This is a genomic window from Methylobacterium sp. Leaf106 (genome assembly GCF_001422895.1).
Classification (GTDB): Bacteria; Pseudomonadota; Alphaproteobacteria; order Rhizobiales; family Beijerinckiaceae; genus Methylobacterium; species Methylobacterium bullatum.
Window position 1 is genome coordinate 678,569 of sequence record NZ_LMNB01000023.1, and the last position, 57,368, is coordinate 735,936.

General features: G+C 67.6%; 52 protein-coding genes, 1 tRNA gene and 1 riboswitch (2 of these 54 running past the window's edge). Of the genes, 34 read left to right on the forward strand and 19 right to left on the reverse strand.

Annotated features, from left to right (window positions below; all coding sequences use genetic code 11):
* The 3 genes from ASF34_RS14875 to carB all read right to left on the reverse strand — a co-directional run.
* A protein-coding gene (locus ASF34_RS14875; RefSeq protein ID WP_018044854.1) for a hypothetical protein crosses the window boundary here: on the reverse strand, positions 1-412 show its 5' portion. It extends 125 nt beyond the left edge of the window; 412 of the gene's 537 nt are visible here — the first part of the coding sequence; its start codon is at positions 410-412; the stop codon falls past the left edge of the window.
* Positions 413-429: 17 nt separating this feature from the next.
* The gene (greA, locus tag ASF34_RS14880) at positions 430-906 is read right to left on the reverse strand and encodes a transcription elongation factor GreA (protein WP_187273304.1); all 477 of its coding nucleotides are present in this window, start codon (positions 904-906) and stop codon (positions 430-432) included.
* 125 nt (positions 907-1,031) lie between these two features.
* On the reverse strand, positions 1,032-4,517 hold the full coding sequence (carB, locus tag ASF34_RS14885) for a carbamoyl-phosphate synthase large subunit (RefSeq protein WP_056161913.1): 3,486 nt from the start codon (positions 4,515-4,517) through the stop codon (positions 1,032-1,034).
* Positions 4,518-4,834: 317 nt separating this feature from the next.
* Here carB and ASF34_RS14890 point away from each other — a divergent pair, with 317 nt between their 5' ends.
* Entirely contained in the window at positions 4,835-5,275 is a 441-nt protein-coding gene (locus ASF34_RS14890; RefSeq protein ID WP_026176119.1) for a pseudoazurin, read from the forward strand.
* A gap of 51 nt (positions 5,276-5,326) precedes the next feature.
* Here the strand turns inward: ASF34_RS14890 and ASF34_RS14895 are convergent, their stop codons facing one another.
* Both ASF34_RS14895 and carA read right to left on the reverse strand, forming a co-directional pair.
* Positions 5,327-5,704, reverse strand: coding sequence for a hypothetical protein (locus tag ASF34_RS14895; RefSeq protein ID WP_056161915.1), 378 nt, complete (start codon positions 5,702-5,704; stop codon positions 5,327-5,329).
* A gap of 202 nt (positions 5,705-5,906) precedes the next feature.
* Positions 5,907-7,145 (reverse strand): glutamine-hydrolyzing carbamoyl-phosphate synthase small subunit, encoded by a 1,239-nt coding sequence (gene carA / locus ASF34_RS14900; RefSeq protein WP_056148118.1) that lies wholly within the window; start codon positions 7,143-7,145, stop codon positions 5,907-5,909.
* A gap of 227 nt (positions 7,146-7,372) precedes the next feature.
* Between carA and ASF34_RS14905 the strand changes: the two genes are divergently transcribed.
* From ASF34_RS14905 to rpoD, 3 genes are all read left to right on the forward strand, one after another.
* Entirely contained in the window at positions 7,373-7,834 is a 462-nt protein-coding gene (locus tag ASF34_RS14905; RefSeq protein WP_056162124.1) for a GatB/YqeY domain-containing protein, read from the forward strand.
* A gap of 144 nt (positions 7,835-7,978) precedes the next feature.
* Positions 7,979-9,904: a DNA primase gene (dnaG, locus tag ASF34_RS14910; RefSeq protein WP_082494180.1), complete on the forward strand. Its 1,926-nt coding sequence runs from the start codon at positions 7,979-7,981 to the stop codon at positions 9,902-9,904.
* A gap of 199 nt (positions 9,905-10,103) precedes the next feature.
* The gene (gene rpoD / locus ASF34_RS14915; RefSeq protein ID WP_018044846.1) at positions 10,104-12,104 is read left to right on the forward strand and encodes an RNA polymerase sigma factor RpoD; all 2,001 of its coding nucleotides are present in this window, start codon (positions 10,104-10,106) and stop codon (positions 12,102-12,104) included.
* 132 nt (positions 12,105-12,236) lie between these two features.
* On the opposite strand, the gene ASF34_RS14920 is transcribed toward rpoD, so the two are convergent.
* Positions 12,237-12,626, reverse strand: coding sequence for a hypothetical protein (locus ASF34_RS14920; protein ID WP_056161919.1), 390 nt, complete (start codon positions 12,624-12,626; stop codon positions 12,237-12,239).
* 163 nt (positions 12,627-12,789) lie between these two features.
* On the opposite strand from ASF34_RS14920, the gene ASF34_RS14925 reads away from it, so the two are divergent.
* From ASF34_RS14925 to ASF34_RS14945, 5 genes are all read left to right on the forward strand, one after another.
* Positions 12,790-14,040, forward strand: coding sequence for an adenylate/guanylate cyclase domain-containing protein (locus tag ASF34_RS14925; RefSeq protein ID WP_018044844.1), 1,251 nt, complete (start codon positions 12,790-12,792; stop codon positions 14,038-14,040).
* A 65-nt stretch (positions 14,041-14,105) separates the two neighbouring features.
* Positions 14,106-14,236, forward strand: a riboswitch (TPP riboswitch).
* 76 nt (positions 14,237-14,312) lie between these two features.
* Complete coding sequence (gene thiO / locus ASF34_RS14930; RefSeq protein ID WP_443136539.1) at positions 14,313-15,533, forward strand: glycine oxidase ThiO; 1,221 nt, start codon at positions 14,313-14,315, stop codon at positions 15,531-15,533.
* Complete coding sequence (gene thiS, locus ASF34_RS14935) at positions 15,530-15,742, forward strand: sulfur carrier protein ThiS (protein ID WP_056161923.1); 213 nt, start codon at positions 15,530-15,532, stop codon at positions 15,740-15,742. The genes thiO and thiS overlap by 4 nt, the downstream gene beginning before the upstream one ends.
* Positions 15,743-15,758: 16 nt before the next feature.
* Positions 15,759-16,553 carry a thiazole synthase gene (locus tag ASF34_RS14940; protein WP_018044841.1) on the forward strand — a complete coding sequence of 265 codons (795 nt, stop codon included), beginning with the start codon at positions 15,759-15,761 and terminating at the stop codon, positions 16,551-16,553.
* The gene (locus ASF34_RS14945; protein ID WP_056161925.1) at positions 16,550-17,182 is read left to right on the forward strand and encodes a thiamine phosphate synthase; all 633 of its coding nucleotides are present in this window, start codon (positions 16,550-16,552) and stop codon (positions 17,180-17,182) included. Before ASF34_RS14940 ends, ASF34_RS14945 begins: the two co-directional genes overlap by 4 nt.
* A gap of 79 nt (positions 17,183-17,261) precedes the next feature.
* On the opposite strand, the gene ASF34_RS14950 is transcribed toward ASF34_RS14945, so the two are convergent.
* The 6 genes from ASF34_RS14950 to map all read right to left on the reverse strand — a co-directional run bounded on the left by ASF34_RS14950 (position 17,262) and on the right by map (position 23,101).
* Entirely contained in the window at positions 17,262-18,011 is a 750-nt protein-coding gene (locus ASF34_RS14950) for a peptidase (protein ID WP_018044839.1), read from the reverse strand.
* A 57-nt stretch (positions 18,012-18,068) separates the two neighbouring features.
* A complete protein-coding gene (locus ASF34_RS14955) occupies positions 18,069-18,896 on the reverse strand; it encodes a transglutaminase family protein (RefSeq protein ID WP_018044838.1) in 828 nt (275 codons plus the stop codon).
* Positions 18,897-18,932: 36 nt separating this feature from the next.
* Positions 18,933-19,877, reverse strand: a complete 945-nt coding sequence (locus ASF34_RS14960; protein ID WP_018044837.1) for an alpha-E domain-containing protein — start codon at positions 19,875-19,877, stop codon at positions 18,933-18,935.
* Positions 19,878-19,945: 68 nt separating this feature from the next.
* Positions 19,946-21,385: a circularly permuted type 2 ATP-grasp protein gene (locus ASF34_RS14965; RefSeq protein ID WP_018044836.1), complete on the reverse strand. Its 1,440-nt coding sequence runs from the start codon at positions 21,383-21,385 to the stop codon at positions 19,946-19,948.
* 139 nt (positions 21,386-21,524) lie between these two features.
* The gene (gene radC / locus ASF34_RS14970) at positions 21,525-22,244 is read right to left on the reverse strand and encodes a RadC family protein (protein ID WP_026176115.1); all 720 of its coding nucleotides are present in this window, start codon (positions 22,242-22,244) and stop codon (positions 21,525-21,527) included.
* A gap of 26 nt (positions 22,245-22,270) precedes the next feature.
* On the reverse strand, positions 22,271-23,101 hold the full coding sequence (gene map / locus ASF34_RS14975) for a type I methionyl aminopeptidase (RefSeq protein ID WP_018044834.1): 831 nt from the start codon (positions 23,099-23,101) through the stop codon (positions 22,271-22,273).
* Between the two features lie 212 nt (positions 23,102-23,313).
* Between map and ASF34_RS14980 the strand changes: the two genes are divergently transcribed.
* The 13 genes from ASF34_RS14980 (at position 23,314) to ASF34_RS15040 (ending at position 37,504) form a co-directional block, all read left to right on the forward strand.
* Entirely contained in the window at positions 23,314-23,568 is a 255-nt protein-coding gene (locus ASF34_RS14980; RefSeq protein WP_018044833.1) for a zinc-finger domain-containing protein, read from the forward strand.
* 32 nt (positions 23,569-23,600) lie between these two features.
* A complete protein-coding gene (locus tag ASF34_RS14985; RefSeq protein WP_056161927.1) occupies positions 23,601-24,818 on the forward strand; it encodes an FAD-dependent monooxygenase in 1,218 nt (405 codons plus the stop codon).
* Between the two features lie 37 nt (positions 24,819-24,855).
* Positions 24,856-24,942: transfer RNA gene (locus ASF34_RS14990), tRNA-Leu, on the forward strand.
* Positions 24,943-25,091: 149 nt separating this feature from the next.
* Positions 25,092-26,915, forward strand: coding sequence for a phosphogluconate dehydratase (edd, locus tag ASF34_RS14995; RefSeq protein WP_056161929.1), 1,824 nt, complete (start codon positions 25,092-25,094; stop codon positions 26,913-26,915).
* Positions 26,916-27,086: 171 nt separating this feature from the next.
* Entirely contained in the window at positions 27,087-27,704 is a 618-nt protein-coding gene (eda, locus tag ASF34_RS15000; RefSeq protein ID WP_018044830.1) for a bifunctional 4-hydroxy-2-oxoglutarate aldolase/2-dehydro-3-deoxy-phosphogluconate aldolase, read from the forward strand.
* A gap of 318 nt (positions 27,705-28,022) precedes the next feature.
* Entirely contained in the window at positions 28,023-29,297 is a 1,275-nt protein-coding gene (locus tag ASF34_RS15005) for a dicarboxylate/amino acid:cation symporter (protein WP_018044829.1), read from the forward strand.
* A 75-nt stretch (positions 29,298-29,372) separates the two neighbouring features.
* Complete coding sequence (locus ASF34_RS15010; protein WP_244479002.1) at positions 29,373-30,260, forward strand: amino acid ABC transporter substrate-binding protein; 888 nt, start codon at positions 29,373-29,375, stop codon at positions 30,258-30,260.
* A 98-nt stretch (positions 30,261-30,358) separates the two neighbouring features.
* Positions 30,359-31,864, forward strand: a complete 1,506-nt coding sequence (locus tag ASF34_RS15015) for an aspartate ammonia-lyase (RefSeq protein WP_082494181.1) — start codon at positions 30,359-30,361, stop codon at positions 31,862-31,864.
* A gap of 467 nt (positions 31,865-32,331) precedes the next feature.
* On the forward strand, positions 32,332-33,939 hold the full coding sequence (locus tag ASF34_RS15020; protein ID WP_056161934.1) for a porin: 1,608 nt from the start codon (positions 32,332-32,334) through the stop codon (positions 33,937-33,939).
* Positions 33,940-34,282: 343 nt separating this feature from the next.
* On the forward strand, positions 34,283-35,221 hold the full coding sequence (locus ASF34_RS15025; RefSeq protein ID WP_244479003.1) for an amino acid ABC transporter substrate-binding protein: 939 nt from the start codon (positions 34,283-34,285) through the stop codon (positions 35,219-35,221).
* A 28-nt stretch (positions 35,222-35,249) separates the two neighbouring features.
* Entirely contained in the window at positions 35,250-35,972 is a 723-nt protein-coding gene (locus ASF34_RS15030; RefSeq protein ID WP_018044824.1) for an amino acid ABC transporter permease, read from the forward strand.
* Between the two features lie 57 nt (positions 35,973-36,029).
* Complete coding sequence (locus ASF34_RS15035) at positions 36,030-36,722, forward strand: amino acid ABC transporter permease (RefSeq protein ID WP_018044823.1); 693 nt, start codon at positions 36,030-36,032, stop codon at positions 36,720-36,722.
* Between the two features lie 53 nt (positions 36,723-36,775).
* A complete protein-coding gene (locus ASF34_RS15040) occupies positions 36,776-37,504 on the forward strand; it encodes an amino acid ABC transporter ATP-binding protein (protein ID WP_198290855.1) in 729 nt (242 codons plus the stop codon).
* 60 nt (positions 37,505-37,564) lie between these two features.
* On the opposite strand, the gene ASF34_RS15045 is transcribed toward ASF34_RS15040, so the two are convergent.
* Complete coding sequence (locus ASF34_RS15045; RefSeq protein ID WP_056161936.1) at positions 37,565-38,545, reverse strand: substrate-binding domain-containing protein; 981 nt, start codon at positions 38,543-38,545, stop codon at positions 37,565-37,567.
* A gap of 156 nt (positions 38,546-38,701) precedes the next feature.
* On the opposite strand from ASF34_RS15045, the gene ASF34_RS15050 reads away from it, so the two are divergent.
* From ASF34_RS15050 to ASF34_RS15065, 4 genes are all read left to right on the forward strand, one after another.
* Positions 38,702-39,397, forward strand: a complete 696-nt coding sequence (locus ASF34_RS15050) for an ABC transporter permease (RefSeq protein ID WP_056161938.1) — start codon at positions 38,702-38,704, stop codon at positions 39,395-39,397.
* Positions 39,394-40,125 carry an ATP-binding cassette domain-containing protein gene (locus ASF34_RS15055; RefSeq protein ID WP_018044819.1) on the forward strand — a complete coding sequence of 244 codons (732 nt, stop codon included), beginning with the start codon at positions 39,394-39,396 and terminating at the stop codon, positions 40,123-40,125. Before ASF34_RS15050 ends, ASF34_RS15055 begins: the two co-directional genes overlap by 4 nt.
* Complete coding sequence (locus ASF34_RS15060; protein ID WP_018044818.1) at positions 40,098-40,934, forward strand: substrate-binding domain-containing protein; 837 nt, start codon at positions 40,098-40,100, stop codon at positions 40,932-40,934. The genes ASF34_RS15055 and ASF34_RS15060 overlap by 28 nt, the downstream gene beginning before the upstream one ends.
* 120 nt (positions 40,935-41,054) lie before the next feature.
* Entirely contained in the window at positions 41,055-41,618 is a 564-nt protein-coding gene (locus ASF34_RS15065; protein WP_244479004.1) for a hypothetical protein, read from the forward strand.
* 288 nt (positions 41,619-41,906) lie between these two features.
* On the opposite strand, the gene ASF34_RS15070 is transcribed toward ASF34_RS15065, so the two are convergent.
* The 5 genes from ASF34_RS15070 to ASF34_RS15090 all read right to left on the reverse strand — a co-directional run bounded on the left by ASF34_RS15070 (position 41,907) and on the right by ASF34_RS15090 (position 47,652).
* The gene (locus ASF34_RS15070) at positions 41,907-42,608 is read right to left on the reverse strand and encodes a TerC family protein (RefSeq protein ID WP_056161940.1); all 702 of its coding nucleotides are present in this window, start codon (positions 42,606-42,608) and stop codon (positions 41,907-41,909) included.
* A gap of 155 nt (positions 42,609-42,763) precedes the next feature.
* Positions 42,764-44,020, reverse strand: coding sequence for a molybdopterin molybdotransferase MoeA (locus ASF34_RS15075; RefSeq protein ID WP_056161942.1), 1,257 nt, complete (start codon positions 44,018-44,020; stop codon positions 42,764-42,766).
* Positions 44,004-44,543 (reverse strand): molybdopterin-guanine dinucleotide biosynthesis protein B, encoded by a 540-nt coding sequence (gene mobB, locus ASF34_RS15080; RefSeq protein WP_056162133.1) that lies wholly within the window; start codon positions 44,541-44,543, stop codon positions 44,004-44,006. The genes ASF34_RS15075 and mobB overlap by 17 nt, the downstream gene beginning before the upstream one ends.
* 11 nt (positions 44,544-44,554) lie before the next feature.
* Positions 44,555-46,549: a molybdopterin biosynthesis protein gene (locus ASF34_RS15085; RefSeq protein WP_056161944.1), complete on the reverse strand. Its 1,995-nt coding sequence runs from the start codon at positions 46,547-46,549 to the stop codon at positions 44,555-44,557.
* Entirely contained in the window at positions 46,546-47,652 is a 1,107-nt protein-coding gene (locus tag ASF34_RS15090; protein WP_338011535.1) for a molybdopterin-binding protein, read from the reverse strand. Before ASF34_RS15090 ends, ASF34_RS15085 begins: the two co-directional genes overlap by 4 nt.
* A gap of 395 nt (positions 47,653-48,047) precedes the next feature.
* On the opposite strand from ASF34_RS15090, the gene ASF34_RS15095 reads away from it, so the two are divergent.
* A complete protein-coding gene (locus ASF34_RS15095; protein WP_156465735.1) occupies positions 48,048-49,337 on the forward strand; it encodes a c-type cytochrome in 1,290 nt (429 codons plus the stop codon).
* A 279-nt stretch (positions 49,338-49,616) separates the two neighbouring features.
* Here ASF34_RS15095 and ASF34_RS15100 read toward each other — a convergent pair whose 3' ends face one another.
* On the reverse strand, positions 49,617-51,659 hold the full coding sequence (locus ASF34_RS15100; RefSeq protein ID WP_056161947.1) for a 4Fe-4S dicluster domain-containing protein: 2,043 nt from the start codon (positions 51,657-51,659) through the stop codon (positions 49,617-49,619).
* Positions 51,660-51,787: 128 nt separating this feature from the next.
* Here ASF34_RS15100 and ASF34_RS15105 point away from each other — a divergent pair, with 128 nt between their 5' ends.
* The 7 genes from ASF34_RS15105 to ASF34_RS15135 form a co-directional block, all read left to right on the forward strand.
* The gene (locus ASF34_RS15105; protein WP_056161949.1) at positions 51,788-52,525 is read left to right on the forward strand and encodes a biotin/lipoate--protein ligase family protein; all 738 of its coding nucleotides are present in this window, start codon (positions 51,788-51,790) and stop codon (positions 52,523-52,525) included.
* On the forward strand, positions 52,522-53,808 hold the full coding sequence (locus ASF34_RS15110; protein ID WP_056161950.1) for an OprO/OprP family phosphate-selective porin: 1,287 nt from the start codon (positions 52,522-52,524) through the stop codon (positions 53,806-53,808). Before ASF34_RS15105 ends, ASF34_RS15110 begins: the two co-directional genes overlap by 4 nt.
* A 132-nt stretch (positions 53,809-53,940) precedes the next feature.
* Entirely contained in the window at positions 53,941-54,519 is a 579-nt protein-coding gene (locus ASF34_RS15115; protein WP_056161952.1) for a DUF6505 family protein, read from the forward strand.
* Positions 54,516-55,526, forward strand: coding sequence for a DUF6352 family protein (locus ASF34_RS15120; protein ID WP_056161953.1), 1,011 nt, complete (start codon positions 54,516-54,518; stop codon positions 55,524-55,526). The genes ASF34_RS15115 and ASF34_RS15120 overlap by 4 nt, the downstream gene beginning before the upstream one ends.
* Positions 55,523-56,065, forward strand: coding sequence for a DUF3305 domain-containing protein (locus ASF34_RS15125; protein ID WP_056148202.1), 543 nt, complete (start codon positions 55,523-55,525; stop codon positions 56,063-56,065). The genes ASF34_RS15120 and ASF34_RS15125 overlap by 4 nt, the downstream gene beginning before the upstream one ends.
* Positions 56,062-56,724 carry a DUF3306 domain-containing protein gene (locus ASF34_RS15130; RefSeq protein WP_056161955.1) on the forward strand — a complete coding sequence of 221 codons (663 nt, stop codon included), beginning with the start codon at positions 56,062-56,064 and terminating at the stop codon, positions 56,722-56,724. Before ASF34_RS15125 ends, ASF34_RS15130 begins: the two co-directional genes overlap by 4 nt.
* Before the next feature lie 95 nt (positions 56,725-56,819).
* Positions 56,820-57,368 carry the 5' portion of a molecular chaperone TorD family protein gene (locus ASF34_RS15135; protein ID WP_018044803.1) on the forward strand. It continues 99 nt past the right edge of the window, so 549 of the gene's 648 nt are visible here — the first part of the coding sequence; it begins with the start codon at positions 56,820-56,822; the stop codon falls past the right edge of the window.

Below are 57,368 nucleotides of genomic sequence, written 5' to 3' on the forward strand. Positions count from 1 at the left end.
GCGGATGCCGGGCCAGCACCTCGCCGCGTCGACCGACGATCAGGGCTTCCCCGTCGAGATAATCGGATTGCGAGCCGCCGCCGAAGCCGCTGCGGCCTCCTTCGCTCCCGGTATAGGGCCGGAGCGACAGGCTCTTGATCCTCACCACCAGAACCGGTCCGGCGCCCCCGATCCTGTCCGCGAATTCGCGGTTCAGCGCGCCGAGGAGATCGTCACGCAAGGCTTCCGCCGGGGCGCCGCCGCCTTCCGCCAGGAGCGGTCCCACATCGACGCGGATCGCCGACAGCCGCGTGGCGCCGAAGGACGACAGACCCTCGGCCAGGGCAGGGGACGCCATGGCCAGGACGGCGACGAGGCCGATCCATGCCCGCCGCCAGCCCGTGACGGACCGGCGAAATACGGTCTGGCGCATGCTCGAAGCCTCGGGCGTCAAACGCCGTACTGGACCGCGACGACCTCATAGGACTTACCGCCGCCGGGGGTCGTCACCTCCACCGTGTCCCCGACGCCCTTGCCGATGAGGGCGCGGGCGATGGGGGAGGTGATCGAGACCAGCCCCGAACGGACATCCGCCTCAGGCTCGCCGACGAGCTGGTAGGTCTTCTCTTCCTCGGTATCCTCGTCAACGAGCTTCACCGTGGCGCCGAACTTGATCTTGGTGCCCGACAGCTTGGTGACGTCGATGACTTCGGCCCGGGCGATCATGCTCTCGAGTTCCATCACCCGCCCCTCGTTGTGGGACTGGGCCTCCTTGGCGGCATGATACTCGGCATTCTCCGAGAGGTCGCCGAGCGCCCGCGCTTCGGAGATGGCCTGGATGATGCGCTGACGCTCCACCTGCTGGCGATGCTTCAGCTCGGCTTCCAGCGCAGCGAACCCGCGCACCGTCATCGGAACCTTGTCTATCGTCATCGTCTCGCGCCACAATGAATAGGCCCGGTCGGGAGCGGGACGCTCCCTCCGGGCCAGAGTAAGATGGTCTTGAAGCTTGGCATCTGCCGTGTCCGTCAAGACGGACACCACATCAAATGTTAAGCCGCGAAGTATTCCTGCAAGGCGCGCACCTGGAGATCACCCTCGAGATAGGCCTTGATCCCCTCGGCCGCCGCCATCGCTCCGGCTAGAGTGGTGTAGTACGGCACTTTATGCAAGAGGGCCGCCCGGCGCAGGGAGCGCGAGTCCGCCAGGGCGCCTGCGCCTTCCGTCGTGTTGAACACGAGCTGGATGTCGCCGTTCTTGATCGAATCGACCACGTGCGGCCGGCCCTCCAGCACCTTGTTCACCCGCTCCGTCGGGACGCCGTTCTCCAGGAGGTAGCGCTGCGTCCCGCTGGTGGCGACGATGACGAAACCGGCCTCAGACAACTCCCGGATGGCCGGCAGGATGCGGGCCTTGTCGGCGTCACGGACCGAGACGAACACCGCGCCGCTCTTCGGCACGAGGGTGCCCGAGCCGAGCTGGCTCTTGGCGAAGGCGACGCCGAAGCTCGAATCGAGGCCGATGACCTCACCGGTGGAGCGCATCTCCGGTCCGAGCAGGACATCGACGCCGGGGAAACGGGCGAAGGGGAACACGGCTTCCTTGACGGCGATGTGGTCGAGGACCTTGGGCTCGAGCCCGAAACTCGCGAGCGGCTCACCCGCCATGACGCGCGCCGCGATCTTGGCGATGGGCTCGCCGATGACCTTGGCGACGAAGGGCACCGTGCGGGATGCCCGTGGGTTCACCTCCAGCACGTAGATCGCGCCGTCCTTGATGGCGTATTGCACGTTCATCAGGCCGCCGACCTGCAGGGCCAGCGCCATCGCCCTGGTCTGGCGTTCCAGCTCGGCGATGGTCTCCGGCGAGAGCGAGCGCGAGGGCAGCGAGCAGGCGGAATCGCCCGAATGGATGCCGGCCTCCTCGATGTGCTCCATGATACCGGCGATGTAGACGTCCTTGCCGTCGCAGATGGCATCCACGTCGATCTCGGTGGCATCCGAGAGATAGCGGTCGAACAGGAGCGGGTTCTTGCCCAGCACCGTGTTGATCTGGCCGGTCTTGTCGTTGGGGTAGCGCGATTTCACGTCCGACGGGATCAGGCTCGGCAGGGTGTCGAGGAGATAGTCGGCGAACTGGACCTCGTCGCGGATGATCGCCATGGCGCGGCCGCCCAGCACGTAGCTCGGGCGCACCACGAAGGGCAGGCCGAGATCGGAGGCCACGAGGCGGCTCTGCTCGACGGAATAGGCGATGCCGTTCTTCGGCTGCTTCATCCCGAGCTTGTCGAGGAGCCGCTTGAACTGGTCGCGGTCCTCGGCGAGGTCGATGGCGTCCGGTGAGGTGCCGAGGATCGGCACGCCGGCCGCTTCGAGGGCGCGGGCGAGCTTCAGCGGGGTCTGCCCGCCGAACTGGACGATGACGCCGTGCAGCGTGCCGGCCTGCCGCTCGGTCTCGATGATTTCGAGCACGTCCTCCTGCGTCAGCGGCTCGAAATAGAGCCGGTCGGAGGTGTCGTAGTCGGTGGAGACCGTCTCCGGGTTGCAGTTGACCATGATCGTCTCATAGCCGGCCTCGGTGAGCGCGAAACAGGCGTGACAACAGCAATAGTCGAACTCGATCCCCTGGCCGATGCGGTTGGGTCCGCCGCCGAGGATGATGACCTTCTTGGCGTCGGTGGGCTGCGCCTCGTCGACCACGGCGCCGGCGAAGGGCGCCACGTAGGTGGAGTACATGTAGGCGGTGGGCGCCTTGAACTCGGCCGCGCAGGTGTCGATGCGCTTGTACACCGGGCGGACGCCCAGTGCCCGGCGGGCGGCGCGGACGCTGTCCTCGTCGGTCTTGGCGAGCACCGCGAGGCGGGCATCCGAGAAGCCCGCCGCCTTGAGCTGGCGCAGGGCGCCGGGTGTGGTGGGGATGCCGTGGACCTTGACCCGGTTCTCCAAGTCGATGATCGCCTGGAGTTGCTCCAGGAACCACGGATCGATCTTGCACGAGGCGTGGACCTCCTCGTGGCTGACGCCGAGGCGGAGCGCCTGTCCCACCTTCAGGAGACGGTCAGGGGTCGGTGTACCCAGGGCCGCCTTGATGGCGTTGTGGTCGTCGCCCTTGCCGAGCCCCTCGATCTCGATCTCGTCGAGGCCGGTGAGGCCGGTCTCCAGGGAGCGCAGGGCCTTCTGCAGCGATTCGGCAAAGCAACGGCCGATGGCCATGGCCTCGCCCACCGACTTCATCGCCGTGGTCAGCGTCGGCTCGGCGCCGGGGAACTTCTCGAAGGCGAAGCGCGGGATCTTGGTGACGACGTAGTCGATGGTCGGCTCGAACGAGGCCGGGGTCGCGCCGCCGGTGATGTCGTTGGCGATCTCGTCGAGGGTGTATCCCACCGCGAGCTTGGCCGCGACCTTGGCGATGGGGAAGCCCGTGGCCTTGGAGGCCAGCGCCGACGAGCGCGACACGCGCGGGTTCATCTCGATGACGATCATCCGGCCGGTGGCCGGGTCGATGGCGAACTGCACGTTCGAGCCGCCGGTCTCCACGCCGATCTCACGCAGCACCGCGAGCGATGCGTCACGCATCACCTGATACTCTTTGTCCGTGAGCGTCAGGGCTGGGGCCACGGTGATGGAATCGCCGGTATGGACGCCCATCGGATCGATGTTCTCGATGGAGCAGACGATGATGCAGTTGTCGTGTCTATCGCGAACGACCTCCATCTCGTATTCCTTCCAACCGAGGACACTCTCCTCGATCAGGACCTCGTTGGTGGGCGAGGCGTCGATGCCGCGCTCGACGATGTCGAGGAATTCTTCCCGGTTGTAGGCGATGCCGCCCCCGGTGCCGCCCATGGTGAAGGAAGGGCGGATGATGGCCGGGAGGCCGACTTCGGCCAGCGCGATCAGCGCCTGCCCGATGGCATGCTCACCGTAGCGCTTACGACGGTCGGATTCGCCCGCGTGCCACTTCTTCTCGAACGCGGCGAGGGCGGCCGGACGAGCGGCCTCGTCGGTGGAGGTCTCGATCCGGGCGATCTCGGCGAGGTACTTTTCGCGATCCACCTTCTTGGCGGCGGACGCGTTGGCGACGGCCGATTTCGGCGTTTCCAGGCCGATCTTCGTCATCGCGTCGCGAAACAATTGCCGATCCTCGGCCTTGTCGATGGCCTCGGCCGTGGCGCCGATCATCTGGACGTCGAATTTTTCGAGTATGCCCAGCTTCTTGAGAGAAAGGGCGCAGTTCAAGGCCGTCTGGCCGCCCATGGTCGGCAGCAGGGCGAAGCCGCCGGGAAGGACGTGGCGCTCCTTCTCGATGATCTTGGCGACGATCTCCGGCGTGATCGGCTCGACATAGGTCGCATCCGCCATGTCCGGGTCGGTCATGATGGTCGCCGGGTTCGAATTGACCAGGACGATCCGGTAACCCTCCTCGCGCAGCGCCTTGCAGGCCTGCGTCCCGGAATAGTCGAACTCGCAGGCCTGCCCGATCACGATCGGACCGGCACCGATGATGAGGATCGTGGAGAGGTCGGTGCGTTTCGGCATCGGGCGCCTTGGCTTGCGGACGCGCGCATCCGTCAAGCGCGGCGCCACAATCTGGAGCGGGCCGGATATGGACGCGAGCGGCGTGAATGATCGTTAGCGCTCGCGTCTACACGCGGCGGGAGGGTTTTGGAAGAGCGCCGAGAGGCTTGGCGTCGATTGTGCCCGCCCCGGAGGGCCGCCGGTCCGCCGCCAAAGACAATCAAACTATAATAACTATAAATCCAAGAAGATGCGAAATATTGCGCCTTCGATGGAGCCGTGTAATTGAGACGATCGGCGCCTTGTCGATCTCGAACAAGACTAAATCGAGGATAAGAATGATAAAGCTAGGAACGCTCGTGGGCACGCTGGCCCTGTGCATCGCCGCCGGCCCAGCCGCTTTCGCCGCCGAGATCACCGTGAAGACCCTCAACAGCGGGCCGGGTGGTATGATGGTCTTCGACCCTGCCTTCGTGAAGTTGGCGCCGGGCGACAGCATCAAGTTCGTCCCCCAGGACAAGGGGCACAATGCCGAGCTGATCAAGGGCATGGCGCCCGAGGGGGCGGAGACCTTCAAGACCGTCCTGGGCAAGGAGGAGGTCGTCAAGTTCGACAAGCCCGGGGTCTACGGCATCAAGTGCTCGCCGCATTACCTCATGGGCATGATCGCCGTGGTGGTGGTCGGCGACAAGCCGGAGAACCTCGAGGCGGCGAAGGCGGTCACGCACAACAAGCTCGCCGCCAAGCGGTTCGAGCCCCTGCTCGCCCAGGTTCAGTGACGTGAGAGAGGAGGCGGCGCCAAGCCGCCTCCGACCTCCCGCGTTGTGCCGTCAGAGGCCGATATAGAGGGCGGCCACCGCGCGATCGATGGAGAGATAGAACACGCCGAAGGCCACGGCGGCGGCGGCGGCGAATTCGAGGGCGACGTTGGGCAGGGTCTGCGAGCGGCGCAGGATCTCGCGGCCGAAGAACAGGCTGAGCCAGGCGATGGTGAGGACGACGGGCAGGACGAACAGGAAGGACCAGGTGCTCTCGACGGTCTGGGCGCCGCCGGTCGGGTCGATGAGCGCGCGGATGTTGCGGACCCAGGGGGCGTAGCAGGCCGAATACAGGGCGGTCATCCAGGCGAGGGCGACACCCACGCCGAGATGGAACGTGAAGACCCGATGCAGGCGCGAAAAATCATCGCGCGCGTCGTCGAACGTCATGTGGAAAACCCCGTGCTCATGGCAGCAGGACGATCGTCGCGGCGTCGTCACCGTGCCGATCGTCGTTGGCTTCGGGGAGTGCCGGTCAAAGCCGGGTTTTTTGTGACGGGCGCGGGAACCATTTCGCGAATGCCCCGGCGGCGATCCGCCAGAGCTCGTTGGAAGGCGCAAAAATGCGCCCGGCGCGGTGAGCGATACGGCCCTACGCGGCGGTGGTGGGGGCCGTCTCCGCCTTGCCGCTGCGCATCAGCGCCACGAACCGCTCGAACAGGTAGTGGCTGTCGCGCGGGCCCGGCGAGGCTTCCGGGTGGTGCTGAACCGAGAAGGCCGGGCGGTCGGTGAGGGTGAGACCGCAATTCGAGCCGTCGAACAGCGAGATATGCGTCTCAACCGCCGTCTCGGGCAGGCTGGCCGGATCGACGGCGAAACCGTGGTTCATCGAGACGATCTCGACCTTCCCCGTGGTCTTGTCCTTCACCGGGTGGTTGGCCCCGTGATGGCCCTGAGCCATCTTCACGGTGCGTCCGCCGAGCGCCAGGCCCATGAGCTGGTGTCCGAGGCAGATGCCGAAGGTCGGCACCTTCTCGTTCAGAAGCTCGCGGATCACCGGGACCGCGTATTCGCCGGTGGCGGCCGGATCGCCGGGACCGTTCGACAGGAAGACGCCGTCGGGCTTCATCGCCATGATCGCGGCGGCGGAGGTGGTGGCGGGCACGACGGTGACATCGCAGCCGGCCTCGGCGAGCAGGCGCAGGATGTTGCGCTTCACCCCGTAATCGATGGCGACGACCTTGAGGCCCTCGCCGATCTGGCGGCTGCCGTAGCCGCCCTTCACAGCCCAGGTCGTCTGCGACCAGTCGGACGTCTCGCGGCTCGTGACGGGCGGGACGAGGTCGAGACCCTCCATCGGGGCGAGGGCGGCGGCGCGTGCCTTCAGTGCCTCGCGGTCGAACCGGCCCTCCGGATCGTTGGCGATGACGGCGTTGGGCATGCCGTGGTCGCGGATGAGGGCGGTGAGCGCCCGCGTGTCGATCCCGGTGATGCCGACGATGCCGCGCGCTTTCAGCCATGCGTCGAGATGGCTCGACGAGCGCCAGCTCGACGGGTTGGTGACGGCCGAGGCGATGACCGCGCCGCGCACGCCGGAGGCGGGGGCCGCGTCGAGGCTCTCCAGGTCTTCGTCGTTGGTGCCGGTATTGCCGATATGCGGAAAGGTGAAGGTGACGATCTGGCCGGCATAGGAGGGGTCGGTGAGGATCTCCTGGTAGCCGGTCATCGCCGTATTGAAGCAGACCTCGCCATCGGCGGCCCCGGTCTGGCCGATGCCGAATCCTTCGAGGACGGTGCCGTCGGCCAGCACGAGGAGGGCTGTCGCGACGGGCTCGGCCCAGGGTGCGGGCGTGGAGGAGGATTGCGCCGGGGCGCCTTCGTCTTGCAGCATCGTCGCGATCTCGCTTATGTCCGGCCGACCCATCGACGCCGGTGCGACGGCGCGTGCGGGTGGCGCATTGTGCGGCGCTCATAACGAGCGGGCCGTGATGGGGTCAATGTGGCCCCTGTTCCCGACCGGCTCAACCACCTCGGTCGGCCGATCACAGCAATTCGCAGACCATCCGGGCGCCGAGCCCAGCTATGACATTCCGCAAAGACGATTTTCAGGAGACGACCATGCTGCGCGCGCGCCTCACCACCGAGATGAAGGAGGCCATGAAGGCCGGCGACAAGGCCAAACTCGCCACCGTGCGGATGATCCAGGCCGCCTTGAAGGACAAGGACATCGAGGCCCGTGGCCTCGGCAAGGAGCCGGCCTCCGAGGAGGAAATCCTCGCCCTGCTGCAGAAGATGATCAAGCAGCGCAACGAATCGGCCGGCGTCTACGACCAGGGCGGTCGCCCCGAGCTCGCCGAGACCGAGCGGGCCGAGGCCGCGATCATCGCGGGCTACCTGCCCCAGCAGATGGACGAGTCCGAGACCCGCGCCGCCATCGAGGCCGCCGTGGCCGAGACCGGCGCGGCCGGCCCGAAGGACATGGGCAAGGTCATCGCCGCCCTGAAGGGCAAGTTCGCCGGCCGGATGGATTTCGGCAAAGCGAGCGGTTTGGTCAAGGACGTACTCAACGCCAAGGCTTGAAGACTTGCGCCGATCGGACCGGACGGTGACGAGGCCCACTCGTCACGGTCCGGTCCGAGGCACGAGCGATGGATGCGTCGAAGCGTTCGGGACTCCTTAAACGCTGTAGGCTAGACTGCCGGCCTGCAAAGGTCTGGTTCACCCGTGCGTTACCCACCCCACATCCTCGAAGAGATCAGGGCGCGGCTTCCCGCTTCCGACGTGGTCGGGCGGCGCGTGCGGCTGAAGAAGGCCGGTCGCGAGTGGCGCGGCCTGTCGCCGTTCAATTCGGAGAAGACCCCGTCCTTCTACGTCAACGACCAGAAGCAGTTCTATCACTGCTTTTCGTCCGGCAAGCACGGTGACGTCTTCACCTTCCTGATGGAGACCGAGGGCCTCAGCTTTCCCGAGGCGGTGGAGCGCCTGGCCGGGGAGGCGGGGGTGACCCTGCCCGCGCCCAGCGCCGATGCGCGGGAGATGGAGACGAAGCGCACCGGCGCTTTCGAGGTCATGGAACTGGCGGCCGCCTATTACGAGGACCAGCTCAAGGGTCGCCTCGGCACCAGCGCGCGCGCCTATCTCGACCGGCGCGAACTCGGCCCCGAGATCCGCTCGCGTTTCCGGCTCGGCTACGCCACGTCGGAGCGCTACGGACTGCGCGACCACTTGGCCGCCAAGGACGTGGACAAGGAGCTGATGGCCGAACTCGGCCTGCTCGTCAGCGGCGACGACATCGCCGTCCCCTTCGACAAGTTCCGCGACCGGGTGATGTTTCCCATCACCGACAGCCGGGGGCGGGTCATCGCCTTCGGCGGGCGCGCGATGCAGGCCGACGCCAAGGCGAAGTACATGAATTCGCCGGAGACCCCGCTCTTCCACAAGGGGCAGGTGCTCTACAACCTGCACGGCGCCCGCAAGGCCGCCCATGATCGCGGGACGATCATCGCCGTGGAAGGCTATGTCGACGTCATCGCCATGACCATGGCCGGACACCCGAACGCCGTCGCCGGCCTCGGCACGGCCTTGACGGAGGAACAGCTGGCGCTCCTCTGGCGCCATGCCGACGAGCCGATCCTGTGTTTCGACGGCGACGGCGCCGGCCAGCGCGCGGCGTTCAAGGCCCTCGACGTGGCGCTGCCGGGGCTGACGCCGGGTAAGTCGCTCCGTTTCGCCCTCCTGCCCGAGGGGCAGGACCCCGACGACCTGCTCCGCTCGGCCGGCGCCTCGGCCATCGACCGGGTGCTCGACGGAGCCCGCCCCCTCGTGGAGGTGTTGTGGTCGCGCGCCACCGAATCGACGCCGACGGATACGCCCGAACGCAAGGCCGGCCTCGCCAAGAGCCTGCGCGAGATGGTCGCCTCGATCCGCGACGAGACGGTGCGGCGGTTCTACAAGGACGAGATCGAGGGACGCCTGCGCGCCCTTTCTCCCGGAGGCGGTGGCGGTGGCCAGCGCCGGACCGGCTACGAGCCCCGGAGCGGAGGAGGCTCGACGTTCCAGCGCAAGCCGAGGCCGGGAGACCCGCCGCCCTCGCCGCGAATCACCACGAAGTTCAATCCGCTCTTCGCCGGGTCGACGAACTCCGGCGGGACGGCTATGTTCAGGGATCGCGAGGCGATGATCGTCTCCAGTCTCCTCGCCCACCCGGAATTGTTGGGGATAGAAGCCGAGGATCTGGCGGCTCTGGAACTCGACGATCCCGACGCGCAGGCGCTGCGGTCCCTCCTGCTGGACCAAGCGGCGGACGCCGATCAGCCCGATGTGGAGGTTCTGGAGAGCCGATTGCGGAGGGCGGGGCTCGATGGCGCGGCCACGCGCCTTGCGACCCATGTTCGTCCGGGAGACCGCTGGACACTCGATTCGCATGCGGATCGGATGCGTCTGGAAGACGCATTGCGTCAGGCCGTGATCTTGCACCGGAAGTCTGGCGCGCTAAATAGCGAACTTCGCGCTGCCGAGAGAGCACTGGCCGAGGAGGGATCCGAGGCCAACTTCGCTTGGCTATGTGACGTCAAGGAACGTATGGCCGTGGTCGCAGGGGCGGAGGCGGACGCCGAAGTGCCAGAATCGGACGATACGGCGGCCGCGTAACCGCGACGAACCGGAATTTAGGGTGCCGCTCGCGGCACATGGTTAACAGTCGGTCAAGCGTAGCGCTTGTAGACCGGGACATGAGATATCGACGCGGTCGCATCGTGCGCGCCGCACATCAAAGAGAATGGCGGCGTGGACGACGCGGAGTGAGCCGAACGCTCCCGCTCAACGCGACCAGGGCAACAATAGGCGGACCATGGCGACGAAGGCAACGGAACGGGACGAAACGGATGCTGCTCCTGAGCAACAGACGGACGGACCGCTCCTCGATCTGACCGATGCCTCGGTCAAGCGGATGGTGAAGCTCGCCAAGAAGCGCGGCTACATCACCTACGAGGAGATCAACGAGGTTCTGCCCGAGGGCCAGTCCGATCCGGACCAGCTCGAGGACGTGCTGTCGCAGCTCTCCGAGATGGGCATCAACGTCGTCGAGGCGGAAGAGACCGAGGATGCCGGTGGCGAGAAGCCGGCCAACGGCGAAGCTTCCGACGACGACGAGGCCGCCGAGGGGACGGAAGTCGCCGAGATCGCGCCGACCAAACCCCTCGCCGTGCGCGAGACGACGGCCAAGGAGCCCACCGACCGGACCGACGATCCGGTGCGGATGTACCTGCGCGAGATGGGCTCGGTGGAGCTTCTCTCTCGTGAGGGCGAAATCGCCATCGCCAAGCGCATCGAGGCCGGCCGCGAAGCCATGATCGCGGGCCTCTGCGAGAGCCCGCTGACGTTCCAGGCCATCATCATCTGGCGCGACGAGCTCGTCGACGGCCGCGTGCTCCTGCGCGACATCATCGATCTCGAAGCCACCTATGCCGGCCCGGACGCCAAGAACGCGCCGCAGCTCACCGAGGGTGAGGACGGCGACGAGGCCGAGGCGGAGGCACCGATCCCCGCCGAGGGCGGCGACGACGAAGACGACATGGAGAACAACGTCTCGCTCGCGGCGATGGAAGCTGAGATCAAGCCGCGCGTTCTCGAGACGTTCGACAACATCGCCAACAACTACAAGAAGCTACGCAAGCTCCAGAACGAGCATGCCGACCTGAAGGCCGGCGGCGGCACGCAGACCTCCGCCCAGAGCCAGAAGCAGTCCGATTTCAAGGACACCGTCGTCGCCGACGTGAAGTCGCTGTCCCTGAACTCGAACCGCATCGAGGCGCTGGTCGAGCAGCTCTACGACATCAACAAGCGCCTCATCAGCCATGAGGGTCGCCTCATGCGCTATGCCGAGAGCCACGGCGTCGCCCGCGACGAGTTCCTGCGCCACTACCAGGGCTGGGAGCTCGATCCGAACTGGATGGAGCGTGTCGGCAAGCTCGGTGGCAAGGGCTGGAAGAACCTCGTCGAGAAGGGCGCCAAGCAGGTCGCCGACCTGCGCGAGCAGATCCTGACGCTCGCCTCCGAGACCGGTCTCGAGATCGGCGAGTACCGCAAGATCGTCAACATGGTCCAGAAGGGCGAGCGCGAAGCCCGTCAGGCCAAGAAGGAGATGATCGAGGCCAATCTCCGCCTCGTGATCTCCATCGCCAAGAAATACACCAACCGCGGCCTGCAGTTCCTGGACCTGATCCAGGAGGGCAATATCGGCCTGATGAAGGCCGTCGATAAGTTCGAGTATCGCCGGGGCTACAAGTTCTCGACCTACGCGACCTGGTGGATCCGGCAGGCGATTACCCGCTCCATCGCCGATCAGGCACGCACCATCCGCATTCCTGTGCACATGATCGAGACGATCAACAAGATCGTCCGGACCTCGCGCCAGATGCTGCACGAAATCGGCCGCGAGCCGACTCCCGAGGAGCTGGCCGAGAAGCTGGCCATGCCTCTGGAGAAGGTCCGAAAGGTCCTGAAGATCGCCAAGGAGCCGATCTCCCTCGAAACGCCCATCGGCGACGAGGAGGATTCGCATCTCGGCGATTTCATCGAGGACAAGAACGTCGTTTTGCCGATCGATGCGGCGATCCAGTCGAACCTGCGCGAGACCACCACTCGCGTGCTGGCCTCGCTGACGCCGCGCGAGGAGCGCGTGCTGCGGATGCGCTTCGGCATCGGCATGAACACCGACCACACCCTCGAAGAGGTCGGTCAGCAATTCTCGGTGACGCGCGAGCGTATCCGCCAGATCGAGGCGAAGGCGCTGCGCAAGCTCAAGCACCCGAGCCGTTCGCGCAAGCTGCGGAGCTTCCTCGACAATTGAGGGCGGACCGGCCCTCTCCTTCGTGACGAGGGACTGTCTATCGGAAACGACAATGGCGCACCGAAGGGTGCGCCATTGTCGTTTCAGCTCACGTCTTAACGCCAGGGGAGACTACACGTCGCCCCCGATCCCTCATTGGTTCCCTGCCCGGGCCGGATCGAAGCCGCGCTTGCGCGAATAGATGCTTTCGGCGTCGGGCATGACGGCGCCCGCCACGGGGGTCACGCGCCCGGCGACGCGCTGCTTCTGTCGAGACCCATCCGTCCTGCAACCCGTGCAGAGAGAGGCGATGGCCCGTTCCCCGCGACGGGCGATCCGCTCGTTGAAGACCGTCTGACGTCGGCTGCTGGCTTCGTTGGACTCCGAAAAGCTCGACGTCGTCGGAATGCCGGCTTCGTCCCGCGATGCGGGGGGAGCCTGCACGGGTGCGTTGGCGGCGGGAAGCAGGAGGGGTCCGGCCTGCGCGGCCCCGGCAAGCGCCATGGCGATCACGAGGGCGACGGCACGGGGTGCGATAGGCATGGGTGGTTCCGATGACGGGAGTAGAATCCCGGCATCACGTTTAGCCGGTGATCGTCATTTTCACCTTATCATGGCACCAATGGGACGATATTTCCCGACGGACTTCGCGATGAACGGAGCGACAAGTGTTGCCGCCCGGCCCCCTCCGACCCACTTTGGAAACATGCTCGATCTTGGCCCGCCTCATCCCTCGCCGACTGCCGAAGCGGATGGGTCGGAGGCGAACGACGTGCCGTTCGGGTCCCTGCAGGAATGTGTCGCCCTGAGGGATTGGCTCCTGATCGAAGGGGCGCGCCTGCCGCAGGCGGACGACCTCCTGGCGGGGATGTCCGAGCGGCTGATCGCCCTCGGGGTTCCCGTCCACCGGGCATCCACCGCCATCGACACGCTTCATTCCGAGTATTCCGGGGTCGGTCGGTTCTGGACCCCCGAGAGCGGATCGACCGTGCGCCTGTTTCCGCACGGGGAAGCATCCGACAAGGCGTATCACGACAGTCCGTTCTTCACCGTTCATGAGACCGGCGAATGGCTGATGGTCGACCTGAACGACGCGGATGATCTGCGATACTCGATCATCGGCGATCTCAAGGCCGGGGGCTACACGCATTACATCGTGGCACCGCTGTTCTTCACCAACGGCTCGCGCAACGGCATCACCTTCGCGACCCGCGCCCCGGACGGATTCCGCGACGAGGACATCGCCATACTCCGGTTCGTCATGCCGACCCTGGCTGCGGTGATGGAGATGCGGATCGTCAACAAGACGCTGGATCAGGTCCTGCGCATCTACGTGGGCGACGAGCCGCACCGGGCGATCCTGTCCGGCGACATCCGTCGCGGGCAGGTCAAGCGCATCCGTTCGGCCATCCTGTTCGCCGACATGCGAGACTACACCCAGATCTCCGCCGACATGACGCCCGAGGAGGCCGTCGACCTCCTCAACATCTTCTTCGATTGCCTGGTGCCGGCGGTGGAGCGGGAGGGCGGCGAGGTTCTGAAATATCTCGGCGACGGGCTGCTGGCGATCTTCCGCGAGCGCGGCGACGATCTCGGCGGTGCCGCCAAGGGCGCGCTCATCGCCGCCCGTTCCGCCCTTTCCGCCCTCGACGAGGCGAACGCCACCGGGCGTTTCGCGCAGCCCGTCGTTGCCGGCATCGCGCTCCACCACGGGGAGGCGGCCTACGGCAATGTCGGGTCCGGCGCGCGCCTCGACTTCACCGTCATCGGCCGCGACGTGAATCTGGCGAGCCGCCTCGCACGCCTGAACAAGGTCCTCGGCGAACCGCTCCTCATGTCGAAGCCCTTCGTCGATTTCCTCTGGGACGAATCGGAATCCCTCGGCGAGCACGCGCTCGACGGGTTCGCCGAATCGATGGGCGTCTACCGGCCGGGGCGGACACCGGCGGCACTCTGACACCGGCTGGCATATCAAACGGCGTCGGCGGGGATTGACCGGAGCGTGGTCCTTGCCCACATCTGGGATGTTCCAGGGAGATCCCCGTCAAGGGGCTGAGAAACCGATGAGCGTGGACCTTGAGGTCGCGCGGCGCGGAAATCCTTCGAACCTGAACCGGCTCATACCGGCGTAGGGATTGGACCGTGGGTTTTCTGTTCAAGGAAGCCCGGCACGCTTCGGATCGGAAGCTGAAGGACACCAATCTCTGCGGATCATCGCGGAGGTTTCCCTTGGACGTCTCAGCCACCCCGAATACCCTATCGCGCCGGTCCACCGGTCTCGTCGTCGACGGCAACGCACTGCCCGCGCGAAGCGACGTCGTGATCGTCGGCGCCGGTTTGATCGGCCTGTCCGCGGCATGGCGCCTAGCTCGGGCGGGTCTCACGGTCACCGTGATCGAGCGTGACACCGTGGGCGCCGGGGCGAGTCTCGCGGCCACCGGGATGCTCGCGCCCGCGGCGGAACACGAGCCGGGCTCCGATCCGCTGCTTCCCCTGGCCCTCGAGAGCCTCGCGCGCTGGCCCGGCTTTCGCGATGAACTCCAGGCCGCCTCCGGTATCGGTATCGATTACCGGGAGGAGGGGACCCTCGTCCTCGCCATCGGCCGCGACGAGGTGGACCGCCTGCGCTTTCGGCACGATCTTCAGATCCGCTCCGGCCTCACGGCGCGCTGGCTGTCGGGGACGGACGTCCGTGCCCGCGAGCCGGCCCTTCGTCCTTCGGTCACCGCCGGCCTGTTCTGCGCGGAGGATCATCAGGTCGACCCGCCCCTCGTCATGGCGGCGCTCACCCGCGCGGCCCAGGCGGCCGGAGTGACCATCGTCGAGCGATGTCCGGCGGAAGCGCTGGATTGGGAGGGGGGGCGCGTCCGGGGCGTCGCGACGCCGCGCGGAACCGCATCGGCCGGGACCGTGATTCTCGCGGCGGGCGCATGGAGCGGGGAGGCCGGCCTCCTGCCGGAGGACCTCGCCCTGCCGGTTCGGCCGATCCGCGGCCAGTCGCTGGCGCTGAAGACCACGGCCCGGACGGGCAATCTCTCGCACATGGTGTGGACCGAACAGGTCCACATGGCCCCGAAGGCCGATGGCCATCTCATCGTGGGGGCCACGGTGGAGGATTGCGGCTTCGTTCCGGGCGTCACCGCCGGCGGTCTCTACGCGCTCCTCGAAGGGGCGCGACGTGTCTTGCCCGGCATCGAGGAGATGGAAGTAGAGGCGGTCTGGAGCGGTTTCCGGCCGACGTCCGACGACGATGCGCCGATCATCGACACCCTGGCGCCCGGCCTCGTGGCGGCCACCGGCCATCACCGCAACGGATACCTCCTGGCTCCCGCCACGGCCGACGCCGTCTGCGCCCTTCTCACCACCGGCGCGCTGCCCGATTTCGCGCGCGGCTTCGGCCTCGCCCGGTTCCGGCGGCCCGCGCGGGCCGAGAGGAGGGCTTTCGCATGAGGCTCACCATCAACGGGCACCCGCGCGAGGTCGAAGCGGCGGACCTGTCGGCCCTCTTCCGGGTCGAGGCGGAGGAGACGGGGATCGAGAGCCCGCAGGGCATCGCCATCGCGCTGAACGGCACCGTCATCCGCCGTCGCGACTGGGAGACGACCCCTGTCGCCGAGGGCGACAAGGTCGAGATCGTGCGCGCCATGCAGGGCGGATAGTCGAGGGATCGGGATCATGAACGGACACACGATCGAAGCCGCTGCCGACGACGCGCTGGTCATCGCCGGCGTGAGTTTGGGCTCCCGCCTCTTCATCGGCACGGCGGGATATCCCACGCAGAGCATCATGGTCGATGCGGTGGAAGCCTCCGGGGCGGAGGTCGTCACCGCCTCGATCCGCCGGGTCTCCCTCCAGGGCCATGGCTCGGATACGGTGCGGCGCCTGAAGGGGTATCGCTTCCTGCCCAACACCGCCGGCTGCGAGACCGCCCGCGACGCGATCATGACGGCCGAACTGGCCCGCGAGGCGCTCGACACCAACTGGATCAAGGTCGAGGTCATCGGCGACCGCGAAACGCTCTATCCAGACGTGGCCGAGTTGCTGGAAGCCTGTCGCCACCTCGTCGATGACGGGTTCGTCGTGCTGCCCTATTGCAACGACGATCCCGTCGTCTGCCAGCGGCTCGCCGATATCGGCTGCGCGGCGGTGATGCCGATGGGGTCGCTCATCGGGTCGGGGATGGGGGTCGCCAACCCCGCCAATCTCGAACTGATCTGTCGCCGCGCCAGCGTGCCGGTCATCGTGGATGCGGGGATCGGCACCGCCTCCGACGCGGTCGTGGCCATGGAACTCGGCGCCGCCGGCTGCCTCCTCAACACTGCCGTCGCCAAGGCCGACGACCCTGTCCGCATGGCCCGCGCCATGCGCCACGCCGTCGAAGCCGGCCGGCTCGCCCATCTCGCCGGCCGCATCCCCAAGCGGGGACGCGCCGAACCGTCGAGCCCGCAGCTCGGACTCGTCGGTTCGTGACGCGGAAGCCGTCGGGGCTCCTTCTGGTCACGGACCGGGCCGGGAGCCCGACGGGCTTGGTCGGGAGGATCCAGGCGGCGCTGGCGGGCGGTGCCCGCTGGATCTGGTTCAGGGACCGCGACCTCGACGCAGTCTCGCGCCGTGTCCTCGCCGAAGAGCTGATGGGGCCGGTGCGGGAGGTGGGGGCAAGGCTCATCGTCGGCGGAGATGTGGCCCTCGCCCGCGCCATCGGTGCCGATGGGGTCCATCTCGGCGGAGGGGCGATGCCCCCGGACATCGCCGCGGCACGGCGTGATCTTCCGCCCGGATGCCTCCTCGGCATCTCGGCCCATTCACCCATGGAGTTGAGGCGGGCCGCCGAAGCGGGCGTGGATTACGCCACCCTCAGCCCCATCTTCGCGACCCGAAGCAAGCCGGGATATGGGCCGGCCCTCGGCCCGGACGTCCTCGAGCGCGGTCCCGGACCGACAATCCCGGTCTTCGCCCTCGGCGGCGTCACGCCGGCGAATGCGGGAGCCTGCCGTGACGCGGGGTTTTCCGGAATCGCCGTCATGGGCGGGGTCATGGCGGCGGTGGATTCACGAGCGGCGGTGCGCGCCTATCTCGATGCCTGGGAGACCCGGAGCTGAGCGGGCCTCGCACAGGAGTTCGCCGGTCCCGCCGTCCTGGAACCGGTGAATGCCTGGGATTTGAACGAAGCGAACGGGCTCAGTGCCCAGCGGGGCCGTAAGGTGGGCGTGGGATGGCCCGGTGCGCTGCGCGCAGGGCCGCGGACCAGCGCTCGCGCAGATCGTGGAAGTAGGATTCTCCCGCCTCGATCCGATGGCTCACTTCGAGGTCGAGCGCATTGCGACGGGCCACGGCGATGTCGATGGGCAAACCCACGCCGAGATTCGACCGCATGGTCGAATCCATGGAGACGAGGCTCACTTTCAGGGCATCGTAGAGGTCGGTCTCGAACTTCACGGCCCGATCGAGGATGGGTTTGCCGTATTTGTGCTCACCGATCTGCAGGAACGGCGCATCGGTGCTGCACTCGATGAAATTGCCCGCCGAATAGATCAGGAACAGGCGCATGGGCTCGTTGCCGATCTGACCGCCGAACAGCAGCGAGATCGAGAACCGGAGATTGGCCGCCTCGAACCCGGCCTTCTCGATGGCGCGGACGCGACGGATCGCCTTGCCGATGAGCTGGGCGGCCTGGAACATCGTCGTGGTTTCGGTGAGCTTCAGCGTCGGCTCGCCGTCGTCGCCGGCAACACCCTCGGCGAGCATGCTGAGCACCGATTGGGTCACGGAGAGGTTGCCGGCCGATGCCAGCATCATCACGCGCTCGCCGGGGACGTTGAAGTGATGCAGCTTGCGGTAGGTCGAGATGTCGTCGAGGCCCGCATTGGTGCGGGTATCGGCAACCATCACGAGCCCTTCCTCGACAAGGAGCCCGACGCAATAGGTCATGATACCGATACCCCTGATGGCCCGAGACTCTCAGGCCATTCCTGATGCTGTGACGGGCTAGACCTGGACGGTCGCCTGAGCCTGTTCGACGCGAAGCTTTACTTCGAGTGTTTCAGTCCCGCCACCCATCCGGCTGCCTCTGATCGGGGCCGCACCCAAATAATCCAGCCCGATGGCGACGCGGATATGCGCCTCCGTCGTAGCGATACCATTGGCCGGGTCGAAACCGACCCATCCCAGACCGGGCACCAGAGCTTCCGCCCAAGCATGCCCCGATCCCTGGTCCTCCTCACTGTCGGCGTGGAAGAAATAACCGGAGACGTAGCGGGCGGGAATCTCCAGATGCCGCGCTGCGGCGATGAAAATATGGGCAAGATCCTGGCAGACGCCCTTTCCGGCGGCGAAGGATTGCGCGGCGGTGGTGCTGGCGCTGGCCGGACCCGGCTCGAAGGCGACCGTGTCGAAGACGGCGGCGAGGAGACGGTGAAGGCAGGGGAGAACCGAGGAATCACCCTCGTCGACCACGCTCTTGGCGAAAGCCTGAAGCTCGCCATTGGCCGTCGCGAGATCGGAATCGCGCAGGTAGAACACGTCGGGCAGGCGTTCCACGGTGCCGCGGACGATGCCGTGCATCTCGTTGGTGTCGACTTCGCCGGTCACCCGGATCGTCAGGGCGTCGGCCGGCTCGTCGGCCGTGAACCAGTGGGTGACGTTGCCGAATCCGTCCTCGCGCTCGCTGATCCGCCCATCCACCGAGGGCTCGATCCGCCAGCGGCGGACATATTGCCCGTCATGGTCGCGCGGTCGAAGGCGGAGGAGCTGGATGAGACCCCGTGCCGGCTGCTCGTAGGTGTAGTTGGTCTCATGGAAGACGCGGATGCGCATGGACGTCTCTTGTAGAACTCGGGATTCGACGGAACCCTACACCAGATATTGCTCGATGACCGCCGCGCCGAGACGATTGTTCTCGACGATGAAGGCCGTCACGAACTCGTGCAGACCCGACCGGAACACCCGGTCGATGTTCTCGCCTTCCAGGCGTGCGAGGGTGTTGCTCGCCAGGCGCTGGCTCGCGCCGCGGCGGCCATAGGCGTCGGCGATGAGATCGAGATGCTCCACCAGCATGCCGTAACAATTGGTCAGGGAGCGCGGCATCTGCCGGTTGAGGATCAGCAGGTCGGCGACCAGCAGCGGTTTGACGCTCTCGCGATAGACCCAGTGATAGGCGTTGAAGGCCGAGACCTCGCGCAGGATCGTGGTCCACTGGAAATAATCGAGGCTGCCGCCGACCTTCTCCGTGGCCGGCAGCAGGATCCGATATTTCACGTCGAGGATGCGGGCCGTGTTGTCGGCCCGCTCGATGGCGGTGCCGAGCCGCGTGAACCAATAGGCGTCGTTGCGCAGCATGGTGCGGTAGGCCGAGCCGTCGAAGGCGAGGGACACGCCCTTCACCCATTCGAGGAAGCGGCTGAACTCGTCGCGATTGAGATCGCGGCCTTCGTAGTTGCGCAGTTCGAGCCAGGCGCCGTTGATCGCGTCCCACATTTCCGTGGTCAGGGCGGTGCGGACGGAGCGGGCGTTCTCCCGCGCGGTCTCGATACAGGACCGGATCGAGGACGGGTTGTGCGGCGAGAAGGCGAGGAAGTTGCACACCGTCGCTTCGTTGACGCTGTCATAGAGCGGCTTGAACACCTCCGGGTCGCCCGCGGAGGCCAGGGCCGACGCCCACTCGTTGGTCTCGCCGCCGCCATAGCTCGAGGGGAGGGCGGCGAGCCGATGGGCCGCATCGAGGATGCGGGCGACGAACTCGGCCCGCTCGGCGTAGCGCGAGAGCCAGTACAGATTGTCGGCGGTCCGGGACAGCATGGGCTTCCGTTAAGGCGATGGGCGAGAAAACGATCCACCCCGCTTCCGGGGTGGGCTTTGGCGTAGCGTCAGGCGTCGAGCACCCAGGTATCCTTGGTGCCCCCGCCCTGGCTGGAATTGACGACGAGCGACCCTTCCTTGAGGGCGACGCGGGTCAGGCCGCCCGGAACGATCCGGATCTCGTCGGAGCCGCATAGCACGAAGGGCCGCAGATCGACGTGGCGCGGCGCGACGCCGGACGCGACGAAGGTCGGGCAGGTGGACAGTGCCAGGGTCGGCTGGGCGATGAACCCGTCCGGCGCGTGGCGCAGCTTGCGGCTGAAATCCTCGATCTCCCGCTTGGTGGCGTGCGGACCCACCAGCATGCCGTAGCCGCCCGATCCGTTGACTTCCTTCACGACGAGGTCGGCGAGGTTGTCCATCACGTAGGAGAAGGCCTCCTTCTCGCGGCAGCGATAGGTCGGCACGTTGTGCAGGATCGGCTCCTCGCCGGTGAAGAACTTCACGATCTCCGGCATGTAGCTGTAGACGGCCTTGTCGTCCGCGATGCCGGTGCCGACCGCGTTGGCGAGGGTCACCGTCCCGCGCTCGTAGGCGTTCATCAGGCCGGGCACGCCGAGCACCGAATCGGGCCGGAACACCAGGGGGTCGAGGAAGTCGTCGTCGAGGCGGCGATAGATCACGTCGACCCGGCGCGGGCCTTCCGTGGTGCGCATGTAGACCACGTCGTCCTTGGTGAAGAGATCGGAGGCCTCCACCAGGTCGACGCCGAGCTTGTCGGCCAGGAACGAGTGTTCGTAGAACGCGGAATTGTAGCGTCCCGGGGTGAGCAGCACGACGGAGGGGTCGCGCGTCGCCGTCTGCGGGGCGAGACTGCGCAGGGTGGCTAGGAGCGCGTCGGGATAGTTCTCCACCGGCGCCACGCGATGGCGCGAGAACAGTTCCGGGAAGAGCCGCAGCATCACCTCCCGGTTCTCCAGCATGTAGGAGACGCCGGACGGCGTGCGGGCATTGTCCTCCAGCACGAAGAAGTCGTTCTCGCCGGTGCGGACGATGTCGATGCCGGCGATGTGGACGTAGAGGTCGTGCGGGACTTTGAAGGCCCGCATCTCCATCCGGTAATGCGGGTTGCGATAGACCAGATCGGCTGGAATGATTCCGGCCTTGATGCATTCCTGGGCGCCATAGATGTCGCTGAGGAAGGCATTGATCGCGGTGACGCGCTGCTTCAGCCCCCGCTCGAGGAAGCTCCATTCCGGCTTCGTGATCACCCGTGGGATGATGTCGAAGGGAATCAGCCGTTCGGTGGATTCGTTGGCGCCGTAGACGGCGAAGGTGATGCCGATGCGCCGGAAGAGCATCTCGGCCTGGCTGCGCCGCGTGTTGAAGTGCTCGGGCGGCGTCGTCTCGAGCCACGATTTCAGGCTGTCATAGGCTTCGCGAACCGAGGCATCGCCCAGGGCGGCTCCCGGTATCCCATTCATTTCGTCGAACGCAGCGAGCGCCATTCGCGCCTCCCCTTTTATCCCGGCATCTTCGCAAGAGGCGCGCCACCGGGACGATGTGCGCTTCGCAGCAGACCGATGGTGTCGTCCGATCGCCGCGAAGCGAACGATCCGCCGCGATCCGATCGTCAGAGTAGCACGTTCACATCAGCTTCAACCCCTTCAGGCTCGCGTGTCCATCCCGGCCGAGGATGACGTGGTCGTGGACGACGATCCCCAGCGGGTCGAGGATCGCCACGATCTCCCGCGTCATCCTGATGTCGGCCGCCGAGGGCGCCGGATCGCCTGAGGGGTGGTTGTGCGCGAGGATGATGGCGGTGGCCGAGAGTTCGAGGGCGCGGCGGGCCACCTCCCTCGGATAGACCGGGGTGTGATCGACGGTGCCGCGTCCTTGGACCTCGTCGGCGATGAGGTGGTTGCGCTTGTCGAGGAACAGCACGCGGAACTGCTCGCGCGGCGAGAACGCCATGGTGGCGCGGCAATATTCGAGGAGCGCCGCCCAGGAGGAGAGCAGGGGCCGCGCGGCGATGGCGCCCCGCGCCAGGCGATGGCCCGCCGCCTCGATGAGCTTGAGATCGGCGACGACGCCCTGGCTTACGCCTTCCACCTCCGCGAGGCGGTTCGGCTCCGCGCTCACCACTTCGGCGAAACTGCCGAAGCGGCGGATCAGGGCCTTGGCCAGGGGCTTCACGTCCCGTCGCGGGATGGCGCGGAAGAGGACGAGTTCGAGGAGTTCGTAATCCGGCAGGGCATCCGCCCCGGCCTGGGCGAAGCGCGCCCGCAGCCGGTCGCGGTGCCCGAGATAATGGGGGGCGTCCGGGGCCGCCTCGCCGGCGGGCGCTTCGAGGGGGAGGCGCGGCATCGTCTTGCCTCCGGATCCCGGCATCGTCAGGCGGAGGGGGCGATCGGCTGATGCAGGCCCTTGGGCGAGAAGGTGAAGACCTCGACCCCCGTCTCCGTCACCGCCACCGTGTGCTCGAACTGCGCCGAGAGCGAGCGATCCCGCGTCACCGCCGTCCAGCCGTCGGAGAGCACCTTCACCGCCGGGCGGCCGAGATTGATCATGGGCTCGACCGTGAAGAACTGCCCCGGCTCGAAGGCCACGTCGTAGCTCGGCTCGACATAGTGCAGGATGGTCGGCGCATCGTGATAGATGCGCCCGAGGCCGTGCCCGCAGAAATCGCGCACCACGGAGCAGCGCTCGGCTTCGGCATAGGCCTGGATCGCACGGCCGATATCCGTGGTGGAGCCGCCCGGCTTGATCGCGGCGATGCCCCGCATGAGGCATTCGTGGGTGATCTCGCACAGGCGTGCCGCCTTGCGCGGCACTTCGCCGACATAGGCCATGCGGCTGCTGTCGCCGTGCCAGCCGTCGACGATGAGGCAGATGTCGAGATTGACGATGTCGCCGTCGCGCAGGGGCTTGTCGTTGGGGATGCCGTGGCAGACCACGTGGTTGATCGAGGTGCAGATCGACTTCGGGTAGCCGCGATACAGCAGCGAGGCCGGGTAGGCGCCGTTGTCCATGGCGAATTCGTAGGCGAGGCGGTCCAGCGCCTCCGTGGTCACGCCGGGGGCGGTGGCCTCCATCAGCACGTCGAGGGCCTCCGCCGTGAGGCGGCCGGCCTTGCGCATGCCCTCGAACCCTTCGGGACCGTGAATCGGCGGCCGAGGCGCGCGGCGACCGCCTTCGACGACGGCCTGTTCGTTCTGGGTCATGGGGAACGTGGTTTCGTAAGAGCGGCTGAGAGACATCCCTCTCTAAGGCGGCCTGCGCGGGAGGCCAAGCCTCGACGAGGCGGGCTTTTTGCTGGGCTTGGGGAATCCTCGGCGCTAGGCTTGAGGGCGACGAGCGGGTAGAGAATGGCCCGGACGGAGCAATGGTGCCCGGGCGGGGCTCGGCCCCGGCGGGCCGGAGGCAGGATCGGGCGATGGCTGACAAGGCGGTGCCGCATTTCCACAACGACCTCGGAGTTGCCCTGATCGAAGTGGGCTCCAAGGAGTTCATGTGCATCGGCGCCAAGCCGCCCTTCGATCATCCGCATGTCTTCCTCGACATGGGGACCGACGACGAGATCATCTGCCAGTATTGCTCGACGCTCTACCGCTATCGCCCCGGCCTGAAGGCCGGCACGGCCGATCCGGCCGCCGCCGTCTGGGATGACAACGGCGCGAAGGCCGCCTGATCGCACACGATTCGCGAGGGCGAGATCCGCAGGTGTCCGACGGTTCCCATGGGTCCCGAGCCCCTCACACCGCCTCCGGCCTCGCCGTCGCCATCGTCGGCGCGGGCATAGGAGGCCTGACGGCCGCCCTCGCCCTCGATGCCGCCGGGCATGAGGTGACGCTCGTCGAGCGCCGGACCGGGTTCAGCGAGGTCGGCGCCGGCCTGCAGCTCTCCCCGAATGCCAGCCGCGTGCTGATCTCCCTCGGCCTCGGCGCCGCCCTGCGCCGGGCGGCGAGCGAGCCGCCACGGGTGGTGGTGCGTGCCCTCGCATCTGGTCGCGAGATCGGCGGCGTCGAACTCGGGGCCGAACTGCGCGGCCGCCACGGCGCGCCCTATTACGTCATCCACAGGGCAGACCTGCAGACGCTCCTGCTCGATGCCGTGCGCAGCCGGCCGGGAATCCGCCTGTTGATGGGGCGGGACGTGAGGGGGCTTGCCGAATCGGACAGCTCCGTCGAGCTGACCCTGGAAAGCGGCCAGGGCTCGCGATCCGAGACGCTGACCGTCGACCTCGTGGTGGGGGCCGATGGCGTGCGCTCGACCCTGCGCGGCCATTTCGACGGCCGGCGGTTGCGGTCCTGCGGGGAGGCCGCCTGGCGCGCCACGATCCCGCGCGATGCCGCGCCTCCGGAATTGCAGGGCGACGAGACCGGCCTGTGGCTCGGGCGCCGCCGGCACGTGGTGCATTACCCGATCCAGGGCGGGCGGAGCATCAACATCGTGGCCGTGGTGCCCGAGCGCCTTGGCAGCGAGGATTGGGGCCAGCTCGGCGAACCCGCCGTCCTGCGCGCGCAGTTTCCGGACGCGACCCCGGTTCTGGCCGAACTCCTGACGGCGCCGGATTCCTGGCTGGTCTGGTCGCTGGTCGACCGGCCGACCGCGCGGCCCATGGCGCGGGGCCGGGTGGCCCTCATCGGGGACGCGGCCCATCCGGTCCTGCCGTTCCTGGCGCAGGGGGCGGCGCTGGCCATCGAGGACGCGGCCGTCTTCGCCCTGACCCTGCGGGCCGACGACGTGGCGGCGTCGCTGGCGGCCTATGCCGGCTTGCGCGCCCCCCGCACCCGGCGCGTGCAATCGGCCGCGCGCGGCAACGGCCGGACCTACCATGCGGGCGGGCTCGTCGGTTTTGCCCGCAACCTCGTCATGCGCCGCCTCGGCCCCGCCGGGATGGGCCGCCGCTACGACTGGCTCTATGGCTGGGCGCCTTGATCTCGGAGCCTCGCCTCGTTACCGCTGATCCCGCAATGCGGACGTGGCGAAACCGGTAGACGCACGAGACTTAAAATCTTGCGGCTGAAAGGCTGTGCGGGTTCGAGTCCCGCCGTCCGCACCATCGCCCGCACCGAACCGCGATGGCCTGAAACGTGCTGAGCCGATCCGGTCATTGATCGTACCGCACGGCGACCGATCTATCGCCTGCGAGACGAGCCCTCTACGTTCCTGACAGCAGGTGGCTTCGCATCAGCGAGGGAAGGATCTGCCATGACCGAACTTCACCCGGAAGTCGCAGCCGTCACCGAGCGCGTGGTGACGCGCTCCAAGGCGAGCCGGCGCGCCTATCTCGACCTGATCGCCCGCGAACGCGACGGCGGCGTGCACCGGCCGATGCTCAATTGCGGCAACCTCGCCCATGGCTTCGCGGCCTCCGGCGAGGACAAGCCGGCGATCAAGTCCGGCCGGGGTATGAACATCGGCATCGTCACCGCCTATAACGACATGCTGTCGGCGCATCAGCCCTATGGCCGCTACCCGGAGCAGATGAAGTTGTTCGCCCGCGAGGTCGGTGCCACGGCCCAGGTGGCGGGCGGTGTCCCGGCCATGTGCGACGGCGTCACCCAAGGCCAGCGCGGCATGGAACTGTCGCTGTTCTCGCGCGACACCATCGCGCTCTCCACGGCGGTGGGGCTCAGCCACGGCATGTTCGACGGCGCAGCCCTGCTCGGCATCTGCGACAAGATCGTGCCGGGCCTGCTCATCGGGGCGCTGCGCTTCGGGCACCTGCCGCAGATCCTGATCCCGGCCGGGCCGATGCCCTCGGGCCTCGCCAACAAGGAGAAGCAGCGCATCCGCCAGCTCTATGCCGAGGGCAAGGTCGGCCGCGACGAGCTGCTGGAATCGGAATCCGCCTCCTATCACGGGGCGGGAACCTGCACCTTCTACGGCACCGCCAATTCCAACCAGATGATGATGGACGTGATGGGCCTGCACATGCCCGGCGCGTCTTTCATCAATCCCGGCACGAAGCTGCGCCAGGCGGTGACCCGCGCGGCCGTCCACCGGCTCACGGAGATCGGTGCCGCCGGCAACGATTACCGGCCCCTCGGGCGCTGCGTCGACGAGAAGGCCATCGTCAACGCGATCATCGGCTTGCTTGCCACCGGCGGCTCAACCAACCACGCCATCCACCTGCCGGCCATCGCCAGGGCCGCCGGGATCATCGTCGACTGGGAGGATTTCGACAGGCTCTCGGCGGTGATCCCACAGGTGGCCAAGGTCTATCCCAACGGCTCCGGGGACGTGAACCACTTCCACGCCGCCGGCGGCATGTCCTACGTCATCGCCAGCCTGATCGACGCGGGCCTGCTGCACGACGACATCCTCACCGTGGCCGGCGGGCGCCTGCGCGACCATGCCCGCGACCCGAAGCTCATCGAGGACGCACTGGTGTTCGAGGACGCGCCCGCTTCCTCCCATGACGAGAGCATCCTGCGCGGCCCCGCCAACGCCTTCCAGCCGGATGGCGGGATGCGGCTGGTGAAGGGCAATCTCGGCCGGGCCACCTTCAAGACCAGCGCCGTCGATCCCTCGCGCTGGACGGTGGAGGCACCGGCACGGGTGTTTGACGATCAGGACGATGTCATGGCTGCCTTCAAGGCGGGCGAACTGGAGCGGGACGTGGTCGTCGTCGTGCGTTTCCAGGGGCCGAAAGCCAACGGAATGCCCGAACTGCACAAACTGACGCCTCAGCTCGGCGTCCTGCAGGATCGCGGCTTCCGCGTCGCCCTCGTCACCGACGGGCGGATGTCCGGCGCCTCCGGAAAGGTGCCGGCGGCGATCCATCTGAGCCCCGAGGCCCTCGGCGGCGGTCCGCTGGGCAAGCTGCGCGACGGGGACATCGTCCGCCTCAGCGCCGAGGACGGAACGCTCCAGGCCCTCGTCGACCCGGCGGAATGGGAGGCGCGGGAGGGCGCCACCCCGCCGCCGCCGGCTTTCGGGACCGGCCGCGAGCTCTTCGCCTTCATGCGCCACGGGGCCGACGGGGCCGAGCAGGGCGCGTCCGCGATGCTCAGCGCCGCCGGATTGTAGGACGGTCTTATTGCAGGGCGGTCTTCCGGCCCCTCGGCTCGCGCGTGTCTCCGAGATGGGAAGCAAGGCGCGGGTCTCCTCTCCTGGAAGGAGAGGGCGCCTGTCGAGACACCTCGATCCGGGACAATCAAACGGACACCGCCTCCCTTTCACGACCCAGAGGACGATTTCATGACCACCATCGACGCGCTGATGCGCTCCGTTCCCGTGATCCCCGTCCTCGTGATCGAGGACACCGCCCATGCCGAGCCGATCGCCAGGGCGCTGGTGGATGGCGGCCTGACGGCCCTGGAGGTCACCCTGCGGACCCCCGCCGCCCTGGAGGTGATCCGCATCATGGCGCAAGTGGAGGGGGCCGTCGTCGGCGCGGGCACCGTGCTCAACGAGCGGGATCTCGACGCGGCGATGGAGGCGGGCGCGCAGTTCATCGTCAGCCCCGGTCTTACCGACCCGCTGACGAAGGCCGCCATCGCTCGCGGCATCCCGTTCCTGCCGGGGGTCGCCAATGCCGCCGACATCATGCGCGGCCTCGACCACGGGCTCGACCGGTTCAAGTTCTTTCCCGCCGAGGCGGCCGGGGGCGTCAAGGCCCTGAAGGCCCTCACCGGCCCGTTCGGGCAGGTCCGCTTCTGCCCGACCGGCGGGATCACCGAGGCGACCGCTCCGGATTGGCTCAAGATCGCGCAGGTTCTCTGCGTCGGCGGCAGCTGGGTCGTCCCGGCCGGCGAGCCGCAGCCGGAAGCCATCCGCCGGGCGGCGAGGGTCGCGTCGGGCCTGCGCCCGCATTGACCCGCCGTATCGATCCGACGGAGCCTCGGCTCCGCCATGGCGGCGCCCGCCGATTCGCGGCCGGTCCCGTCGAAGGGTGCTTGCGCGGCTAAGAAAAGGGAATAACCTCCTCTCGGATCGACATCACGAAGGACTTGTTCTTCGAGGTCGAAGCACCGCCGAAAGTTCGCGCTCACCCCGTATTTGAGGTGATGGGCCGGTCGATCGGATCACCGGGCGTCACGACTTCGCGATGCGACGGTGCAAGGCATGAGGCATGTCGAGTGTGGCATGTGTCATGCAAGACCTAGACAACGTTTCTGCCGGTGAGGAAGTGCGATGCAGTCCAGGCTGACGACTTACATCTTCATCGGTATGCTTCTGGGCATCGCTGTCGGGTATCTCTGTAACATCACATGGCCGGACCCTCAGACGTCCAAGGAAATCTCCGGCTACATCGCCCTCGTCAGTGACGTGTTCCTGCGCCTGATCAAGATGATCATCGCGCCGCTGGTGTTCTCGACCCTCGTCGTCGGCATCGCGCATATGGGCGACACCGCCTCCGTCGGCCGCGTCGGCGGCAAGGCGATGCTGTGGTTCGTCGGCGCGTCCCTGTGCTCGCTGCTGCTCGGCCTGGTGATGGTCAACATCCTGCGGCCCGGCGATGCCCTGAACCTGCCGCTGCCGGATGCCGGCGCGACCACCAACCTCAAGGCCGCGTCGCTCTCGCTCAAGGAATTCGTCACCCACCTGGTGCCGAAAAGCCCCGTGGAGGCGATGGCCAACAACGAGATCCTGCAGATCGTCGTCTTCTCGATCTTCTTCGGCGTGGCCCTCGCGGCTTTGGGGGAGAAGGGCAAGCTCCTGGCCGAGGGCATCGAGGGCCTCGCCGACGTGATGCTGAAGATCACCGGCTACGTCATGGGTTTCGCCCCCGTCGCGGTGTTCGCGGCCATCGCGGCGACGATCACCACGCAGGGCATCGGCGTCCTCGTGACCTACGGCAAGTTCATGGTGGAGTTCTACTTCAGCCTCGCCATGCTGTGGTGCCTGCTGGCCTTCGCCGGCTTCCTGCTGGTCGGAAAGCAGATGCGGCGGCTCCTCAACCTGATCAAGGAGCCGTTCCTCCTCGCCTTTTCCACCGCATCGAGCGAGGCGGCCTATCCGAAGACCCTGCAGAATCTCGAGCGCTTCGGCGTGCCCAACAAGATCACCTCGTTCGTCCTACCGATGGGGTATTCGTTCAATCTCGACGGCTCGATGATGTACTGCACCTTCGCGGTGATGTTCATCGCACAGGCCTACAACATCCCGCTGACCCTCGGGCAGCAGATGACCATGCTGTTGCTGCTGATGGTGACGTCGAAGGGCATGGCCGGCGTGCCCCGCGCCTCGCTGGTGGTGATCTCCGCCACGCTCTCGACCTTCCACATCCCGGAGGCCGGCCTCCTCCTCATCATCGGCATCGACCAGTTCCTCGACATGGGCCGCTCGGCCACCAACGTCCTGGGCAACAGCGTCGCAACCGTCGCCGTGGCGAAATGGGAGGGGCAGCTGGAACTGACCGACCAGAGCCTCGACCGGGACGTGTCGCCCTTGGCCGAGCCGGCCTGAACCGCCGGCGGCATCGCTCGCCGCCGATCGCAACCCCTATGGCATGACGGGACACGGACAATGCACGCGAAAGGCATGAGGGCAGTGGCCGCCGGGGCCCTGGTGCTCGCCTTGAGCGCCGCGCCCGCTTCCGCCGTCGATGTCCTCACCGGCACGCTGAAGAAGATCGGCGAATCGCGGGCCGTCACCCTCGGCTATCGCGAAAACTCGCTGCCCTTCTCGTTCAAGGACGCGGCCGGGCATCCGGTGGGATACGCGATCGATCTCTGCCTGGAGGTGGTCGATGCCATCGGCAAGGAGATCGGCCGCACCGATCTTGCCGTGCGCTACGAGCCCGTCACCCCGGAGACCCGGATCGCGGCGGTCACCTCGGGCAAGATCGACCTCGAATGCGGGTCGACCACGGCGAATGCGGAGCGCCGCAAGCTCGTGGCGTTCTCGCCCATCACCTATTTCAGCGCCACCAAGCTCTTGGTGAAGCGCGGCGCGCCCATCGGCTCCTATCGCGACCTCTCCGGCAAGACCGTCGCGGTCACCGCCGGCACCACCAACGAGGCGGCCCTGCGCGCGCTGGTGGCGCGGTCGAACCTCTCCGCCACCATCGTCACGGGCCGCGACCACGCCGAATCCTTCGCCATGGTCAGGGACGGCCGGGCCGACGCGCTGGGGCTCGACGATGTCCTGCTCTATGGACTCATCGCGGCGGCCGGCCCGGACGGGGCGTCCTACACCGTGCTGGCGGACAAGCTGTCCTTCGAGCCCTACGGCTTGATGTTCCGCAAGGACGACCTGCAATTTGCCGGCGTGGTGAACGCCGCCTTCGAGCGTCTGGCCGAGTCGCGCGAGCTGCGCTGGATCTACGAGCGCTGGTTCCTCAAGCGGCTGCCGAACGGCGAGCGCCTGAACGTCCCCATGTCTGATGAGCTGAGAACGAATTTCCAGGTCATCGGGCTTCAGGACTGAGCCGATGTCAGGATTGCCGGCCCACGGCGCTTGACGGCTCCGCCGCCGCATGTGGCTTCGGCGGTGCCGCCGCGAGCGTGGCGCGAGGGAGAATACCGATGGCGACGGACACGCAGAATCCCACCGAGGCGCCGGCCGAGAACATCGCCGTCGCCACCGTGCGGACCGTCGAGATGGAGGGCGCGCGGACGCGGACCGAGCACGATCTCCTCGGCTATGGCGAAGTGCCGGCGGGCGCCTATTGGGGAATCCACACGAAGCGCGCCGTGGCGAACTTCCCCATCACCGGCGTGCCGGTGGGGCACTTTCCCGAATTCGTCAAAAGCCTCGCCCTGGTGAAGCAGGCGGCCGCCCGCGCCAACCGGCGGCTGGGCTACCTTTCCGCCGACAAGGCCGATGCCATCGACCGTGCCTGCACCCTCGTCGCCACCGAGCCGCGCTTTGCCGAATCGTTCGTGGTGGACGCGATCCAGGGCGGGGCCGGCACGTCGACCAACATGAACGCCAACGAGGTGATCGCCAACGTCGCCCTGGAACTGATGGGACACCCGCTGGGGCATTACGCGGCGCTCCACCCCAACGACGACGTCAACATGGCGCAATCCACCAACGACGCCTATCCGACCGCCCTGCGCCTCGCCGTCATGTTCGCGACCCAGCCCCTCATCAAGGCCCTCGACGACCTCGCCTACGCCTTCAAGGGCAAGGCCGTGGAATTCGCCGATGTCCTCAAGATGGGCCGCACCCAGCTGATGGATGCGGTGCCGATGACCCTGGGTCAGGAATTCGACGGGTTCCACGCCACCATGAAGGAGGATGTGGCCCGGCTGAACGAGATCGTCGGGCTGTTCCGCGAGGTCAATCTAGGTGCCACCGCCATCGGCACCGGCATCAATGCGGACCCGCGCTATGCGTCCCTGGCGGTGGAGGAACTGTCGCGCATCTCCGGGCACCCGATGGTGCTCGCCTCGAACCTGATCGAGGCGACGTCCGATCTCGGCGCGTTCGTGCTGTTCTCGGGCGTGCTGAAGCGCGTGGCGGTGAAGCTCTCCAAGATCTGCAACGATTTGCGCCTGCTCTCGAGCGGGCCGCGCACCGGCTTCGGCGAGATCCGGCTCCCGGCCGTCCAGGCCGGTTCCTCGATCATGCCGGGCAAAGTCAATCCGGTGATCCCGGAGGTGGTCAATCAGGTCGCCTTCCTGGTGATCGGCCACGACCTCACCGTGACTCTCTGCGCCGAGGGCGGGCAACTCCAGCTCAACGCCTTCGAGCCGACTATCGGATACTGCGTTCTCAGCTCCCTGCGCATGCTCACCGCCGCGGTGGATACCCTCACGAAACGCTGCATCGAAGGGATCGAGGCGGATCGCGAACGCTGCCGGTCCCTCGTCCATGGTTCCATCGGCCTCGTGACCGCCCTGGTGCCGGCTCTGGGATACGAGGCGTGTTCGAGGGTCGCCCAGCGCGCCCTGGCGGAGAATCGCCCGGTGGCCGACATCGTGCTGGAGGAAGGGCTTCTGACCGAGACCCAGCTCGATCACCTGCTCGAACTCGAGGCGATGACCCGTCCGTCCCGTGTGAGGCGCAACAATCCGGGGGCCTGACGGCCATCGCCGAGAAAATGACCCATCCCTCCGGCGCCGGTGCGTGGGCCGGCGCCGGACCGGGCCAATGTCCGATTCATGACGGTCCCGTGACGGTGCGAAGCACAAAAACTAAGCAAAGGGTGCGCTGGCGGGACCAACTGATCTCAATAGCGCCGCAGGATGCATTGGTTTTCTTCTCCGAGCCCCCGCTCTGCACATCAATCGGTCCCGGCGATGACATGGTTTGCCGCCTGACGAACGTTGCAGCGCCGCCACAGCAGTTCAGAACCGATGTGGCATTCGCGATTCCGAGTTGCTCGCAGGAACCCGCTCGCACAGAGTGAATACGCACTGGGGAAACCCCGGGGCACGGTCGGAACGGGGCACTTAAGTCCTGCCGGCTAACAAATAAAGGCAAACGAACGCCGGTCCATGCCGGGTTGAAGTTGCCTGTCCCTCGGGTCTCGAAGCTTTTGGAGATATCAATGAAGCTCTTGAAGAGCTCACTCCTCGGTACCGCCGCAGGTTTTGCGTCGGTCGCTGGAGCGCATGCCGCCGACCTTCCCGTGAAGAAGGCCGTGCCGATCGAATACGTCCGCGTCTGCTCCGCCTACGGCGCCGGCTTCTTCTACATCCCCGGAACGGATACCTGCATCCGTCTCTCGGGCCGCGCCCGCCTCGACATCGGCTACCAGCCGACGGACAGCCGCTCCGGCGGCAACGGCGACACGACCGGCTATATCGGTCTCGCCCGCATCAACGTCGATGCCCGCACCCAGACGGCCTACGGCACCCTGCGCGCCTTCACCCGCATCCAGTTCGCCTCGCGCACCGGCTCCACCGGCGGCCTCCGCTCCGGCACCCAGGAGCGCATCGGCTCCGCCTTCAGCGCCACCGGTCAGGATCAGTTCGGTCGCGCCCAGCAGTTCGTGAACACCGACAAGGCGTTCATCCAGTTCGCCGGCCTCACCGCCGGTCGCGCTTCCTCGTTCTTCGACTTCTACGCCCACGACTTCGAGTTCGCCGGCGCGACGCTCAACTCCGACGTCCAGTCCACCAACCTCCTCGCCTATTCCGCGAAGTTCGGTGAAGGCTTCTCGGCTACGGTTTCGCTCGAAGACCCGACCTTCCGTCGCAACACGATCTACTCGCAGACCTACGTTGTCGGCGCCGGTACGGCCAGTGCGCCTTCACCGATCTTCGTCGGCCCCGGTGGACTTGGCAGCAACTTCCAGAACTTTGACGTTGCCCAGCGCAACCGCATGCCCGACTTCGTCGGCGTCCTGCGCTATGATGCTGCCTGGGGTTCGGCTCAGATCTCTGCCGCCGTTAAGGAAGTCAATGTCGGCAATACGATCGCTGGCGTGACAAGCGTTGCCACAGCTCCCGGATTCGGCGGCTTCTCTGCGGTCACCGAGCGGCCGTCTAACGAATACGGCTGGGCTGTCCAGGGTGGCGTGAAGATCAACACCCCGTTCATCGCTCCCGGCGATACCCTGTACCTGCAGGGTGCCTATGGCGAGGGTTCCACCCTCTACACGGGCTACTCGTCCTACAACGGCAGCTACACATCCATCGCCAGCACCATCAACGGCGCTGCCTTCGATCCCTTCATGTCCGACGCCACGCTCAACCCCTTCACGGGCAAGATCGAGCTGTCCACCAGCTTCACCGTGGTCGGTTCGTTCCTGCACTACTGGTCGCCTGAGTGGCGTTCGGCCGTGTTCGGCAGCTACGGCGAGCTCTCCTTCGCCCGTGGCGCTCGCGCCGCCAATGCGGCGGCGTTCCAGACCACCGGTGCGACTGGTCAGTTCACCGGCGTTCCCGGCCAGGTCTCCTTCGACGTCAGCCCGGTTCTGCGTGACACCTACCAGATCGTCGCCGGCGCGAGCCTGATCTGGTCGCCGGTGAAGGACCTCGATATCGGTGTCGAGGGCTTCTACACCAAGGTCGGCGTCCAGAACGGCCGCGTAGTGGACCGCACTCAGTCGAGCGGCACCGTCAACGCCGCGAACATCGCCTCCGGCGCCGTTCGTACCGTGACCGCCGACGACACCTACCAGGTGCGTATGCGCGTCCAGCGCGACTTCTAAGCATCGATGGTCGGCGGGATCGGAGCCATGCTCCGATCCCGCAAGATCATTCAAGATGTTCTGGAAAAGGCCCGGCTGCAAAGCCGGGCCTTTTTCATTTGTTGTGCCGTTGCGCGTGCCTCTGGTCTTCCCCGACCCGGTACAATTTCAAATGCGGGGCATTGTATCGCCGAAATGGATCCCGGTCGCGCGCGCGGCACGCCGATTGCTATAACATCGTCGAGCGGTTGACATCTCCGGTGACGCCTCATTCACCGATTGCGATGGGCGAGACCGCTGCTACGTTGAGCCTCACATGCCGGTCGTCCGATCGGCGAGAACCCCTCCGGGAGCCAGCCTTCACATGCATTTTGGTCAACACAGGTCCGCCGCTCTGTCGGCGGCGGTCGTCCTCGCATCGGCGATGGGCATCACGCTCGGCGCATCCGGTGCCAGTGCCCAGGAACTGACCGGCACCCTCAAGAAGATCAAAGAGACCGGCGAAATCACCATCGGCTATCGCGATGCCTCGGTCCCGTTCTCCTACCTCGACGGCGACCAGAAGCCGGTCGGCTACGCCTTCGAGATCTGTAAGAAGATCGCCGAGGCGGTGAAGACCAACCTGAAGCTGACGAAGCTCGAGGTGAAGCTCAATCCCGTCACCTCCGCCACCCGCATCCCGCTGATCGCCAACGGCACCGTCGATCTCGAATGCGGCTCGACCACCAACAACGTCGACCGCCAGAAGCAGGTCGCCTTCACCAACACCCACTTCCTCACCGCCACCCGCTACGTGGCGAAGAAATCGGCCAAGCTCGACACGATCGAGGATCTCAAGGGCAAGACCGTCGTCTCCACCTCGGGCACCACCAACATCCGCCAGATCAACGAGGCCAATACCGCGCGCAGCCTCGGCCTGACGATCCTGCCCGCCAAGGATCACGCCGAAGCCTTCCTCATGGTCGAGACCGGCCGCGCCGCCGCCTTCGTGATGGACGACGTGCTCCTCGCCTCGCTGGCCGCCAGCTCCAAGGAGCCGGGTGCCTACGCCATCTCCAGCGAGGCCCTGTCGAAGCCCGAGCCCTACGGCATCATGCTCCGCAAGGACGACGCGCCGTTCAAGGCCGTGGTCGATGAAGCGACGGCCAAGCTCTACAAGAGCCCCGAGGGCAAGGTCCTGTACGAGACCTGGTTCACCAAGCCGATCCCGCCGCGGGGCATCAACCTCAGCCTTCCCATGAGCGATCCCATGAAGAAGGCCTTCGAGTCGCCGAGCGACAGCGCCGACCCGGCCGCCTACTAAGCCGCCGCATCGGAGCAGACGACAGGCGATGAATTACAACTGGAACTGGCGGATCTTCTTCGAACCGTCGCCGGAAGGCACCGGCACCTATGCCGACATGCTTCTCTCCGGCCTCTCCTGGACGATCGCCACGGCGCTCTGTTCCTGGATCATCGCCTTCTCCCTCGGCTCGCTCATCGGGGTGCTGCGCACCCTTCCGAGCCGGGGGGCCCAACGGGTCGGCACCACCTATGTGGAGCTGTTCCGCAACATCCCGCTCCTCGTGCAGATGTTCCTCTGGTTCTACGTGGTGCCGGAGATCCTACCCGGCTCCTGGGGGACCTGGCTGAAGCAACTGCCGAATTCGTCGTTTTACACGGCGGTCCTCTGCCTCGGCTTCTTCACGGCCTCCCGCGTCGCCGAGCAGGTCCGCACCGGCATCGAGACCTTGCCGCGCGGCCAGCGCATGGCCGGGACGGCTCTGGGCCTCACCACGTGGCAGACCTATCGCTACGTGCTGCTGCCCAACGCCTACCGGGTGATCCTGCCGCCGCTGACCTCCGAGTTCCTGAACAACCTCAAGAACACCTCGGTGGCGCTCACCATCGGCCTGCTCGAACTCACCGCCCGGGCACGCTCGATGCAGGAATTCTCCTCGCAGGTCTTCGAATCCTTCACGGCGGCCACGGTCATCTATCTCGGCATCAGCCTGATCGTGGTGACGCTGTCGAGCAAACTCGAGACGCGCATCGCCGTCCCGGGATCGCGCTGATGACGGCGCGCTCCCTCCCCCCATCCTTCGCGACCGTCAGACGGGACTAGAGGACCGATGTTCACGGATTTCGACTTCGGAGTCGTCCTCTCATCCTTGCCGTACCTGTTCGGGACGGGAATGGTGTTCACGCTGACGCTCACCGCGCTCGCCGCCTCGGGCGGCATCATCCTCGGCACCATCATCGCGATGATGCGTCTCTCCGGGATCACCGCCCTGGCGCTCCCGGCCAAGATCTACGTGAACTTCATGAGGTCGCTGCCGCTCGTGCTGGTGATCTTCTGGTTCTACTTCCTCGTTCCCTATATCGGCCAATGGATGACGGGCGCGTCGCGGCCGATCTCGGTGGGGGCCTTCACCTCGGCCCTCGTCACCTTCACCCTGTTCGAGGCGGCGTTCTTCTCCGAGATCATGCGCGCCGGCATCCAGGCGATCCCGAAGGGGCAGACGGCGGCGGCGCAGGCCATCGGCCTGACCTACGGCCAGACCATGCGGACGGTGATCCTGCCGCAGGCCTTCCGCAACATGCTGCCGCTGCTGCTGACCCAGACCATCGTGCTCTTCCAGGACACGTCCCTGGTCTACGTCATCTCGCTCACCGACTTCCTCGGCGCCGCCTCGAAGGTCGCCCAGCGCGATGGTCGTCTCGTGGAGATGTATCTGTTCGCCGCGGCCGTCTACCTGGTGATCTGCATCACCGCCTCGACCCTCGTCCGGCGTCTTCAGCGCCGCGTCGCCATCATCCGCTAAGCTCTCGAGGATCCGTCATGTCCGCCATCGATCCCCAGGCTTCGACGAAGCCGATGATCGCCATCGACAACATCAGCAAGTGGTATGGCCCGGTCCAGGTTCTCAACGGCTGTACGACGCAGGTCACCAAGGGCGAGGTGGTCGTCGTGTGCGGCCCTTCCGGGTCGGGCAAGTCCACCCTCATCAAGACGGTCAACGCCCTGGAGCCGATCCAGAAGGGGGCGATCACCGTCGACGGCATCGGCGTCCAGGCCAAGGGCACCAATCTGCCCAAGCTGCGCGCCCGTGTCGGCATGGTGTTCCAGCATTTCGAGCTGTTCCCCCACCTGTCGATCATCGACAACCTGATGCTCGGCCAGTGCAAGGTGCTGGGACGGGCCAAGGACGATGCCCATGACCGCGGCCTGAAGCTCCTCGGGCGGGTCGGCCTCTCGGCGCATTCGCACAAATATCCGGGCCAGCTTTCCGGCGGTCAGCAGCAGCGCGTCGCCATCGCCCGCGCCCTGTCGATGAACCCCATCGTCATGCTGTTCGACGAGCCGACTTCGGCCCTCGACCCGGAGATGGTCGGCGAGGTCCTCGACGTGATGATCGAGCTCGCCCGCGAAGGCATGACGATGATGGTCGTCACCCACGAGATGGGCTTTGCCCGCAAGGTGGCCAACCGCGTGGTGTTCATGGATCGCGGCGAGATCGTCGAGGACGCCACCAAGGACGACTTCTTCGACAAGCCGCGTTCCGAGCGCGCGCAGACCTTCCTGTCGAAGATCCTGGCTCACTGATTCCCAACCACGGGCGAGGGCAATCCATGCCCTCGCCCGTGCATTCCCGCGGCTAACGCCTCAGGCATAGCCCGGCGTGGCCTCCGCCCGCCGCCGAATCGTTGCCGCGATCGCGTCCAGGCGCTCGCCGCCGACGAACGCCCTGACGGCCAGGAAGTAGCTTTCCTCGCCCAGCGGCAGGTAATCGAGCGCGAACCGCTCCGCGATGGCGCGGGTGCCCATTCCCACATCGGCCGCCCCTGACGCGATCAGGGCCGCGACGGCCTGATGCGTGAATTCCTCCGTCTCGTAGCCGCGAATGTCGCCCCCGCCGATGCCGGCCTCGGCGCAGAGCCGGTCGAACCAGATCCGCGTCCCCGCACCGAGCTGCCGGTTGACGAAGCGGATGCCGCCCGTGGTCAGGTCCGTGATGGTGGAGACGGCGAAAGGATTGCCCCGCTGCAGCATCAGGCCCTGCTCGCGCCGCAGGATCGGGCGTGTGAGGAGGGCCGGGTCGGCGAGGATGTCGGCGAAGACCGAGCCCGGATCGGGCGTGGCCGCGCCGAAATGGAACCCCGCCCCATCGGCCCGCCCCGCCTTCAACTGCGAGAGGGCGTCCATGCTCCCCGCGATGGTGACCGCGATGCCGCCTATCTCGCGCAGAGCGTCGAGCAGGACCGAATCGTGGCTGACCGCGAAGGTCAGGGGGCCGGCGGCGCGTCCGATCAGACCGGCGAGCGTCGCCTCCAGCCGCTTTTCTTCTCGATCAATGATCTCTCCGCTCGCCCGTGATGCGTCGCCGAGCGCCTGATGGAAGGCGGCGCCGAAGGGCGTCAGAACGCTGCCGTGCCCCTTGGTCTTGCGAATGACGGGCTGCCCGAGCGTGTCCTCAAGGATCTGGAAGCGGCCCCAGGCCGAGCGATAGGACAGGTCGAGCCGCGCCGCGGCACCCTGCAGCGACCCTTCCGTGGCGACGGCGTCCAGAAGCGCCAGGGTGGGGGCGAAGGCGAGTTGCCGGCCCGCCGCCGCAATGGTCCCGTCGAGGATCAATCCCACCTTCATAGGCAATCCGTTTCCTATTGAACTGGCAGGGAGAGGGATAGCATGAGGGGGCGAGAGTGCCTCACACAACTCCCGGTCCCGGTCGGCTCTTTCTCGAAGCACCACGGCGCAGCGGAAGTTTTGCGAGAGACATTCGCCGCGCACAGCACCGGGGCCATGTTCCAGACCCTCGAGGAGACGTTCAGACGGCTCACCGCCCTCGATCCGGAGGTGGTCGCCATTGCCGGCCTGTCGCTGCGGGTGAGCCTGTCGGCGGTAGGGCTCGGCACCCTCGTCGGCGTGCCCCTCGGCGCCCTCGTCGCCGTGTCGGCATGTCCGGGGCGAAGGCTGGTCACGGGATGCCTCAACGCGGCGATGGGCCTGCCGCCGGTGGTCATCGGCCTCGTTCTCTATCTTCTCCTGTCGCGGTCCGGTCCGCTGGGGTGGCTGGGCCTCCTGTTCACGCCGGGCGCGATGATCGCAGCGCAGACGGTGCTCGTCGTCCCGCTCATCGCCGCCCTCGCACGCCAGATCGTCGCCGATGCGGAGGAGCATCTCGGCGAGCAGCTTCGCTCCCTCGGCCTCGGACCCGCCCGGCGGGCCGCGATCCTGATCTACGATACGCGGTTCTCCCTGGTGACGGCGATTCTCGCCGCCTTCGGCCGCGCCATCTCTGAGATCGGGGCAGTCCTGGTCGTGGGCGGCAATATCGATGGGCACACCCGCACCATGACGACGGCGATCTCCCTGGAGACGCAGAAGGGCGACCTGCCCCTCGCCTTGGCCCTCGGCCTCGTCCTCATCGCCATCGTCCTCGTCGTCAGCGCGACCGCCTCGCTGCTCCGCTCCCATGCCATGCGGGCCTACGGATGAGCGCGGCGCTTCCCATCGTCATCGACAGTTTGCGCTACCGGGTGGGAGACATGCCCATCCTCAACGGCATCGACATGTCGGTGACGTCCTCCGGCATCACGGCGATTATCGGCGCGAACGGCGCCGGCAAGAGCGTGCTCCTGCGCCTCATCGACGGATTGCTGGCCCCGACGGGCGGGACGATCCGCATCGGGCCATCCGACCGTCCTCCTCCGAGCACCGCCTTCGTGTTCCAGCGGCCCGGCCTCGTCCGTGCGAGTGCCGCCGCCAACGTGGCCCTGGCTCTCGCGCCGCTCGGCCTCGGCGCGGGCGAGCGGGCTGAACGGGTGCGGGCCGCGCTCCGGCATGTGGGGCTCTCCGAGCGGGCCGGCGCTCCGGCCACCCGCCTGTCGGGGGGCGAGCAGCAGCGCCTCGCCCTCGCGCGGGCCTGGGCGCGGGCGCCCGATCTCCTCCTGCTCGACGAGCCCACCGCCAATCTCGATCCGGCCTCGTCCCACGTCATCGAGGATCTCGTGGCGTCGATGGCGGTGGCCGGCACGAAGGTCGTCCTCGTCTCGCACAATCTCGGTCAGGTCATGCGTCTGGCCGAGGATGTGGTCGTCCTCGCCGCCGGCCTCGCCGTCGAGCACGGGCCCGTGCGCACCACCCTGTCATCCCCCCGTTCGCCGCAGGCGCGGGCCTATCTCACCGGAGAAATGCCATGGACTTCCTTCGCCGCTCTCTCCTGAGCTTCGGCCTCATCGTCGCCGTCTCCGGATTGTCGTCCGCGCCGGGTGCCGCCGAGCCCGCCGAGACCATCACGGTGGCCTCGACCACCTCCACCGAGCAATCGGGCCTGTTCAAGGAGTTGCTGCCCAAGTTCACGCAGGCCAGCGGCATCGGCGTGAAGGTGGTGGCCCTCGGCACTGGGCAGGCCCTCGACGCGGCCCGACGCGGGGATGCCGAGGTGGCCCTCGTCCACGACACCGCCGCCGAAGAGAAATTCGTCGGCGAGGGGTGGAGCACGAAGCGCTATCCCGTGATGTACAACGACTTCGTCATCGTCGGCCCGAAGGACGATCCGGCCCGCGTCGCTGGCGCCAGCGTCGTCGAGGCCCTGCGCAAGATCGCCGCCGCCAAGGCGCTCTTCGTCTCGCGCGGCGACCGCTCGGGCACCCACAGCGCCGAGCTGCGCTACTGGAAGGAGGCCGGCCTCGATCTCGGCGCCGTGCGCGGCGATTGGTACAAGGATGTGGGCCAGGGGATGGGGCCGGCGCTCAACACCGCCTCGGCCGCCAATGCCTACGTCCTCAGCGACCGGGGCACGTGGCTGTCGTTCAAGAACCGGGGCGACCTCAAGATCCTGGTGGAAGGCGACAAGCGCCTCTTCAACCAATACGGCGTGATGGTCGTGAACCCGGAAAAACATCCGCAGGTGAAGGCGAAGGCGGCGCAGGCCTTCGTGGATTGGCTCGTCTCCGCCCCGGGCCAGGCGGCCATCGCGGCCTACCGGATCAACGGGGAGCAGCTCTTCTTTCCCAATGCGGAAGCCCAATGACGGCCGGTCCCCGACGAACGGGCGCGCTGCGCCGCCCTTGACACCTTCCGCGTGCCGCGCACCTTCCTTGGTCAATCGCGCCGTTGCAGATGCGGCGGCTGGCCTCGGGAGGGCCGTGTCATGATGGGTTTGGGTTTCAGAGGGTTGTCCATCGTCGCCGTGACGGCGGCGATGGCGATGGTTCCGGCAATCGCCTCGGCCGAGTCGGCGGGCAAGCCGGCCAATATCTGCAAGGAACTCACGGCGTTCCTGCATCCGCCGGCTCAGCCGGCCGCGTCCGGTTCGGCGACGGCCCAGACGAGCACGGCCGTCACCGCTCCGGGTTCGGGCTCGCAGAAACCCTCCGGCAGTGAGACGCAGAAGGATTCGGGCCTGAGCGGTCCCACGGCCTCCAACGGTCCCGGTGCCTCCGGTCCCCAGGGGGCGACCCAGAACGCCGCGGCCCCCTCGGGCGCGTCGGCCCAGGCCCCAGCCCCCGCGGCCGCCCCCGCCGCTCCGTCCGCGCCACCGCCGAAGACGCCGAGTGCCGCCTTCATCGAACAGGGCGATGCCGCGGCCGGCGCCAACGACATCGCCGGGTGCCAGCGGGTCGCCCGAATGATCCGCCGCGACGGCGTCGTCATGCCGTCACCGCTCATGTCGCTGGCCGCCCTCGATCTGAAGTATCTCGAAGCGGCGCGGTAGGTCCGATCTCATCTCGACGACGAGAAACGGCCCCTTGCGAGGGGCCGTTTTCATTTCGTCGCCGCGCTCGGAGCCTGTTCGATCGACCTTGGCAGATGCTCAAGCCAGCGTCGATCATCCGCCAATGTCGATCATCCCAGCCGATCACCTCATCCTGAGGTGCCCGCGTCAGCGGGCCTCGAAGGAGGCCTCCAGTTGTCGCGCGATCCCTGGAGCCCTCCTTCGAGGCCGCTACGCGGCACCTCAGGATGAGGTGAAGGCTTGGAACAACAGATCAAAAACTGCCTTTTAACGACGGCCCTGATCGCCGATCGGCTCGGGCGATGCGGTCGCCCGTTTCCAGATGAACGCCACGGCGACGACGAGCACGGCGCAGAGCGCGGCGGCGGCCTGGTGCGCGTGGGGCACGGAGGCCACGTGTTCGGCGATGTAGGGATCGGTGACGATCATCTCGCCGGCGATCCAGCCGAGAAGCGCGGCGCCCGCCCAGATGACGAGGGGAAACCGCTTCAGCAGCGTCGTGATGAGGGAGGCGCCCGCCACGATCAGCGGGATCGACAGCAGCAGGCCGAAGACGAACAGCGAGACTTCGCCCTTCGCCACGGCGGCGATGGCGACCACGTTGTCGAGACTCATGACGGCGTCGGCGATGGCGATGGTCCGCACCGCCTTCCACAGGGTCGCGCTGTCCTTCACCGCGTGACCTTCATCGTCTTCACCGAGGGCGAGCTTCACCGCGATCCAGAGGAGCAGGAGCCCGCCGCCGATCCGCAGGAACGGCACCGCCAGCAGATAGGTGATGACGACGGCAAACAGGATGCGCAGCCCCACGGCCGTCCCCGCGCCGAGGAGGATGCCGGTCCGGCGTTGCTCGGGGGGCAGGGATCGGCAGGCCATGGCGATGACGACCGCGTTGTCGCCGGAGAGGAGCAGGTCGATCCAGACGATCTGCAGCACCGAGACGAGGAAGTGCGAGTCGAGAAAGTCCATCGGCGCTTTCGGTCGGGTCGGAGTGGCAAATGGAGACAGGTGAACGGCCCCCCACTCGAAAGCGGATCGACCTCGGCCATGACCCGGCACATCGTGCCGGAGCCCGCGCAATGCAAGCGTCGGTCACGCTCTGCGCGATGGCGACGGGAGATTCCCTATCGGTACAGCACGACGTGCGGATAGACCTCGATCGTGTCGCCGGGCTCGATCGCGGTCACCTCGTCGTGGAGCGCCGCCAGCCCGTCGCTGCCCGTGAGCGAGGTGAGGAGGCCGGCGCCGTCACGGGGGAACTTCACCGCCTCCAATCCGCCATCGGCGACGCGCCTCAGGCTGACGCGTACGAACTCGCGCCGGCCGGCTTTCTTGCGGTAGGCGAAGGTGGAGCGGACCGGGATCGCGAGGGGCGCTTCGAGGTGTTCGCCGCCCAGGCGCGCCAGCAGGGGGCGCACCACGAAGAGCAGGGTCACGTAGGCGGCCACGGGATTGCCCGGCAACCCGACGAAGGGCGTACCCCGCACGACGCCCATGGCCACCGGACGGCCCGGCTTGATGCCGAGACGCCAGAACACCAGGCTGCCGACACTCTCCACCGCCGGTTTCACGTGGTCCTCCTCGCCGGTGGAGACCCCGCCGGAGGTGAGGAGGAGATCGTGGGCGGACGCGGCCTCGGCGAGGTGGGCTGCGAGAATAGCCCGGTCGTCGCGCAGGATTCCGAGGTCGCTCACCTGCGCGCCGAGGCGCTTCAGCAGGGCGACCAGCATCACCCGGTTGGAATCGTGGATCGCCCCCGGTGCCAGGACGGCGCCCGGTTCGGCCAGTTCGTCGCCGGTGGAGAACACCGCCACTTTGAGACGGCGGCGGACGGCCAGGGACGAGCGGCCGGTGGCGGCGGCCAAGGCCACGTCCTGCGGCGAGAGGCGCCGCCCGGCGGTGACGATGGTGCCGCCCTTGGGTACGTCCTCGCCGGCGAGCCGACGGTTCGCCCCGCGCTTCAGGCCCGGAGGCAGGACGATGCCGGTCCCCTCCAGCGTCACGTCCTCCTGCATGAAGACCGTGTCGGCGCCGTCCGGCATCCGCGCGCCGGTGAAGATGCGGACCGCGCTCGGGCCGCCCGCCATCGTCAGTCCGGCTTGGCCGGCGGCGACCCGGCCTTCGACGATCATCCGCGTCTCAGCCGAAGGGGCGAGGTCGGCATGGCGCACGGCGTAGCCGTCCACCGCCGAATTGTCGAAGGGCGGCAGGTCGATCCCGGCGGTCACGTCCTCCGCCGCGACGCGTCCGTCCGCCTCGTGCAGCGGCACGGTCTCGATCCCGGCCAGGACCGGAAGCCGCTCCGCGATCAGCGCGAGGGCGTCGTCGACGCTCATCAATCGTCCGCCGAAGGCGAAGCAATCGTCAGTCAGCTGCGCCATGGCCTTCGATCCTGTTCAGGATGGCATCGACCGGTTCCGCCAGGGACGCGACGAGATCGGCGATGGCCGCCACGTCGTCGAGATCGACCACGGGGATCCCCGCATCGGGGAACGCCCGGTCGCTGGCGATGGCGACGATGTTCTCGTCCTGCGGATGAAGCGGCGGACGGCCGTTGGCGTTCCGATGGATTTCGATCTTTGGATGGCCCTCGCGCTTGAAGCCTTCCACCAGCACGAGATCGCAGGGGCCGAGACGGCGCAGCAACTCGGCGAGGCTCGCCTCCTGGCCGTCGCGCACCTCGTGCATCTGCACCCAACGAAGAGCGGATGAGATCAGCACCTCCGACGCGCCCGCCTGGCGATGCCGGTACGAATCCTTGCCGGGCTGATCCACGTCGAAGGCGTGATGCGCGTGCTTGATGGTGGAGACCGTCAGCCCACGGGCGATCAGCGCGGGGATGAGCTTGGCGAGCAGGGTCGTCTTGCCCGCCCCGCTCCAGCCGGCAAGGCCCATCACCCGCATGGCGTGCTCCGTCATGGCAGGGTCCGCGTGCGGGGAAAGCCGAGCTCGGCCAGCGCCGAATCGGTTTCCGGCTCGCCGAGGAGAGAGAGGAAGGCGGCAAGAGCCGGTTCCCGCGCCCGGTCCCCGGCATAGGCGAAATCGTAGCGCTCGTCGGTGAGCGGCAGGAAGCCGAGGCCGTAGGCGCGGGCGACGCTCTCGATGGCGACACCCCAATCCGCCCGGCCCTGGGCCACGGCGGCGGCCACGGCATTGTGCGAGCGGGGCTGGTTCCAGAACCCCGGAGGCCGGGCGCCGTTCAGCACCCCGTCGATGAGGAGCCGCGTCCCCGAGCCGGTGTTGCGGTTCACCATGATCGCGTCCGGGTCGCGGACCAGGGCCGAGACCGCCTCCGCCGCGTCTCGCCCCGCGAACCGGGCATCGCCGGGGCGGAACACGACGCCCTGCATCCGCCCCCAGCCCTCCGCGAGGCGCAAGCCCGGTGTGAGGAAGGGCGTGTTGTACAGGCCGGTCTCGGGGTCGAGGAGATGCATTGCGGCGATGTCGCATTCGGCCCGCTTGAGGGAGGCGAGGCCCCCCGAGGACCCGACCCAGATGGTGCGCGCCCGGATGCCGCGCTCGGCCAGGCGTCCGACGATGGCGTCGAGGCCGATGCAATGGCTGCCCACGATGGTGAGGTCGGGCGCGCGGGTGCCGGCCCCGATCCGCGACAGGCTCACCCGCTCGCCGGCCTCCATCCCCGCCCGCGCGGCGGGAATCGCGAAGAAGCCGTCGGCCTGGGAGAAGGCCGTCACCGAGCCGGAGCCCTTGTAGAGCGGGACCGCGACGGGAGCGTCCCGCCCATGGGTGAGCGAGGCCATGACGAATTCCATCCGCCCGCGTTCGGAGGCGATGCGCTGGGGAAGGACCGCCTCGACGCTGTCTTCCTCCCGTGGGGGAAGCCCCGCCAGCGATCGGACGAGCGGCACCACGAAGTCGTGGAAGGTGAACATCGCGGAGGTCGGGAAGCCCGGCAGCACGACGATGGCCTTGTCCTGCGCCTTGGCGAGGCAGAGCGGCTTGCCGGGCTTCAGGGCGACCCCGTGGACGAGGATGCCGGGCTCGCCGAGGCGCGAGAGGATGCGGTGCGAGACGTCGCCCGCCCCCTTCGAGGTGCCGCCCGACAGCACGACGACGTCGCAATCCGAGAGTGCCGCACGGATCGCGGTCTCGAGGGCGGCCTCGTCATCCGCGACGATGCCGAAGGGCACGGGGTCGCCGCCATTCTCGGCGACCGAGGCGGCGATGATGGCCCCGTTCGAATCGTAGATGCCGGCGGCCGGCAGGGGCTGGCCCGGAGCCACCAGCTCGTCGCCGGTGGAGAGCACGGCGATCCTCGGCCGGCGCACCACCTCGACCGCGGCGAGGCCGCAGGCGGCGAGCATGCCGATTTCCCGCGCGGTGATCACGGTGCCTTTGCGCAGGACCGTCTCGCCGCGCGCCATGTCGGAGCCGGCATAGCCGACGAACTGCCCGGGTGCCGCCACCCGGTCGAGATCGATGGCGAGCGGTCCTTCGCCGGATGCGATGCCGGTGGCCTCCACCATCACCGCCGCGTCGGCCCCGCGCGGCATCACGCCGCCGGTGGCGATGGCCGTCGCCGTGCCGGGCAGGACGACGAGCCGGGGCGCGACGCCGCAGGCGAGGATCTCGTGGTTGAGGCCGAGCCGGCGCGGCTCGGCCTGGCTCGCGCCCATCGTGTCGGAGGCGCGGAGGGCGAAACCGTCGACGAGGGCGCGGTCGAAGGGAGGCACGTCGATGGGCGAGGCGACATCGCCCGCCAGGGCGCGTCCGAGGCAGGCGGCCAGCGGCACGCTCTCCGCCGGCAGCGCGGTATGCGGGATCGCCGCGCGAAACCGTGCGACGGCCTCGTCCCGGCCGACCACCTGGAGGAACTGCTCCTGGCGTGCCGCGCGCGACAGCCTCGCCAGGAATTCCTCTTTCGTCTCAACTCCGTCGGGGCGGTTCACAGGGGCACGATCTCGATCCACTCGCCTTCAGGGTAGCCTTCCCGCTCCGGCGGCACCAGAACCGCGCCCTCGGCGAGGATCAGGCGACGCAGCGGCAGATCCCCGCCGCCGATGGGCTCCACCCCCTCCCGCGTCCTCCGCACGAAGACGACTTCGCTCATGCCGACGGTGGAGGCGATCTTCCGGGTCAGGTGGCCTTTGACGCCCTCGGGCGGACTCGCTCCCGAGAGACGGGCCAGCAAGGGCCGCCCGAGGGTGAGGAATGTCGCGAGGGCGGCGTCCGGCCGGCCGGGCAGCAGCAGGACCGGGACCGCCCCGATCCGCCCGTAGCCGGCGCTCTCCCCCGGATGAAGGGCGATCCCGTGCGCGTCGAGGCGGCCCGTTCGGGCGAGGGCCTCCGCACTGTGATCGGCGCGGCCGAACCCGGTGCCGCCGACGACGAACACCGCGTCGGCCCCATCGACCCGCAGCGCGGCGATGATGGAGTCCACGTCACGCTCGGAATCGCTCGACGTGACCCGAACTCCCGCCGCCGCGACCCAATCGGCGACAGCCGAGGCGGACCCGCGACCGATTCCGACGATGTGGATATGGGGGCTTCGGACCACGACCGTCTCGATCCCGGCGCCAAGGAGGGCAAGGGCACGGAGCGGCGTCAACCGCTCGCCGGCCCGCGCCAGCACGTCCCCGCGCGCGACCTCCTGACCGACGCGGGAGATGCCCTCGCCCTGCGCCGCATCGGCGACGATGTCCCCGTCGGCGCCGACCGCATCCGGCATCAAGACGGTGTCGGTGCCCGGCGGCAGCACGTCGCCATCCTCCACCCATGGGGGCGGTCCTCGCAGAGTGACGGGTGCGTAGGGGGAGGCGCCGGTCACATCCCCGGCGGCCACGGCCCAACCGTCCCGGCGCGCGCGCGGCTCGGCGGGACGATCGGTGGGGGCCACCCCATCCTCGGCCAGGACGAGGCCGATCCCGTCCCGGACGGGCACCAGGGTGGGGGCGACGGGCACGATCGCGAGAAGCCGCGCCATTGCTTCTTCAAGGGGCATCGAGGCCGAAGTGGCGGACCGGATCGACATGAGCTGAGACGGATGCTGCATCGCGGGCGGGTGAGCAACCCCGCCCGTGGCGGATCAGCCGAGCGGTGGCCGGCGGGGAAGACGCGATGCGTTGCCCCGGCTAAAAGGCGGTCTGATCGGATGTCTGAGCTTATGCTCATGCCGAAGGCGACCGGCTGCCGAAGTCTGTCATTCAATCAGACGACCTCATCCTGAGGTGCCGGAGCGTAGCGGAGGCCTCGAGGGAGCCCTCCAGTACGCTCGGTGGTTTCTGGAGCCCTCCTTCGAGGCCGCTCCGCGGCACCTCAGGATGAGGTGAAGACTTGGACGGACAACTCGAACGGGCCTGATTTTCAGCATCCTCGGCCCTGCAGGAGAGCGATGGCGTGGCGCAGGCATCCGTGTTGTCCGTTCGACCCCGATCCTCGCGGGCCACGATCCGCCATGTCTGGTCGGTCTGCGCGGCGCTCCTCATCCTCTCCGTTCCCCTTCCGGCCTCGGCCCAGTTGCGCGGGCATGGCGGGCCCGTGCGGGCTCTGGCCATCGCGGCGGACGGACGCATGGCGATCTCCGGCGGGTTCGATCAATCGGCCATCCTGTGGGGAATCGACCAGGGGTCGGCCCTGGCGATCCTGCGGTTCCACGATGGCGCGGTGAATGCCGTCGCGGCCCTCGACGGGGGCCGCTTCGTCACGGCCAGCGAGGACGGGCGCATCGCCCTCTGGCAGGGCGGACGCCCGGAGCCGGTGGAGGTCTTCGCCGACCATTCCGGACCCATCGTGGCCCTCGCTGTCTCGGCGGACGGAACGCGCCTCGCCTCCGCATCCTGGGACGGTACCGCGCAGATACGACCCCTTGCCGGTGGGCCGGTGCGGGTGCTGCGGGGCCATGCCGGCAACGTCAACGCCGTCGCCTTCCTGGCGGATGGCCGGCTCGTGACGGGAGGCTACGACGCCACGCTTCGGGTCTGGCCGCTCGCCGAGACCGACGAGCCGCCGCGCATCGTTCAACTGCCGTCACCGATCAACGCCCTGGCCGTGACGCCGGACGGCGAGATCGCCGCCGCCGGGGCGGATAGCGTGGTGCGCTTCCTGTCCGAGGATGGGGCTATCCGTGCGTCGGTGGACCTCGCGACCAAGCCCGTCATCGGGCTCGCCGTGTCGCCGGACGGGCGACGGGTGGCCGCCGCCACGGTGGCGGGCACCGTGGCCCTGATTGACAAAAGCGCTGCCAAGGTGGCGTTCAGCCTCGTCGGCCCCGGACTTCCGGTCTGGTCTCTCGCCTTCCGGCCCGATGGAACCGAGTTGCTGACCGGAGGCGGCGATCGGCTGGTGCGCCGCTGGGATGCCAGGACCGGSGAGCCGATCGGGCCACTGTCGATGGCGCGGCCGGCGGATTCATTGGCCGCCTACAAGGGGGATCACGGGGCCGAGGTGTTCCGGGCCTGCGTCGCCTGCCACACCCTGACGCCGGAGGAGGGCCACCGCGCCGGCCCTACCCTGAGCGGGGTGTTCGGCCGCCGCATCGCCACCGCCGACGGCTACAATTTCTCGCAGGCCCTGAAGAGGCTCGACATCGTCTGGGATGCGCGGACCATCTCGAAGCTCTTCGAGGTCGGCCCGTCCCGCTACACCCCCGGCACCAAGATGCCCGAGCAGACGATCAACGACCCGGACGACCGCGAGGCCCTGGTGCGGTTTCTCGAAAAGGCGACGAAGACGCAGTAGTCGACCGATGCTTCACTGTGTGTCACGAAACTCCCGGTCCCCGCCCGGAACGCGACGGCGCAGTGGAAGCCACGCGAAACCATTTTGCGTTGTTTGTCCAATACTTTACCTCATCCTGAGGTGCCGCGTAGCGGCCTCGAAGGAGGCCTCCAGAATCCACCGGGCGAAAAGGAGGGCTCCTTCGAGGCCCGCTGACGCGGGCGCCTCAGGATGAGGTGATTGGATGGGACGATCGACTCTTACAGGATCATCCCCCGAGCGATCCGATCAGACAGCGTGTCAAGCGCCGCCGTTCCCGCCCGTCTCCCGCGCGCGAAAATAATCCTCGGAGGTTCGCGGCTTCGAGCGCTCGGGCATCGTGTGCGGGTCGAAGGCCTCGTTGACGACGACTTCGACGCGGCAGGTGTCGCACATCATCAGGGTGCGGATCCTGGCCTCGCCGGCACTGCCCTTGAACATCCAGTGGCGGCCCTGAAGCTTCTCGATGACCCGCTCGATGCTGCTGCGCGTGCCGAAGGGTTTGCCGCAGGAGACGCAATCGAACGGCTCCTCCTCCTTGACGATGCGGCGCGGCTCGCTCCAGGCGGCGAAATCGACCTGAGGCTTCAGGGTGATGACGTTCTCCGGGCAGGTGGCGGCGCAGAGCCCGCATTGCACGCAGAGGCTTTCCTCGAAGGCCAGCAGCGGCCGGTCCTGGCTGTCGCTGAGGGCGTGGGTCGGGCAGGTGCCGACGCAGGCGAGGCACAGGGTGCAATCCTCGCTGCGGAAATCGAGACCGCCGAAGGGCGCTCCGGCCTCCAACGGGACGACGGCCACGGGGGCCGGGGCGGCCACATGCATCTCGCGGAAGGCGAATTGCAGCACGTTGCGCTTGGGGCCGACCGGCATGAAGGCGGCGGGAACCGGCGCGGCCGTGCCGACGCTGCCGGACGACAGCGCGGCACCGAGCCGATCCGGATCGTCGGTCTCGATCAGGGAGACCACGGGCGTCCCGTCGGCGGCACCGTAGCCCAGTGCCCCGGCGAGCGTGTCGGCGAGGAGCGCCATCCTGCGCAGGGGCGCGATGTCGTGCTTGGGACGGTCACGGACGAGGAGGCGGATACCCACGGCGCCGTAGGCGAGCAGCGCCGCGGCGGCCTCCGGGCCGAGCTGCGTGACCTCGTTGACGGAGACCGGCAGCACGTTGGCCGGCAGGCCGTCCCCGTATCGCGCCAGCGCCTCGATGAGGGGCTCGCCATGCTCCTCATCGTGGAAGAGGACGATGCCGTTGCGTCCCCCGGCCTCGTGATAGGCGCGCATCAGGATGCGCAGCCGCCGCATCAGCGCGTCGGCGGCAGGCAGGGCGTAGGCGGCCGCACCCGTGGGGCACACCGAGGCACAGGAGCCGCAGCCGGCGCAGATGTAAGGATCGATGGCCACATGATCGCCGGCGGGCGCGATGGCGCCGGTCGGGCAGACTTCGAGGCAGCGGGTGCAGCCGGTGATGCGCGATCGCGAATGGGCGCAGAGATCGGCCTGGAAATCGACGAAGCGCGCCTTCTCGAACTCGCCGACGAGATGGGAGATCGTGAAGATCGCCCGCTCCACGGCGGCCGGGTCGCGGGGATCGGCGCGGACATAGCCGCTGCGCAGGTCGTGTGCGGGAAACAGCGGCGTGCCGCCCGTCAGGTCGAGGACCACGTCGCAGGTGGAGGTGGCGCCGTTGCGCGACGGACCGAAGGAGAGGGATTGGCGGGATGACGGGCTCGGCACCGCGTAATCGTCGATGCGCAGGGAGAACGCCCCGAGATGGCCGCTCGCCGACACGACGCTGCCCTGCAGCACGGGAAATTCGTGGCGGCGCGGCACCGGCACGTCGCGGGGGCGGCTGAGCAGCACCGTCACGTCGAGATGATCGGCGAGGCGGCGTCCGGCCTCGATGGCGACCTCGTCGCTGCCATAGATGAGGGCGACGCCCTGGCTGACCATCGCGACGGTGCCCGGCGCCGGGGGGACCTCCGCTCCGGCGGCGAGGAGGGCGGCGATCTTCGGTCCGGCCGCGTCGGCCTCTGTCGACCAGCCCGCAGTCTCGCGGATGTTGGCATAGGTCACGCGGGATTCTGCCCCGGACCCGGCGGCGATGTCGGTGAAGAGGGGAGCCTGGAGCGTGCACGAGACGGTGACGGGCGAGCCCTGCGCCAGGGCGTCCTCGAACCGGGCGATCTCCCGCCCGCACAGTTGATCGGCGGTCTCCAGGCGGCCGCCGCACGCCTTGCCGATCGCCGCTGCGTCGAGGGCGACGGTCTCATCGCAGGAGCACGCGAACACGATCCGGTCGGACAATGATTTACCCCGAACGTTTGGTCACAGCGGCGAGGGGACCAGCCCACTCGCGCTCAGGTTGGTGCATCGTATACTATAACGGCTCGAAACTAGGACCCGACATACGGGCGCAGGTAGAACCGAAACGCATGGCGCCGAGCTCCGACGACCCGGACCTGATCCTGCCGCCCGTCTTCTCCCTCGTCGTCATGGACGGGCCGGGGAGCGCGTTCGACGAAGCCCTCGATGCTGCCGCATCGGGCGATGCCACCGGGCGCCTCGTCTGGCGACGAAGCGCAGATCTGCTCGATTTCGCCGTGATCCTGGAGCCGGACGAGCCCCTCGCCACGGCGCGCCGCGCCTTCTTCGCCGGCATGGTGGCGCTTGCCGAGGCCATCGGTGCCCATGGGCCGCCCGAGATCCCGGTGACGTTCGACTGGCCCGACACTCTCCGCTTCGATGGCGCGCGCCTCGGTGGCGGGCGTCTGGGGTGGCCGCCCACCTGTGGCGAGGGGGAGGTGCCGGACTGGCTCGTCTTCTCCGCCACGATCATCGCCTCGAAGGCGCAGGCCGGTGATCCCGGCCTGACGCCGGATTCGACCTCCCTCGAAAACGAGGGCTTCGCCGTCGAGGACGGGAACGGGGCCATCGTCGAAAGTTTCGCCCGGCATCTCATGAAAACCTTCGCCGTCTGGGACGAGGACGGGTTCGAGGCCATCGAACGGCGCTACCTCCGGCGGCTCGCCGATGGCGGTCCATCGGCTCGGATCGAGCGGATCGACGCGAACGGCGAAGTCCTCGCCGATGGCGGTCGAAGGCACCCTCTCGTGGCGGTCCTAACGGGGGTCGCGTGGCGCAATCCACTCACCGGTGAGCCGCTCCTGTGAGCGCATCTTCGAAGATCCTCCTCGCCGCACTCGCGGCCTTCCTGGTCCCGCCGGGCGGGCTTCGGGCCGAGGATGCCCCGAGAGGCCCGGCCATCGAGGCCAAGGGCATGCCCGGCCCCTATGGCGAGCGGCTGACCATCGACGACAAGGGCATCACCCTGACATTTCCCAACGATGCCATGACGTTACGCATCGGCGGCCGTCTTCACCTCGATTTCGGTGTGGCGGGCATCCGCCAATCGGGCTTCGGCGACCCGTTCACCGACACCATCGCCGTGCGCCGTTCGTGGATCGAGACGACCTTGAGCCTCGGCAAGGATGTCGGCCTCGGTTTCCAGTACGATTTCGCTGATCCGGCGACGCCGATCAACGATGCGGTCGTGGTCTATCGCGGCGTACCGGACATGCTCTTCAGTATCGGCAACGAGAAAGAACCCTTCGGACTCGATCAACTCGCCTCCAACAACAATATCCTCTTCACCGAGCGGGCCTTGTCCGACGCTTTCGTGCCGGCCCGAAACTTCGGTTTCGCCGTCGGACGACACGGCAAGGACTGGAGCGTCGTCACCGGAGTTTTCGGCGGCAACGCCAATACTGGCATCGGCACCGAAGGTATCGCCTCGACGAGCCGCGTCACCTATGCGCCGATCAACGACGACCACCGGACCCTGCATGTCGGTCTCGCCGGCAGCTACCGCGACCTGCCCCGCGACGAGAGCCCGCTCTCCCTGTCCAGCCGGTCGGAGGCGTTCCTCTATGCGAGACGTTTCGTCGATACCGGCGACATCCGCGATGCCGCCAGCATCGCCCGCCTCGGTGCCGAGCTGGCCTACCGCTCCGGTCCGCTGCTGGTGAGCGCGGAATACACACGGACCGAGATCGGCCGCTTCGACGGCGCTAAGCCACTGAATTTCCAGGGAGGATACGTTCAGGCGAGCTGGGTGCTGAACGGCGACAACCGGGCCTATCGCATGGCTCCCGACTTCAACGGGACGAGCTACGCGGTCTTCGGCGGCGTCAAGGTCGCCGAGGCCCAGCGCATCACCCGCGGCGGCTTCGGCGTATTCGAGCTCGGACTGCGGTTCTCGGCCATCGATCTCGACGACGGCGGCATTCGCGGCGGCATCGAGCGGGACGGCACGGTGGGACTATCGTGGTATCCCGACACCAACATCCGCATCATGGCCGATTACGTCCGGTCGCACACGTCCCCCTCCGCGCTCCAGAATGGGCGGACCATCGATGCCGATACGTTCATCGGCCGGTTCCAACTGTACTGGTGAACCCGTTCCGCCCTTGTCCGCGAGCAATTGCGGACGCCCCGCACCAGATACCGGCCTTGAACGCCACGATCATCGCCGTCATCCGGAACGCGAGTTCGAGGAGCGGCGACAGGATGGGCCTCGGAATTGTCGATGAGCAGTCTCAAACTCCCACGGACCATTCGCCTCGACCCGTCGGATACCTTCGTGTTCGCGCAGGCCGCCGAGCCCGGCGAATGGGCGGTGGCCGGGTCATTCCTGTTCTGGGATGCCAATGTCCCGTTGCTCGAGGGCAAGGAGCGGACGGCGTTCCGCTCGGGATTCCTCGGCGTGACTTCCCTGGGATTCTCCACCCTCGTCGTGGTGAGCGAGGCGAGTCCGACCGAGCGGGACGCGGCCGTGGAGCATCTGGCGCGTCATCTCTGCGAGCGCCTCGGCGCGCCGAGCCTCGACGTGGCCCGCGTCGCGGCGGCGGAGGAGATCGAGTTCGCCGGCTCCCTGTGCCAGCCCGCCATCGGCAGCGTGATCGCCCTGCACAGGACCTTCGAGGACGGCGAGATCCGGGAGGCGTTCCGCACCCTGCACCAGCGCGGACCCGGTCTGGCCGGAGCCGACAAGCTTCACGCCCATGCGCGGGCCTTCACCTTCGTGGAGACCGACGACGAACCCGAGGAGCGGGCGGACCTGATCGGCATGGCGACCACACCAGGATCGAAAGGCGAAGGACGATGACCGAGTTCTGGGTCTCCAGCGGCCACCATCTCGCCGGCCGCACGGAGGGGGGAGGCCTCGCCGTGACCGACGACTTGATCCTCGCCTATCTCGCCCGGCCCGAACTGGTGCCGCCCGAGGAGGCCTGCATGGCAGAGCGGGCGCTCCACCGCAGCCTCGTGACGTCACCGCGCCGGGCGGTCTCCCCCGGTGAGATCGCCGCGATGGCGGATGCCGATGCGCGCGAGAACTGGACCATGATGCTCGCCTTCCGCGATCGGCTGACGGCCGCGCGCTCCGTGGAGGCGGCCTATCTCGACCTCGTTCGCGGCGGCCTGAACGGCACGCCGCCGATCTTCCTCAACCAGCTGGCGCATCTCATCCTGCGCAACGCCCTCGACGGCTGCGACGACCCCTACACCCTTCGAGCCGGCGAGCTCTTCTTCCGGCCGCAGCGCGTCTCCTTCGTCGACGGCGCTGCTTTGCTGGCCGATGCCGAGGTGATCGAGGCGCGGGAGACCGGGGCTGCGCAATCGCCCCTCGTCGCCATGCTCGGCAAGGAAGCCGCGAACGAACTCGACGTGCTCACGGACGAGACCGCCTGGACCTATTGGAGCCGCTCCGACGCGTTCACCATGGCGCTCAACCTCGGAAGCAACCCGAAGAGCCGCGACGGACTCGCCCGCGCCATCGAGGCTTGGATCCGCCACCTTTTGCACCTGGAGGCGAAGGCGGAGCCGATCGCGTCCATGGACGATCCGGACTGGCGCTGGTTCGTCGGGCTCGACGCACAGGCGACCCGGATCGGCAACGCCCTCTGGAACGGCGAGACTCTGGACGAGGCGAGCCGCATGCGCATCCTGGCCCTGTTCCGCCTCACCTTCGCCGATGACCGGCGGATCGACCCGCGCGCCGCCGGTCGGCCGGTCTATCTCCTGATGGCCATGGACCCCGACAAGCGCCTCTTTCTCAAACCTCAAAACCTCGTGGCGGGATTGCCGATCATCGACGGTGCGGAGGCCGCATGACCGAACAGAACACGACCCAAGCCGCGACACCGCCCGACGACCGATTCGAGGTCGGCATCATCGTTGCCAAGCGGGCCTTGAAGAGCCGCTGGGCGAGTCATGCCTGGCTGCCGGTCTCGGCCCTTCCCGACATCCCGGCCGCTTCGCCCTGGACCCTGCTCTCGGCGACGCCCGAGGAAGAAACCTTCTACGCCGGCGCCTATGAGGTCTCGCTCCATCCCGCCGAGACGTCGCATTACCGCGACAACCTGGTCTCGGGCCGGCCCTCGCTCTGGGTCGCCCTGCGACAGGTCGCGGAGGGAAACTACGAGGTCGCGAACGTGACGGCCGATCCCTACGAGGGCGAATCCATGGCTGAGGGCATCGGCGAAGTGGTCGAGGCTGTGCCCATGCCGCTGGAGGTCCAGGCCAAGGTCCTGGCATTCTTCGAGGCCTTCCACGTCGAACAGGTCTTCCACAAGCGCAAGCGCGACAGGGCCGATCCGGAGGCCCTGGCCCGACAGGGCACCGGTACGCGCAGGCGGGGGGACGAGGGATGAGCGGCGGCGATTTCCTTTCCCGCTGGTCGAAGCGCAAGCGCGCCGTCGTCCGGAAAACTGCGCCCGCGCGCGATTTGGCCGCGAGCGAGGAGGACGGAAGCGAGCGGGTATCCCGCCCGGAGGAGCTTGCCGAAGGCGAAACCCTGCCGCCGGAGGAACTCGCCAAGCTGCCCTCCCTGGATAGTCTGACGGCTGAGACCGACCTGACCCAGTTCCTCCGGGCGGGCGTGCCGATGGTGATGCGCAAAGCGGCCCTGCGCCGGATGTGGTCCGTCGACACCAACATCCGCGACTATGTCAGCGAGGCACGGGAATACGCCTATGACTGGAATGCGGTGGGCGGTGTGCCGGGAAACGGCCCACTTTTGCCCACAGATGACATCAAGGCCATGCTGCGGGACATTTTCGATGGGACTCCCGTCGAAGAAACGGAGCCCGAGCCGGCGACCGCCGAGGCCGAACCGATCGAAGCGGAGTGGCCTGGAGAGGAATCTGTCGCCGCGACAAGCGACCACGAAATTGAATCCGCCGGTGCAGAAAAACAGCCCGTCGCGTTGCCCCAAAACCAGCCGAGCTTAGCCGTTCCGCCGGCGATTCCTTCTCCCGTGGACGCGGCTATGCCGAAACCGCGACGACATGGCCGTGCCGTCCCGCTTTGAGCGATTAAAAACTACGTTGCGCACGTCCCAATCCGGGCTATTGTGGAGAAAGTGAATTCACTTCGCCCGCGATCGGGTCGCGGCTTGAGGATGCTATGCGTTCGGTGGAGTTGTTGCGCGAGGACGAGGCGAAGCTCGCTTCCGGCGCGCCCGGCATGACGCAGCCGGTCGCCGATGACGTCGATCTCCTGCGCGCCCATCTCTACGATGTTCTCGCGGCCCTCATCGGCCGAGCGCCCTCCGACGATATTTTGTCGCTTCTCGCGGCCTCGGCAGGTGACGGTAGCCCCCTCGGCAAGGCGTGTTCTTCGCTGGCGGGCGAAGCGGCCGGCGCGGACCTCGCGAAGGTCGGGCGGGAGTATTTCGATCTGTTCGTGGGCGTTGGGCGCGGCGAGGTCGTGCCGCACGCCTCCTACTACCTCACCGGCTTTCTCAACGAGCGCCCGCTTGCCCGAATCCGGCAGGATCTAGCCCGGCTCGGCATCGAGGCCACCGGCGGCATGAGCGAGCCGGAAGACCATGTGGCGATGCTTCTGGAGACTATGGCGGGTCTCGTCTCCGGCCGGTTCGAGACCGACCTCGGCGAGGACCGCATCTTTTTCGAGCGGCATCTAAAGCCCTGGGTCGGGCGTTTGTTCGACGAT

Coding starts and splice junctions, on each gene's coding strand:
- carB (WP_056161913.1), bottom strand. CDS start 4,517: ATGCCGAAACGCACCGACCTCTCCACGATCCTCATCATCGGTGCCGGT.
- ASF34_RS14890 (WP_026176119.1), top strand. CDS start 4,835: ATGATAAAGCTAGGAACGCTCGTGGGCACGCTGGCCCTGTGCATCGCC.
- ASF34_RS14895 (WP_056161915.1), bottom strand. CDS start 5,704: ATGACGTTCGACGACGCGCGCGATGATTTTTCGCGCCTGCATCGGGTC.
- carA (WP_056148118.1), bottom strand. CDS start 7,145: ATGCTGCAAGACGAAGGCGCCCCGGCGCAATCCTCCTCCACGCCCGCA.
- ASF34_RS14905 (WP_056162124.1), top strand. CDS start 7,373: ATGCTGCGCGCGCGCCTCACCACCGAGATGAAGGAGGCCATGAAGGCC.
- rpoD (WP_018044846.1), top strand. CDS start 10,104: ATGGCGACGAAGGCAACGGAACGGGACGAAACGGATGCTGCTCCTGAG.
- ASF34_RS14920 (WP_056161919.1), bottom strand. CDS start 12,626: ATGCCTATCGCACCCCGTGCCGTCGCCCTCGTGATCGCCATGGCGCTT.
- ASF34_RS14925 (WP_018044844.1), top strand. CDS start 12,790: ATGCTCGATCTTGGCCCGCCTCATCCCTCGCCGACTGCCGAAGCGGAT.
- thiS (WP_056161923.1), top strand. CDS start 15,530: ATGAGGCTCACCATCAACGGGCACCCGCGCGAGGTCGAAGCGGCGGAC.
- ASF34_RS14940 (WP_018044841.1), top strand. CDS start 15,759: ATGAACGGACACACGATCGAAGCCGCTGCCGACGACGCGCTGGTCATC.
- ASF34_RS14950 (WP_018044839.1), bottom strand. CDS start 18,011: ATGACCTATTGCGTCGGGCTCCTTGTCGAGGAAGGGCTCGTGATGGTT.
- ASF34_RS14955 (WP_018044838.1), bottom strand. CDS start 18,896: ATGCGCATCCGCGTCTTCCATGAGACCAACTACACCTACGAGCAGCCG.
- ASF34_RS14960 (WP_018044837.1), bottom strand. CDS start 19,877: ATGCTGTCCCGGACCGCCGACAATCTGTACTGGCTCTCGCGCTACGCC.
- ASF34_RS14965 (WP_018044836.1), bottom strand. CDS start 21,385: ATGGCGCTCGCTGCGTTCGACGAAATGAATGGGATACCGGGAGCCGCC.
- radC (WP_026176115.1), bottom strand. CDS start 22,244: ATGCCGCGCCTCCCCCTCGAAGCGCCCGCCGGCGAGGCGGCCCCGGAC.
- map (WP_018044834.1), bottom strand. CDS start 23,101: ATGACCCAGAACGAACAGGCCGTCGTCGAAGGCGGTCGCCGCGCGCCT.
- ASF34_RS14980 (WP_018044833.1), top strand. CDS start 23,314: ATGGCTGACAAGGCGGTGCCGCATTTCCACAACGACCTCGGAGTTGCC.
- edd (WP_056161929.1), top strand. CDS start 25,092: ATGACCGAACTTCACCCGGAAGTCGCAGCCGTCACCGAGCGCGTGGTG.
- eda (WP_018044830.1), top strand. CDS start 27,087: ATGACCACCATCGACGCGCTGATGCGCTCCGTTCCCGTGATCCCCGTC.
- ASF34_RS15005 (WP_018044829.1), top strand. CDS start 28,023: ATGCAGTCCAGGCTGACGACTTACATCTTCATCGGTATGCTTCTGGGC.
- ASF34_RS15010 (WP_244479002.1), top strand. CDS start 29,373: ATGAGGGCAGTGGCCGCCGGGGCCCTGGTGCTCGCCTTGAGCGCCGCG.
- ASF34_RS15015 (WP_082494181.1), top strand. CDS start 30,359: ATGGCGACGGACACGCAGAATCCCACCGAGGCGCCGGCCGAGAACATC.
- ASF34_RS15020 (WP_056161934.1), top strand. CDS start 32,332: ATGAAGCTCTTGAAGAGCTCACTCCTCGGTACCGCCGCAGGTTTTGCG.
- ASF34_RS15025 (WP_244479003.1), top strand. CDS start 34,283: ATGCATTTTGGTCAACACAGGTCCGCCGCTCTGTCGGCGGCGGTCGTC.
- ASF34_RS15030 (WP_018044824.1), top strand. CDS start 35,250: ATGAATTACAACTGGAACTGGCGGATCTTCTTCGAACCGTCGCCGGAA.
- ASF34_RS15035 (WP_018044823.1), top strand. CDS start 36,030: ATGTTCACGGATTTCGACTTCGGAGTCGTCCTCTCATCCTTGCCGTAC.
- ASF34_RS15040 (WP_198290855.1), top strand. CDS start 36,776: ATGATCGCCATCGACAACATCAGCAAGTGGTATGGCCCGGTCCAGGTT.
- ASF34_RS15045 (WP_056161936.1), bottom strand. CDS start 38,545: ATGAAGGTGGGATTGATCCTCGACGGGACCATTGCGGCGGCGGGCCGG.
- ASF34_RS15050 (WP_056161938.1), top strand. CDS start 38,702: ATGTTCCAGACCCTCGAGGAGACGTTCAGACGGCTCACCGCCCTCGAT.
- ASF34_RS15055 (WP_018044819.1), top strand. CDS start 39,394: ATGAGCGCGGCGCTTCCCATCGTCATCGACAGTTTGCGCTACCGGGTG.
- ASF34_RS15060 (WP_018044818.1), top strand. CDS start 40,098: ATGGACTTCCTTCGCCGCTCTCTCCTGAGCTTCGGCCTCATCGTCGCC.
- ASF34_RS15065 (WP_244479004.1), top strand. CDS start 41,055: ATGATGGGTTTGGGTTTCAGAGGGTTGTCCATCGTCGCCGTGACGGCG.
- ASF34_RS15070 (WP_056161940.1), bottom strand. CDS start 42,608: ATGGACTTTCTCGACTCGCACTTCCTCGTCTCGGTGCTGCAGATCGTC.
- ASF34_RS15075 (WP_056161942.1), bottom strand. CDS start 44,020: ATGGCGCAGCTGACTGACGATTGCTTCGCCTTCGGCGGACGATTGATG.
- mobB (WP_056162133.1), bottom strand. CDS start 44,543: ATGCGGGTGATGGGCCTTGCCGGCTGGAGCGGGGCGGGCAAGACGACC.
- ASF34_RS15090 (WP_338011535.1), bottom strand. CDS start 47,652: ATGCAGCATCCGTCTCAGCTCATGTCGATCCGGTCCGCCACTTCGGCC.
- ASF34_RS15105 (WP_056161949.1), top strand. CDS start 51,788: ATGGCGCCGAGCTCCGACGACCCGGACCTGATCCTGCCGCCCGTCTTC.
- ASF34_RS15115 (WP_056161952.1), top strand. CDS start 53,941: ATGAGCAGTCTCAAACTCCCACGGACCATTCGCCTCGACCCGTCGGAT.
- ASF34_RS15120 (WP_056161953.1), top strand. CDS start 54,516: ATGACCGAGTTCTGGGTCTCCAGCGGCCACCATCTCGCCGGCCGCACG.
- ASF34_RS15125 (WP_056148202.1), top strand. CDS start 55,523: ATGACCGAACAGAACACGACCCAAGCCGCGACACCGCCCGACGACCGA.
- ASF34_RS15130 (WP_056161955.1), top strand. CDS start 56,062: ATGAGCGGCGGCGATTTCCTTTCCCGCTGGTCGAAGCGCAAGCGCGCC.